Origin of the sequence: Streptomyces sp. NP-1717 (assembly GCF_022695985.1) — a bacterium.
Classification (GTDB): Bacteria; Actinomycetota; Actinomycetes; order Streptomycetales; family Streptomycetaceae; genus Streptomyces.
Genome location: NZ_JAAPBF010000005.1, coordinates 1 through 56,543, shown reverse-complemented (window position 1 = coordinate 56,543; position 56,543 = coordinate 1). Strand labels below are relative to the sequence as shown.

51 protein-coding genes and 1 tRNA gene (1 of these 52 running past the window's edge) are annotated in these 56,543 nt (G+C 70.2%); 16 read left to right on the top strand and 36 right to left on the bottom strand.

The window, feature by feature from the left end:
* From GXP76_RS02025 to GXP76_RS02000, 6 genes are all read right to left on the bottom strand, one after another.
* On the bottom strand, positions 1 to 170 hold the beginning of the coding sequence (locus GXP76_RS02025; protein ID WP_242569636.1) for a YafY family protein. It extends 796 nt beyond the left edge of the window; the window shows 170 of its 966 coding nt (coding positions 1–170); it begins with the start codon at positions 168 to 170; its stop codon lies beyond the left edge, outside the window.
* A gap of 18 nt (positions 171 to 188) precedes the next feature.
* Positions 189 to 1,145: a YafY family protein gene (locus GXP76_RS02020; RefSeq protein WP_242569635.1), complete on the bottom strand. Its 957-nt coding sequence runs from the start codon at positions 1,143 to 1,145 to the stop codon at positions 189 to 191.
* 134 nt (positions 1,146 to 1,279) lie between these two features.
* The gene (locus GXP76_RS02015; protein ID WP_242569634.1) at positions 1,280 to 1,654 is read right to left on the bottom strand and encodes an FKBP-type peptidyl-prolyl cis-trans isomerase; all 375 of its coding nucleotides are present in this window, start codon (positions 1,652 to 1,654) and stop codon (positions 1,280 to 1,282) included.
* A 43-nt stretch (positions 1,655 to 1,697) separates the two neighbouring features.
* The gene (locus GXP76_RS02010; RefSeq protein ID WP_242569633.1) at positions 1,698 to 2,633 is read right to left on the bottom strand and encodes an FKBP-type peptidyl-prolyl cis-trans isomerase; all 936 of its coding nucleotides are present in this window, start codon (positions 2,631 to 2,633) and stop codon (positions 1,698 to 1,700) included.
* Between the two features lie 123 nt (positions 2,634 to 2,756).
* The gene (gene pafA, locus GXP76_RS02005; RefSeq protein ID WP_023542813.1) at positions 2,757 to 4,118 is read right to left on the bottom strand and encodes a Pup--protein ligase; all 1,362 of its coding nucleotides are present in this window, start codon (positions 4,116 to 4,118) and stop codon (positions 2,757 to 2,759) included.
* Between the two features lie 9 nt (positions 4,119 to 4,127).
* A complete protein-coding gene (locus GXP76_RS02000; RefSeq protein WP_242569632.1) occupies positions 4,128 to 5,399 on the bottom strand; it encodes an MFS transporter in 1,272 nt (423 codons plus the stop codon).
* Positions 5,400 to 5,558: 159 nt separating this feature from the next.
* On the opposite strand from GXP76_RS02000, the gene GXP76_RS01995 reads away from it, so the two are divergent.
* Positions 5,559 to 6,614 carry a LacI family DNA-binding transcriptional regulator gene (locus GXP76_RS01995; protein WP_242569631.1) on the top strand — a complete coding sequence of 352 codons (1,056 nt, stop codon included), beginning with the start codon at positions 5,559 to 5,561 and terminating at the stop codon, positions 6,612 to 6,614.
* A gap of 94 nt (positions 6,615 to 6,708) precedes the next feature.
* Here GXP76_RS01995 and prcA read toward each other — a convergent pair whose 3' ends face one another.
* The 6 genes from prcA to arc form a co-directional block, all read right to left on the bottom strand.
* A complete protein-coding gene (gene prcA / locus GXP76_RS01990) occupies positions 6,709 to 7,479 on the bottom strand; it encodes a proteasome subunit alpha (protein ID WP_078078163.1) in 771 nt (256 codons plus the stop codon).
* 52 nt (positions 7,480 to 7,531) lie between these two features.
* A complete protein-coding gene (gene prcB, locus GXP76_RS01985) occupies positions 7,532 to 8,377 on the bottom strand; it encodes a proteasome subunit beta (RefSeq protein ID WP_242569630.1) in 846 nt (281 codons plus the stop codon).
* Entirely contained in the window at positions 8,329 to 8,922 is a 594-nt protein-coding gene (locus tag GXP76_RS01980; RefSeq protein WP_242569629.1) for an endonuclease VII domain-containing protein, read from the bottom strand. Before GXP76_RS01980 ends, prcB begins: the two co-directional genes overlap by 49 nt.
* 7 nt (positions 8,923 to 8,929) lie before the next feature.
* Positions 8,930 to 9,148 carry a ubiquitin-like protein Pup gene (locus tag GXP76_RS01975; RefSeq protein ID WP_242569628.1) on the bottom strand — a complete coding sequence of 73 codons (219 nt, stop codon included), beginning with the start codon at positions 9,146 to 9,148 and terminating at the stop codon, positions 8,930 to 8,932.
* Positions 9,149 to 9,281: 133 nt separating this feature from the next.
* Positions 9,282 to 10,793: a depupylase/deamidase Dop gene (dop, locus tag GXP76_RS01970; RefSeq protein WP_242569627.1), complete on the bottom strand. Its 1,512-nt coding sequence runs from the start codon at positions 10,791 to 10,793 to the stop codon at positions 9,282 to 9,284.
* Positions 10,794 to 11,030: 237 nt separating this feature from the next.
* The gene (gene arc, locus GXP76_RS01965) at positions 11,031 to 12,797 is read right to left on the bottom strand and encodes a proteasome ATPase (RefSeq protein ID WP_147877369.1); all 1,767 of its coding nucleotides are present in this window, start codon (positions 12,795 to 12,797) and stop codon (positions 11,031 to 11,033) included.
* Between the two features lie 253 nt (positions 12,798 to 13,050).
* Between arc and GXP76_RS01960 the strand changes: the two genes are divergently transcribed.
* On the top strand, positions 13,051 to 13,371 hold the full coding sequence (locus tag GXP76_RS01960) for a ferredoxin (RefSeq protein WP_242569626.1): 321 nt from the start codon (positions 13,051 to 13,053) through the stop codon (positions 13,369 to 13,371).
* A 62-nt stretch (positions 13,372 to 13,433) separates the two neighbouring features.
* Here the strand turns inward: GXP76_RS01960 and GXP76_RS01955 are convergent, their stop codons facing one another.
* The 3 genes from GXP76_RS01955 to GXP76_RS01945 all read right to left on the bottom strand — a co-directional run bounded on the left by GXP76_RS01955 (position 13,434) and on the right by GXP76_RS01945 (position 16,435).
* The gene (locus GXP76_RS01955) at positions 13,434 to 14,024 is read right to left on the bottom strand and encodes a hypothetical protein (RefSeq protein ID WP_242569625.1); all 591 of its coding nucleotides are present in this window, start codon (positions 14,022 to 14,024) and stop codon (positions 13,434 to 13,436) included.
* Positions 14,025 to 14,231: 207 nt separating this feature from the next.
* Positions 14,232 to 15,134: a tRNA (adenine-N1)-methyltransferase gene (locus GXP76_RS01950; protein WP_242569624.1), complete on the bottom strand. Its 903-nt coding sequence runs from the start codon at positions 15,132 to 15,134 to the stop codon at positions 14,232 to 14,234.
* A 53-nt stretch (positions 15,135 to 15,187) separates the two neighbouring features.
* Positions 15,188 to 16,435, bottom strand: a complete 1,248-nt coding sequence (locus tag GXP76_RS01945; RefSeq protein ID WP_242569623.1) for a site-2 protease family protein — start codon at positions 16,433 to 16,435, stop codon at positions 15,188 to 15,190.
* A 109-nt stretch (positions 16,436 to 16,544) separates the two neighbouring features.
* Between GXP76_RS01945 and GXP76_RS01940 the strand changes: the two genes are divergently transcribed.
* Together GXP76_RS01940 and GXP76_RS01935 are read left to right on the top strand one after the other, a co-directional pair.
* Complete coding sequence (locus tag GXP76_RS01940) at positions 16,545 to 17,429, top strand: PD-(D/E)XK nuclease family protein (RefSeq protein WP_242569622.1); 885 nt, start codon at positions 16,545 to 16,547, stop codon at positions 17,427 to 17,429.
* Between the two features lie 81 nt (positions 17,430 to 17,510).
* A complete protein-coding gene (locus GXP76_RS01935) occupies positions 17,511 to 18,182 on the top strand; it encodes a response regulator transcription factor (protein ID WP_023542799.1) in 672 nt (223 codons plus the stop codon).
* 93 nt (positions 18,183 to 18,275) lie between these two features.
* Here GXP76_RS01935 and GXP76_RS01930 read toward each other — a convergent pair whose 3' ends face one another.
* The 3 genes from GXP76_RS01930 to metH form a co-directional block, all read right to left on the bottom strand.
* The gene (locus tag GXP76_RS01930) at positions 18,276 to 19,877 is read right to left on the bottom strand and encodes an ABC transporter substrate-binding protein (RefSeq protein WP_242569621.1); all 1,602 of its coding nucleotides are present in this window, start codon (positions 19,875 to 19,877) and stop codon (positions 18,276 to 18,278) included.
* A 463-nt stretch (positions 19,878 to 20,340) separates the two neighbouring features.
* Positions 20,341 to 21,045 carry an HAD family phosphatase gene (locus GXP76_RS01925; protein WP_242569620.1) on the bottom strand — a complete coding sequence of 235 codons (705 nt, stop codon included), beginning with the start codon at positions 21,043 to 21,045 and terminating at the stop codon, positions 20,341 to 20,343.
* Between the two features lie 130 nt (positions 21,046 to 21,175).
* Positions 21,176 to 24,685: a methionine synthase gene (gene metH, locus GXP76_RS01920; RefSeq protein ID WP_242569619.1), complete on the bottom strand. Its 3,510-nt coding sequence runs from the start codon at positions 24,683 to 24,685 to the stop codon at positions 21,176 to 21,178.
* A gap of 221 nt (positions 24,686 to 24,906) precedes the next feature.
* Here metH and GXP76_RS01915 point away from each other — a divergent pair, with 221 nt between their 5' ends.
* The 5 genes from GXP76_RS01915 (at position 24,907) to GXP76_RS01895 (ending at position 30,849) form a co-directional block, all read left to right on the top strand.
* Positions 24,907 to 25,671, top strand: a complete 765-nt coding sequence (locus GXP76_RS01915) for an IclR family transcriptional regulator (protein WP_242569618.1) — start codon at positions 24,907 to 24,909, stop codon at positions 25,669 to 25,671.
* Positions 25,672 to 25,898: 227 nt separating this feature from the next.
* Positions 25,899 to 26,690: an MIP/aquaporin family protein gene (locus GXP76_RS01910; protein ID WP_242569617.1), complete on the top strand. Its 792-nt coding sequence runs from the start codon at positions 25,899 to 25,901 to the stop codon at positions 26,688 to 26,690.
* Positions 26,691 to 26,736: 46 nt separating this feature from the next.
* Positions 26,737 to 28,290: a glycerol kinase GlpK gene (gene glpK / locus GXP76_RS01905; RefSeq protein WP_242569616.1), complete on the top strand. Its 1,554-nt coding sequence runs from the start codon at positions 26,737 to 26,739 to the stop codon at positions 28,288 to 28,290.
* 31 nt (positions 28,291 to 28,321) lie between these two features.
* Positions 28,322 to 29,935: a glycerol-3-phosphate dehydrogenase/oxidase gene (locus GXP76_RS01900; protein ID WP_242569615.1), complete on the top strand. Its 1,614-nt coding sequence runs from the start codon at positions 28,322 to 28,324 to the stop codon at positions 29,933 to 29,935.
* A gap of 242 nt (positions 29,936 to 30,177) precedes the next feature.
* The gene (locus tag GXP76_RS01895) at positions 30,178 to 30,849 is read left to right on the top strand and encodes a FadR/GntR family transcriptional regulator (RefSeq protein ID WP_242569614.1); all 672 of its coding nucleotides are present in this window, start codon (positions 30,178 to 30,180) and stop codon (positions 30,847 to 30,849) included.
* A 126-nt stretch (positions 30,850 to 30,975) separates the two neighbouring features.
* Here the strand turns inward: GXP76_RS01895 and GXP76_RS01890 are convergent, their stop codons facing one another.
* From GXP76_RS01890 to GXP76_RS01870, 5 genes are read right to left on the bottom strand one after another with little or no spacing between them, the layout of a single operon-like run.
* Entirely contained in the window at positions 30,976 to 32,007 is a 1,032-nt protein-coding gene (locus tag GXP76_RS01890) for an ABC transporter permease (protein WP_242569613.1), read from the bottom strand.
* A complete protein-coding gene (locus GXP76_RS01885; protein ID WP_242569612.1) occupies positions 32,007 to 33,563 on the bottom strand; it encodes a sugar ABC transporter ATP-binding protein in 1,557 nt (518 codons plus the stop codon). The genes GXP76_RS01890 and GXP76_RS01885 overlap by 1 nt, the downstream gene beginning before the upstream one ends.
* Positions 33,564 to 33,565: 2 nt before the next feature.
* Positions 33,566 to 34,639: a sugar ABC transporter substrate-binding protein gene (locus GXP76_RS01880; RefSeq protein WP_242569611.1), complete on the bottom strand. Its 1,074-nt coding sequence runs from the start codon at positions 34,637 to 34,639 to the stop codon at positions 33,566 to 33,568.
* Between the two features lie 43 nt (positions 34,640 to 34,682).
* A complete protein-coding gene (locus tag GXP76_RS01875) occupies positions 34,683 to 35,471 on the bottom strand; it encodes an SDR family NAD(P)-dependent oxidoreductase (protein ID WP_242569610.1) in 789 nt (262 codons plus the stop codon).
* Positions 35,468 to 36,787, bottom strand: coding sequence for an enolase C-terminal domain-like protein (locus tag GXP76_RS01870; protein WP_242569609.1), 1,320 nt, complete (start codon positions 36,785 to 36,787; stop codon positions 35,468 to 35,470). Before GXP76_RS01870 ends, GXP76_RS01875 begins: the two co-directional genes overlap by 4 nt.
* Positions 36,788 to 37,041: 254 nt before the next feature.
* On the opposite strand from GXP76_RS01870, the gene GXP76_RS01865 reads away from it, so the two are divergent.
* Positions 37,042 to 38,145, top strand: a complete 1,104-nt coding sequence (locus GXP76_RS01865) for a PAC2 family protein (protein ID WP_242569608.1) — start codon at positions 37,042 to 37,044, stop codon at positions 38,143 to 38,145.
* Positions 38,146 to 38,536: 391 nt separating this feature from the next.
* On the opposite strand, the gene mshC is transcribed toward GXP76_RS01865, so the two are convergent.
* The 4 genes from mshC to GXP76_RS01845 form a co-directional block, all read right to left on the bottom strand.
* Positions 38,537 to 39,766: a cysteine--1-D-myo-inosityl 2-amino-2-deoxy-alpha-D-glucopyranoside ligase gene (gene mshC / locus GXP76_RS01860; RefSeq protein ID WP_242569607.1), complete on the bottom strand. Its 1,230-nt coding sequence runs from the start codon at positions 39,764 to 39,766 to the stop codon at positions 38,537 to 38,539.
* 172 nt (positions 39,767 to 39,938) lie between these two features.
* Positions 39,939 to 40,772, bottom strand: a complete 834-nt coding sequence (locus tag GXP76_RS01855; RefSeq protein WP_242569606.1) for an SCO1664 family protein — start codon at positions 40,770 to 40,772, stop codon at positions 39,939 to 39,941.
* Positions 40,736 to 41,326 (bottom strand): DUF3090 domain-containing protein, encoded by a 591-nt coding sequence (locus GXP76_RS01850; protein ID WP_242569605.1) that lies wholly within the window; start codon positions 41,324 to 41,326, stop codon positions 40,736 to 40,738. Before GXP76_RS01850 ends, GXP76_RS01855 begins: the two co-directional genes overlap by 37 nt.
* A gap of 106 nt (positions 41,327 to 41,432) precedes the next feature.
* Positions 41,433 to 42,137 carry a histidine phosphatase family protein gene (locus GXP76_RS01845; RefSeq protein WP_242569604.1) on the bottom strand — a complete coding sequence of 235 codons (705 nt, stop codon included), beginning with the start codon at positions 42,135 to 42,137 and terminating at the stop codon, positions 41,433 to 41,435.
* 144 nt (positions 42,138 to 42,281) lie between these two features.
* Between GXP76_RS01845 and GXP76_RS01840 the strand changes: the two genes are divergently transcribed.
* Positions 42,282 to 43,298: a magnesium and cobalt transport protein CorA gene (locus tag GXP76_RS01840; protein WP_242569603.1), complete on the top strand. Its 1,017-nt coding sequence runs from the start codon at positions 42,282 to 42,284 to the stop codon at positions 43,296 to 43,298.
* Positions 43,299 to 43,362: 64 nt separating this feature from the next.
* On the opposite strand, the gene GXP76_RS01835 is transcribed toward GXP76_RS01840, so the two are convergent.
* Both GXP76_RS01835 and GXP76_RS01830 read right to left on the bottom strand, forming a co-directional pair.
* Entirely contained in the window at positions 43,363 to 44,145 is a 783-nt protein-coding gene (locus GXP76_RS01835) for a ferritin-like domain-containing protein (RefSeq protein ID WP_242569602.1), read from the bottom strand.
* A 308-nt stretch (positions 44,146 to 44,453) separates the two neighbouring features.
* Complete coding sequence (locus tag GXP76_RS01830; protein WP_242569601.1) at positions 44,454 to 45,506, bottom strand: LLM class F420-dependent oxidoreductase; 1,053 nt, start codon at positions 45,504 to 45,506, stop codon at positions 44,454 to 44,456.
* Between the two features lie 150 nt (positions 45,507 to 45,656).
* Between GXP76_RS01830 and GXP76_RS01825 the strand changes: the two genes are divergently transcribed.
* The gene (locus tag GXP76_RS01825; protein ID WP_242569600.1) at positions 45,657 to 46,640 is read left to right on the top strand and encodes an aldo/keto reductase; all 984 of its coding nucleotides are present in this window, start codon (positions 45,657 to 45,659) and stop codon (positions 46,638 to 46,640) included.
* Positions 46,637 to 49,459, top strand: coding sequence for a helix-hairpin-helix domain-containing protein (locus tag GXP76_RS01820; RefSeq protein ID WP_308354082.1), 2,823 nt, complete (start codon positions 46,637 to 46,639; stop codon positions 49,457 to 49,459). Before GXP76_RS01825 ends, GXP76_RS01820 begins: the two co-directional genes overlap by 4 nt.
* 110 nt (positions 49,460 to 49,569) lie before the next feature.
* Here the strand turns inward: GXP76_RS01820 and GXP76_RS01815 are convergent, their stop codons facing one another.
* Positions 49,570 to 50,247 (bottom strand): hypothetical protein, encoded by a 678-nt coding sequence (locus tag GXP76_RS01815; RefSeq protein WP_242569599.1) that lies wholly within the window; start codon positions 50,245 to 50,247, stop codon positions 49,570 to 49,572.
* A gap of 47 nt (positions 50,248 to 50,294) precedes the next feature.
* Between GXP76_RS01815 and GXP76_RS01810 the strand changes: the two genes are divergently transcribed.
* Positions 50,295 to 50,483: a DUF5703 family protein gene (locus GXP76_RS01810; protein ID WP_023542774.1), complete on the top strand. Its 189-nt coding sequence runs from the start codon at positions 50,295 to 50,297 to the stop codon at positions 50,481 to 50,483.
* Between the two features lie 74 nt (positions 50,484 to 50,557).
* Here GXP76_RS01810 and GXP76_RS01805 read toward each other — a convergent pair whose 3' ends face one another.
* From GXP76_RS01805 to GXP76_RS01795, 3 genes are all read right to left on the bottom strand, one after another.
* Entirely contained in the window at positions 50,558 to 51,310 is a 753-nt protein-coding gene (locus GXP76_RS01805; RefSeq protein WP_242569598.1) for a chaplin, read from the bottom strand.
* A 133-nt stretch (positions 51,311 to 51,443) separates the two neighbouring features.
* Positions 51,444 to 51,677 carry a chaplin ChpH gene (chpH, locus tag GXP76_RS01800; RefSeq protein WP_147877398.1) on the bottom strand — a complete coding sequence of 78 codons (234 nt, stop codon included), beginning with the start codon at positions 51,675 to 51,677 and terminating at the stop codon, positions 51,444 to 51,446.
* A gap of 135 nt (positions 51,678 to 51,812) precedes the next feature.
* Positions 51,813 to 53,177: a M20/M25/M40 family metallo-hydrolase gene (locus GXP76_RS01795; RefSeq protein WP_277992877.1), complete on the bottom strand. Its 1,365-nt coding sequence runs from the start codon at positions 53,175 to 53,177 to the stop codon at positions 51,813 to 51,815.
* 88 nt (positions 53,178 to 53,265) lie between these two features.
* Between GXP76_RS01795 and GXP76_RS01790 the strand changes: the two genes are divergently transcribed.
* Positions 53,266 to 53,353, top strand: a tRNA-Leu gene (locus tag GXP76_RS01790).
* 50 nt (positions 53,354 to 53,403) lie between these two features.
* Here the strand turns inward: GXP76_RS01790 and GXP76_RS01785 are convergent.
* The 3 genes from GXP76_RS01785 to GXP76_RS01775 form a co-directional block, all read right to left on the bottom strand.
* Positions 53,404 to 54,033, bottom strand: coding sequence for an MBL fold metallo-hydrolase (locus tag GXP76_RS01785; RefSeq protein WP_242569596.1), 630 nt, complete (start codon positions 54,031 to 54,033; stop codon positions 53,404 to 53,406).
* Entirely contained in the window at positions 54,033 to 55,148 is a 1,116-nt protein-coding gene (locus tag GXP76_RS01780) for an S-(hydroxymethyl)mycothiol dehydrogenase (protein WP_242569595.1), read from the bottom strand. Before GXP76_RS01780 ends, GXP76_RS01785 begins: the two co-directional genes overlap by 1 nt.
* Positions 55,149 to 55,221: 73 nt before the next feature.
* Positions 55,222 to 55,923, bottom strand: a complete 702-nt coding sequence (locus GXP76_RS01775; RefSeq protein ID WP_242569594.1) for a FadR/GntR family transcriptional regulator — start codon at positions 55,921 to 55,923, stop codon at positions 55,222 to 55,224.
* A gap of 131 nt (positions 55,924 to 56,054) precedes the next feature.
* Between GXP76_RS01775 and GXP76_RS01770 the strand changes: the two genes are divergently transcribed.
* Positions 56,055 to 56,543 (top strand): gluconokinase (locus GXP76_RS01770; protein WP_242569593.1); only part of this gene is annotated, 489 nt, incomplete at its 3' end.

The following is a 56,543-nucleotide window of genomic DNA, read 5'->3' as shown; positions in this document are numbered from 1 at the left end:
CCACGGAAACTCGTCCCGCACATGGGCAGGACGTCGAGATCGGAGATCAGCTCGTCCTCGGTGATCCCGAAGGCACGGGCGACGTCCTGGACGTGCGCGCCGGGACGCTCCCGCAGATAGGTCACCAGCGAGAGCATCCGGCGGGTCTGGTCGATGGCGTTGGCTGCCATGGTGTGTACGCGTTCCCCTCAGGCCTTGGCCACGGCGCGCAGCCGGTCCACGACGTCGGCCCGCAGATCCGCGGGCTCCAGGACGACCACGTCGGGACCGAACTCCACCAGCCAGGCGTCCAGACCATGACCGTACGGGATCTCCAACTCGTCCCAGCCGTCGCCCAGTTCCCGCGACGACACCGCCCGGGCACGCAGTGGGTAACCGCAGTCCGAACGCAGCCGGATCAGCGCCGAACGCGTCGCCGTCTCCCCCGCCCAGGTCTCGACCGTCTCGCGCACCGTGACCACGTCGGGCACGGGAGCGGTGAAGCCACCGGCCCTGGAACGGACCTTTCCGGTGATCCGCGAGAGGCGGAAGACGCGCTCCGCCCGGCGCTCCCGGTCCCAGCCGGCCAGATACCAGTGCCCGCGCCAGCACTCCAGCGTCCACGGCTCCACCTGGCGCTGCTCCGGCTTGGCGGCGTTGGCCTTGCGGTAGTCGAAGAGAACCGGCCTGCGGTCACGGCAGGCGAGCATCAGCGGCTCGAACGCCGCCTCGTGGACGGGGATGCGCGGCTCCAGGGCGCTGTGGTGCGCCTCGTACGAATCCTCCGCCTCGGGCATCCCCGCGGCCCGCAGCTTCTGCAGCGCGCCACTGGCGGCGCCCGCGAGACGCGCCTGCTGCCAGACCTTCGCGGCGAGTCCGAGAGCCGCGGCCTCCTCGGCGTCCAGCGTGATGGCCGGCAGCCGGTTGCTGTCCCGGCGGGCCAGATAACCGGTCTCGCCGTCCAGGTTCTCCACCGTCTCGATGACCAGACCGAGTTCGCGCAGATCGTCCTTGTCCCGCTCGAACATCCGGTTGAAGCTGTCGTCGGAGCCGGCTTCCAGATACGCCTCGATGGACTCGCGCAACTCGCGCTTGCTGAGCGGGCGCCGGGTACCGAGCAGGCACAGCGCGAGATTCATCAACCGCTCGGCCTTGGCAATGGCCATCGACGCCCTACACCTCATCTGATAGTGCCGCATCCGCGCGTCGACCGTACCGTCCGGGGGTCCCGCGGTAAAAGCCGAGGGCCCACGCCGGACAGCATGGGCCCTCGGTGTGTCCGTAAGTGACCGGACCCAGGTCAGACAGCGACCAGATCGCAGACGAAGATCAGCGTCTCGCCCGGGGCGATCGCCCCGCCGCCCGCGCCACGCTCGCCGTAGGCGAGGTGCGAGGGAATCGTCAGCTGACGGCGGCCGCCGACCTTCATGCCCTGGACACCCTGGTCCCAGCCGGAGATGACCTGCCCCTGACCGAGCTGGAACTGCAACGGCGTACCGCGGTTCCAGGAGGCGTCGAACTCCTCACCGGTGGAGAAGGCCACACCCACGTAGTGCACGGAGACGGTGTCGCCCGGCTTGGCGACGGCACCCTCGCCCTCCCAGATGTCCTTGATCTCCAGGTCGGCCGGCGGCTCGCCACCCGGGAAGTCGATCTCGGGCTTCTCGATGCTCACTGAACTGCTCCTCTAAATGATGAACGGGGCAACCGGGACAGTCTTACACCTTCGCGAGGATGTCCACGGCGAACACCAGAGTGGAGTTCTTGGGGATGCCCTGCTGCTCCTTGTCACCGAACGCGTCGGCCGGCGGGATCACGACCAGCACACGGCTGCCGACCTTCTTGCCGACGACGCCGTCCTTCAGCCCCTTGAGGGTGAGCTGCGGCAGCGGGAACGTCACGGTCTTGCCGTTCTTGTACGTGCTGTCGAACGTCTTGGCGTCCTTCCACAGCAGCGCCTCGTAGTTCAGCACGACCGAGTCGGTCTCCTTGACGACCTCGCCCTTGCTCTCCAGCACGTAGTTGGAGACGAGCTTCTTCGGCGGATCCGTCTTCGGGACCGTGACCTTGGGCGCCTTGCCGTCCGCGTTGACCCCGACCTTCGGCAGATCGATGTTGTCCTGCGCGACCTCGCTGCCCTTGGCCGTGGTCGGGACCTGCGTCGCCTTCAGGATGTCGACGACGAAGACCAGCGTGGCGTTGGGCTTGATGTCGCCCTGGCCCTGAGCCCCGTAACCCAGCTCCGGCGGGATGCCGAGCGCGACACGGCTGCCGACCTTCTGGCCCTCCAGGCCCTTGTCCCAGCCCTGGATGACCATGCCGGCGCCCAGCGTCAGATCGAAGGGCGCCTTACGGTCGAAGCTGTTGTCGAACGGCTTCGCCGAGTCCCACGACTGCCCCAGGTAGTTGACCTGGATCGCGTCACCCTTCTTCAGTTTCGCGCCGTCACCCTCACTGATGACATCGGTCTGAAGCTCCTTCGGCGGCGTCCCCTCCCCCTTCCCCAGGGTCGGCTTCTCACCGAACTTGGCGCCCGCTGTGATCTCGGGAAGCCCGTTCTTGGACGAGGTTGAGTCGGAGCCTCCGTCGTCACCGCATGCCGCCGTGGACAGCAGCAGTAGGGGGATGACGACGAGGCCGGCAAGTCGGCGCACGAATTCCTCAGATCTCAGACGGAAGGTTAAGTTCCTCGACACTCTAGGGCGTGCCAAGGGCCCCGCACGAGGAACGTACGGGGCCCGAGTCGTGTTCCGGACTTCAGTGTCGACCGCCGGAGGTCACATACCGGCGATCAGTTTCTCCACCCGGTCGTCCACCGAGCGGAACGGGTCCTTGCACAGCACGGTGCGCTGCGCCTGGTCATTGAGCTTGAGATGGACCCAGTCGACGGTGAAGTCCCGCCGCTGCTCCTGGGCCCGCCGGATGAAGTCCCCGCGCAGCCGCGCCCGGGTGGTCTGCGGAGGCACCGACTTGCCCTCGAAGATCTTCATGTCGTTGCAGATCCGGGCCGCCTGGCCGCGCTTCTCCAGCAGGTAGTAGAGCCCCCGGCGGCGGTGGATGTCGTGGTAGGCGAGGTCTATCTGCGCGACCCGCGGGTGGGACATGGTCATGTTGTGCTTGGCCCGGTAGCGCTCGATGAGCTTGTACTTCATGACCCAGTCGATCTCGGTGTCGATCCGGTCCAGGTCCTCGGCCTCGATCGCGTCGAGCGTACGGCCCCAGAGCTCCAGCACCTGCTCCACGGTGCCGGTACGGATGCCCCGGCGGTCGACGAAGTCCACCGCCTTCTCGTAGTACTCCCGCTGGACCTCGATCGCGGACGCCTCACGCCCGCTGGCCAGGCGCACCTTGCGCTGGCCGGTGATGTCGTGGCTGACCTCGCGGATCGCCCGGATCGGGTTCTCCAGGGTGAGGTCACGCATGACCGTGCCCGCCTCGATCATGCGCAGCACGAGATCCGTGGCACCGACCTTGAGGAGCATGGTCGTCTCGGACATGTTCGAGTCGCCGACGATGACGTGCAGCCGGCGGTAGCGCTCCGCGTCGGCGTGCGGTTCGTCACGGGTGTTGATGATCGGACGGGAACGGGTGGTGGCGGAGCTGACGCCCTCCCAGATGTGCTCGGCGCGCTGACTGACGCAGTAGACCGCGCCACGCGGGGTCTGCAGCACCTTGCCCGCGCCGCAGAGAAGCTGCCGGGTGACGAGGAACGGGATGAGGATGTCCGCGAGCCGGGAGAATTCCCCGTGGCGGGCGACGAGGTAATTCTCGTGGCAGCCGTAGGAGTTTCCAGCCGAATCGGTGTTGTTCTTGAACAGATAGACGTCGCCCGCGATTCCCTCCTCGTGCAGGCGGCGTTCGGCGTCGACGAGCAGGCCTTCCAGAATGCGCTCGCCCGCCTTGTCGTGGGTGACCAGTTCGGTCACGTTGTCGCATTCGGGTGTCGCGTATTCCGGATGCGATCCCACGTCGAGGTACAGGCGGGCGCCGTTCCGCAGGAAGACGTTGCTGCTGCGGCCCCATGACACAACACGGCGGAAGAGGTAGCGCGCCACTTCGTCAGGTGACAGCCGGCGCTGTCCCCTGAAGGTGCACGTGACGCCGTACTCGTTCTCCAGCCCGAAAATGCGGCGGTCCATGTCTGAACATTACGCCTGATGGCCTGAGCTGAAACCGTGTTGGGCCGCACCGTTGCGATCATTTTCGTATCCGGCTTCCGCGGTCGCGTCGCTCCCGGCGCCGGTGAGGGGAGCCGCGAGGACGCTCCGGGTCACCAGCAGAACCAGCAGCGCCGCCACACCGCCCGCCCCCGCGACGGCGAAGCCCGCCGGCGTCCCGGCGTACTCGACCGCCGGACCGGCCACTCCCGTACCGAACGCGGCGCCGACCCCGAAGGTGGTCACGAGCCAGGAGAACGCCTCCGTGACCGTGCCGCGCGGGGCGTGCCGGTCGACGACGATGAACGCGCAGGCCAGCGCGGGCGCCAGGAAGACACCGGAGAGCGCGGCGAGCGCCGTCATGGCCACCACGCCCGGGGTGAGCATCAGGGGCAGATAACCGGCCGCGAGCAGCGCGGTGATCCACAGCAGCCTGCGCTCGGGGGTGCCGGTCCACTGCCTGGCCCCGTAGACGAGACCGCCGAGCAGCGCGCCGAGGCCGAGGGCGGCCATCAGCCAGCCGTACACGGACTCGCGGCCCTGGTCGTCCGCGTACGCCACCCCCGCGACGGTGATGGAGCCGAGCGCCAGACCGATGAAGAGGAAAGCGGCGAGGAGCGCGAGGAGCCCGGGCGAGCGCAGCGCGCCGAGCCAGTGCGCCTCGCGAGGGGCGGACCGCCAGGCGCGCGAGGGCTTGGAGAGCACGACGGTGAGCGCGCCGAGGACACCGATGGCGTTGATGACCAGGAGGGCGGCGGCGGGCGACCAGAGGGAGACGAGGAGGGTGACGAGCAGCGGGCCCGCCGTGAACATCACCTCCTGCGCCACGGCGTCCATGGCGTACGCCCGGTGCACCCGGTCCTCCCGGCCGAGGACACTGGGCCACAGGGCCCGCAGGCCGCCTTCGAGGGGCGGGGTGAAGAAGCCGGCGACGACCACCGCCGCGTAGGCCGGGACCAGCGGCTCGATCCCCGTCACGGCGAGGAGGACCATGCCGAGGGCGGAGACGAGCGCGGCGGGGAGCTGCACACGCGGCTGGCCGACCATGTCGACGGCGCGGCCGAGCAGCGGCTGGCCGATCGCCGTGGCCAGCCCGTAGGCGGCGGCCAGAGCGCCCGCGAGGGTGTAGCTGCCGCCCGCCTCGCGGGTGAACAGGACGATCGCGATGTGACCGGTGGCGCTGGGCAGGCGCCCGACGAGCGTGCCGGTGAGCAGCCGCGCGGCGTGCGGCGCCCTGAGAATGTCCACATAGCCTGCGGCCATGACTCCCCTTCTCTCCCCCGGTTCACCCGGCGCAGCCAAGTTTTACGTATAACTTCCGGTGTCATACGTACCATGTCCGCAGCCCGCGGGTCCACAGACTTGACGGGTCGCGCGGTCCGGGCGCCCCCGTCCGCGGCAGTCACACGGAGGACGACACGCATGGCAGAGCCGCCCGGCACGGACCGGCCCGGTCCCGGCACGGCCGCGCGCCCCGCGCGACCGACCAGCAGGGACGTCGCCCGGGCCGCCGGGGTCTCCCAGGCCACCGTCTCCCTCGTCCTCGGCGACAAATGGCCCGGCCGGGTCTCCGAACGCACGGCCGGACTCGTCCGGGACACCGCGCGCGAACTCGGCTACCGGCCCAACCTCGCCGCCCGCAGCCTGCGGCTCGGCCGGACCAGGACCGCGCTGCTGGTGGTGCCCGCGCTCACCCACGAGTTCTTCGCCCGCGTCTACACCGGCGCCGCGACGGTCGCCGCCGAGCACAGCTTCGGCGTGGTCCTCTACCCCTCACCCGAGGGCGTCGGGCCCGCCAAGGACCCCTTCGCCTCCGCACGCGCCGCGCTGGACGGCGTCATCGCCTCGTCCATCGCGACCGACGCGCTCGCCGCCATCCGCGGCACCGACCTGCCGCTGGTGATGCTCGACAGCGACCCCGCCGGATCCGGCGCCGCCGCACACGTGAACCTCGACATCGCCGACGCCATGCGGCAGGTGACGGGCCATCTGCTCGGGCTCGGCCACCGCCGGATCACCCACCTCGCCTCGGCCGTCACCTCCTGGACGTTCACCGTCAGGGCCGACGCGCTGGCCGGGGCCGTACAGGGCGTGCCCGACGCGGTCGTACGCACCGTGCCCTCGCCCCTGGAGGTGCACGCCGCGCGGGAGGCCGCCGAACGGGCGCTCAGCGGTCCAGGCCCCCGGCCCACGGCCCTGATCTGCGACAGCGACGTCCTCGCGGCGGGCGCCGTCAAGGCCGTGCGCAAGCTCGGCCTGCGGGTCCCGGACGACGTCTCCGTCACCGGCATGGACGACCTCGCGCTCGCCACGGCGGTGGAGCCGGAACTGACCACCGTACGGCTGCCGGCCGAGCGCGTCGGAGAACACGGGATGTCCGCCCTGCTGGCCATCCTCGACGGACGCGAACCCGAGAACACCGTCCTGCCCGTGTCCCTGGTGATCCGCGGCTCGACCGCGCCCCCGCCCGCCGCCTGAGCCGCACCGCACCTCGCCGCGCCACAAGCGCCGAACGGACCGGTGCCCCGAACCGCACGGGCGGATCGGGGCACCGGAAGAACCGCGATGCTCTCTACTCGGCGTCGCCGGACGACTCCTCCGACTCCTCGTCCGAAGGAGCGTCGGTCGGCGTGGACGCCGCACCGTCCGCCTCAAGGAGGCGGGCCAGCTGACGGCCCACGACCCGCTTGAACTTGCGCTCCTGAGGCCGGGTCCGGTCCAGGACCGCGACCTCCAGCCGCTCCGCGGGAATCTCCCGCTCACTGCCGTTGGTGTCCCGGGACAGAGCCTGAACCGCCAGCTTCAGCGCCTCGGCCAGCGACATCCCGTCGCGGTGCTGCTGGTCGAGGAACGTACTGATCTGCTCCGAGTTGCCACCGACGGCCACCGAACCGTGCTCGTCCACGATCGACCCGTCGTGCGGCAGCCGGTAGATCTGGTCACCGTCGGCCGTCGGACCCACCTCGGCGACAACCAGCTCCACCTCGTACGGCTTCTCGCCCGCGCTGGAGAAGATCGTGCCCAGCGTCTGCGCGTAGACGTTCGCCAGCCCACGCGCCGTCACATCGTCACGGTCGTAGGTGTATCCACGCAGATCCGCGTACCGGACACCGCCGATGCGCAGATTCTCGTACTCGTTGTACTTACCGGCGGCGGCGAACCCGATCCGGTCGTAGATCTCGCTGAACTTGTGCAGCGCGCGGGACGGGTTCTCACCGACGAAGACGATGCCGTCGGCGTACTGCAGCACAACCAGGCTGCGACCGCGGGCGATGCCCTTGCGGGCGTACTCCGCCCGGTCGGCCATGGCCTGCTGGGGTGAGACATAGAACGGCGTCGACACCGGCTATCCGTCCCTTCCTGTCAGTGACATGTCTATTCGGCGGAGGCCGGGATCAGAGCAGTTCGGCGCGCGGGCCGTCGGGCTGCTCCAGCCGGCGCTCGATGATCGAGCGGGCGATCCGCGAGGACTCCTCGTCGGTCACCCTGCGGAAACCCTCGTCACTCATGATGTTGACGATGGGATAGATCTTGCGGGCGACATCCGGACCGCCGGTGGCCGAGTCGTCGTCGGCCGCGTCGTAGAGCGCCTGGATGACGAGGGTGACGGCCTGCTCCTCCGTCAGATCGTCCCGGAACAGCTTCTTCATCGCGCCACGCGCGAAAATCGAGCCCGATCCGGTGGACGCGTACCCGTGCTCCTCGGAACGGCCGCCCGTCACGTCGTACGAGAAGATACGGCCCTTCTCACGATCGACGTCCCAGCCGGCGAAGAGCGGGACGACGGCCAGGCCCTGCATGGCCATCGCGAGATTGCTGCGGATCATCGTGGAGAGCCGGTTGGCCTTGCCCTCGAAGGAGAGCTGCGCGCCTTCGACCTTCTCGAAGTGCTCCAGCTCCAGCTGGAAGAGCTTGACCATCTCCACGGCGAGACCCGCCGTACCCGCGATGCCCACGGCCGAGTACTCGTCGGCCGGGAAGACCTTCTCGATGTCGCGCTGCGCGATCATGTTGCCCATGGTGGCCCGGCGGTCACCGGCGAGGATGACCCCGCCCGCAAACGTCACGGCGACGATCGTCGTCCCGTGCGGAGCCTCGATCGCACCCTGGACGGGCGGCAGCACCCGGTTGCCCGGCAGGATCTCCGGCGAGTGGACGGACAGGAAGTCCATGAACGAGGCCGAGCCGGGCGTCAGGAAGGCAGCCGGCAGACGCCCGGTGCTACGAGTGTTGGCTTCCACGCGTTTCCCTCCAGGTATGCGGTTGCACGGCGCAGGGTGTCGGGATCGTCCCCCAACTTGCCAATGGCCGAATTGCAGTTGAAGCACAGTACGCCCCGGACCCTACCCGTCTCGTGGCAGTGATCCACATGCGCGGCGGGAGCAGATAGGCAGATGACGCAGACGCCCATCTGCGCCGAGATCATCTCGTCGCGCTGGGCCATGGTGATGCCGTACTTCCGCTTGAAGTAGGACTGCTGGAGCCGAGTAGCCCGGCACTTCCTGCAGTAGCTCGCGTAACCGTCTGACGTCGCCGCGTTCTGTTCCCACTCCGAGTGTGCTTTGACTTCTTCGCACTGCGGACAGCGCTTATGGCCCCGCGGTACGGGCACTTTCACCCGCACCGCGCGTCCCTTCGCCTCTTGTCGCTGACGGTAGTAGTCGGCGGCGCAGCTCCTGCAATAAGCCTGGAGCCCGTCGCTGGTCGAGCGATTGCTCGCAAACGCCTCTCGCTCCAGCACCCGCTGACATCGAGAGCATCTCTTGGCATCGCCCAATTCGGACATTTACTAACTACTCGCCGCCTTTTTGGACAAATGACCGAACGAAATCCTCGGCATTCTCCTCAAGGACGTCGTCGATCTCGTCCAGCACGGAGTCCACGTCGTCCGACAGCTTCTCCTGGCGTTCCTTGAGGTCCTCGGACTGCTGTGCGTCCTCGGCCGTCTCCTCGACCTCCTCGGTGGAACGCGTCGCCTTCTGCTGTCCGCCGTCGGTGTCCTTGGTCGCCATAACCCTCACCCCGCTCGGTTGCCCCGCTCGATGTGACCTTCAAGATCCGACCCTACAAGCAGGGTCCGACATCGGCCCCGCAGTTCTTGCAACGTCCGGGGGCCACTCCCATGATTCCCGGACCTGGACCATTTCAGCCGCCCGAGAGCACCCGGACCAGGTCCTCGGCCGTGCGGCACCTGTCCAGGAGCTCTTTCACGTGGTTGCGGGTGCCCCGGAGCGGTTCCATGGTCGGTACCCGCTGGAGGGAGTCCCGGCCCGGCAGGTCGAAGATGACCGAGTCCCAGGAGGCCGCTGCCACGTCGTCCGCGTACTGCTCCAGACAGCGGCCACGGAAGTACGCGCGTGTGTCCTCAGGAGGCTTCGTCTCGGCCCGTTCGACGTCCGGCTCGTCCAGGAGCCTGCTCATCTTGCCGCGGGCCACCAGACGGTTGTACAGGCCCTTCTCGGGCCGTACGTCCGAGTACTGGAGATCCACCAGATGGAGCCGTGCCGCGTCCCACTCCAGGGAGTCGCGGCGGCGGTAGCCCTCCAGGATCTCCTTCTTGGTCACCCAGTCCAGCTCTCCCGACAGGCTCATCGGGTCGTTCTCCAGGCGGTTGAGCGTGTCCTCCCAGCGGCCCAGTACGTCCCTGGTCTGCTCGTCCGCGTCGGCGCCGTAACGCTCCTCCACGTATTTGCGAGCCAGTTCGAAATACTCCATCTGGAGCTGGACCGCGGTGAGTGTCCGGCCGCTGCGGAGAGTGATCAGACGGGCCAGGGACGGGTCGTGCGAGACCTGGTGGAGCGTACGGACGGGCTGGTCCACGGCCAGGTCGACATTGATGAACCCGTCCTCGATCATGGACAGGATCAGGGACGTCGTCCCGAGCTTGAGATAGGTGGAGATCTCCGAGAGATTCGCGTCTCCGATGATCACATGGAGCCTGCGGTACTTCTCGGCGTCCGAGTGCGGCTCGTCCCTGGTGTTGATGATGGGCCGTTTGAGTGTCGTCTCCAGCCCGACCTCGACCTCGAAGTAGTCCGCTCGCTGGCTGATCTGGAATCCGTGCTCGTGGCCGTCCTGGCCGATGCCGACCCGGCCGGCGCCGGTGACGACCTGCCGCGAGACGAAGAACGGCGTCAGGTGGCGCACGATGTCCGAGAACGGGGTCTCCCGCTTCATCAGGTAGTTCTCGTGCGTGCCGTACGAGGCGCCCTTGTTGTCGGTGTTGTTCTTGTAGAGAAGGATCGGCTGGGCGCCGGGGAGCTGTCCGGCACGCTCGGCGGCCTCCGCCATGATCCGTTCGCCGGCCTTGTCCCACAGCACGGCGTCGCGCGGGTTGGTGATCTCCGGGGAGCTGTACTCCGGGTGCGCGTGGTCGACGTAGAGCCGTGCGCCGTTGGTGAGGATCACATTGGCCAGCCCGATGTCCTCGTCGGTGAGCTGGCTGGACTCGGCGGCCTCACGGGCGAGGTCGAAGCCCCGTGCGTCCCGCAGCGGGTTCTCCTCCTCGAAGTCCCAGCGGGCGCGGCGCGCCCTGTGCATCGCCGCCGCGTAGGCGTTGACGATCTGGGAAGAGGTGAGCATGGCATTGGCGTTCGGTTGGCCGGGGACGGAGATGCCGTACTCCGTCTCGATGCCCATTACTCGCCGTACGGTCATGCGGCCCTCCTTGCCCGGCGGTGCTCCCCCTCGGGAACGCCGCTCAAGTACCGCTGTCTCTCCGGTGCGTGTGCGGTGCCCGTCCCCGCACTGCGCGACGTGGCGGTACCGAAGAGCCTAAAACGCCTTCGCACCGGTGGGGAGATCGTTTCCGTCATTGCCCTGGTGTCGTGAAAGGTATGGGGGAAAACAACCGGCTGCGGATGCCCGTCCGGACATCCGCAGCCGGTCTGTGTCTTACAGGTACTGTCCGGTGTTCGCCACCGTGTCGATGGAGCGTCCGGTGTCCGCGCCCTGTTTTCCGGTGACCAGGGTGCGGATGAAGACGATCCGCTCGCCCTTCTTGCCGGAGATGCGGGCCCAGTCGTCCGGGTTGGTGGTGTTGGGCAGGTCCTCGTTCTCCTTGAACTCGTCCACGCAGGCCTGGAGGAGATGGGCGACGCGGAGTCCTCGCTGGTTCTCGTCGAGGAAGTCCTTGATGGCCATCTTCTTGGCCCGGTCGACGATGTTCTGGATCATCGCGCCGGAGTTGAAGTCCTTGAAGTAGAGGACTTCCTTGTCGCCGTTGGCGTACGTGACCTCGAGGAAGCGGTTCTCCTCGGACTCGGTGTACATCCGCTCGACGACCGACTGGATCATGCCCTGCACCGTGGACTCGGGGGAGCCCTTGTGCTCGGACAGGTCGTCCTCGTGCAGGGGCAGCGAGGACCGCAGGTACTTCGCGAAGATGTCCTTCGCCGCCTCCGCGTCCGGACGCTCGATCTTGATCTTCACATCGAGACGGCCGGGCCGCAGGATCGCGGGGTCGATCATGTCCTCGCGGTTGGAGGCGCCGATGACGATGACGTTCTCCAGGCCCTCCACACCGTCGATCTCGGCGAGGAGCTGCGGGACGATGGTGTTCTCCACGTCCGAGCTGACTCCGGAGCCGCGGGTGCGGAAGAGGGATTCCATCTCGTCGAAGAAGACGATGACGGGGGTGCCCTCGCTGGCCTTCTCACGGGCGCGCTGGAAGACCAGGCGGATGTGCCGCTCGGTCTCGCCGACGTACTTGTTGAGGAGCTCGGGACCCTTGATGTTGAGGAAGTAGCTCTTGCCGGCGGGCCGGCCGCTGACCTCCGCGACCTTCTTGGCAAGGGAGTTGGCCACGGCCTTGGCGATGAGCGTCTTGCCGCAGCCGGGAGGACCGTAGAGCAGGATGCCCTTCGGCGGTCGCAGTTCGTGCTCTTTGAAGAGGTCCGGGTAGAGGTACGGAAGCTCGACGGCGTCGCGGATCATCTCGATCTGGCCGCCGAGACCGCCGATCTTGCCGTAGTCGACGTCCGGTACCTCTTCGAGGACGAGCTCTTCGACCTCGCTCTTGGGGACCACTTCGTAGACGTAGCCGGAGCGCGGTTCGAGCAGGAGGGCGTCGCCGGCGCGGATGGTGATGTCCAGCAGCGGCTCCGCGAGCCGCACCACCCGTTCCTCGTCGGTGTGCCCCACGACCAGGGCGCGCTCGCCGTCCTCAAGGATCTCCTTGAGGGTGACGATGTCCCCGGCCCGCTCGAATTCCATGGCCTCGACCACGTTGAGCGCCTCGTTGAGCATGACTTCCTGGCCGCGCCGGAGCTCTTCGAGCTCGACGCCGGGGCTGACGTTCACCCGGAGCTTGCGGCCCCCGGTGAAGATGTCGGCCGTGCCGTCCTCGTTCGCATGCAGGAAGACACCGAAGCCGGCCGGCGGCTGTGCGAGCCGGTCGACCTCTTCCTTGAGGGCCACGATCTGGTCGCGGGCCTCACGCAGCGTATTGGCGAGCCGCTCGTTCTGCGCGGACACGCCTGCCAGGTTTGTCTGCAGTTCGACGATCCGCTCTTCGAGAATTCTCGTATGACGCGGAGAGTCGGCGAGCTTACGTCGCAGGACGGCGATTTCCTGCTCGAGATAGGCAACCTGGCCGGCTGGGTCTTCTGACCCCCGCCCGGGCCGGATGCCGCGGTTGATGTCGTCGTCGTGGGCTGCCACGGTCCTCACCTCCTCCAAGGGGAGCTGGACGCTTCCTGACCCTACCTGGGTAGGTGGTGATTAAAACCCCTAGATCACAAAGACTGTCGGGGTGTGTCCGATCTTCACCCTTGCGCTCTCCCTCACGCCAGGGGAATACCCACCGATCAACATCGGAAAGCGGCCGGTTGTATCGTCGAGGTGTTCAACACCCGTCAGGGCTGGCGCGACTTGCCCGAGGTCGCCTCACCCCACGCAGGAAACGGCAGGCGATATGACCGTGCAGCAGCAGGCTCCGACCGACACCGTCACCGAGGGCGGCGAGCCGCTCGAAGTGTGGATCGACCAGGACCTCTGCACAGGCGACGGGATCTGCGCCCAGTACGCGCCCGACGTCTTCGAGCTGGACATCGACGGGCTCGCGTATGTGAAGGACGCCGACGACGAGTTGCTCCAGACTCCCGGCGCCACCACCCGCGTGCCTCTGCCGATCCTCAAGGATGTCGTCGACTCGGCCAGGGAGTGCCCGGGTGACTGCATTCATGTACGGCGCGTCTCGGACAGCGTCGAGGTGTACGGGCCCGACGCCGCGTGACCGGCTCCCCGGTGCCGGGGCCACCGCCGCCGTAGCGGCGGGCGGTCACGCGGTGTGACCGTTCAGACGCTCCGTGACTCGTTCCGCGCGGCGCTCTGTATGAAGCCGCCGTTCTTCCACTGCCAGGTCAGGCGCTGCTCCTCGTCGGGGCAGCAGCCCGGTACGTCGGGCCCCGAGTAGCCGAGCAGCCGGGCCCGGACGAGGCCGTCGCGTATCGCGAGGTCGGCGACGGTCTGCCGGTCGGCGGGGTCCACCAGGGTGGCCACGACGCGCGGCGCGGCCGCGTCCTTCGTCGCTGTGAGTACGTAGACGCCGTTCGGCGGGGTGCCCGATCCCGCGTCGCAGCGGGCCGCGGCGACGGTCTCGGGGCGGCCGTCGCCGTCGAGGTCCCCGGTGGCTTCCTTGGTGACCAGTGCTTTCGCGCCACCGCATTCGAGCGGGAAGTCGACGGCGGCGGTGTCGGGCGCGGGCAGTGGCGCCGCGTCCGGGGTGGTCTGTGTGGTGGTTCCGGAGCCCGTCTGGTTGGCGGTGGCGGCGTCGGGCTGGAGCAGGCCCGCGCCGGCCATCACGGCGGCCATCGCGGTGGCCGTGGCGAGCCAGTGCACGGGACGCGGGCGGGTGTGCGCGAGGTCCGGGAGGTCGGAGATCTGCACGCGGTGTCTCCTGTGAAGGCAGGTCCGGTGGGGGGTGGCGAGAATGGTGCCACACGTCACAGTGCGGTGGAACAGCGGGGTCGTTAAGGCCAACGTAAAGAAAGCGCCGCCGAGTTCGTGTCGGGCGGACGTGAACTCGGCGGCGGCGCTGTCGTGTTGTGGATCACCGGGCGGGCCGGGGCTCGGGGCCGGGGTGGTGACGCCGGCTCAGCCCCGGGAGCCGCTGCCGCTTCCGGGACCGTCGTAGTCCTCGCCGTACGCGCCCTTGGAGGGGCGGCGGCGGCGCAGGGGCGGCTCGACGCCGTCGGCGAGGCGCCGGGCGGTGATCAGGAAGCCGGTGTGGCCGATCATGCGGTGGTCGGGGCGTACGGCGAGTCCCTCGACGTGCCAGTTGCGGACCATCGACTCCCAGGCGGCCGGTTCGTTGAACGAGCCGTGTTCGCGGATCGTCTCGACGGTGCGGGCGAGCTGGGTGGTGGTGGCGACGTACGCGCAGAGGATGCCGCCGGGCACGAGGGCCTTGGAGACGGGCTCGACGCATTCCCACGGTGCGAGCATGTCGAGAATGACGCGGTCGACCTCGGTGTCCGAGAGGTTGTCCTGGAGGTCACCGACGGTGAGCTGCCAGGCGGGGTGGGGGCCGCCGAAGTAGCGTTCCACGTTCTGCTTGGCGATGTCGGCGAAGTCCTGGCGGCGCTCGTAGGAGTGCAGCATGCCCTGGTCGCCGATGGCGCGCAGCAGGAAGCTGCTGAGCGAGCCCGATCCCACTCCGGCCTCGACGATGCGAGCGCCGGGGAAGATGTCGGCGAAGGCCAGGATCTGGCCCGCGTCCTTGGGGTAGACCACGGCGGCGCCGCGGGGCATGGACAGGACGTAGTCGGGGAGCAGGGGGCGCAGCGCGAGGTAGGCGACGTTTCCCGTGGTGCGGACAACACTGCCCTCGGGAGCACCGATCAGCTCGTCGTGCGGGAAGGAACCCTTGTGGGTGTGGAAGTTCTTCCCGGCTTCGAGCGTGAAGGTGTAGTGGCGTCCCTTGGGGTCGGTGAGCTGGACCTGGTCCCCGACCTTGAAGGGGCCGCGACGACGGGCGGCACCGGTCGGTTCGGACATGCGGTCAGACTACCTGCTCCATTTGAGGCTCCCTCACCTGGCTTGGGCGTGCCTCATTTGGAGTCGGGCCTGGCCATGGCGGCGACGAAGGCGCGTTCGACGTCGGCGGTGGAGAGGACTCCGTAGATCTCCCCGGTCTCCTCGACCACGAGGTATTCGGTGGCGGGGCTGGCCCTGAGCCGGTCGAGGAGCGCTTCTCCGGCGAGTTCGGCGGGGACCTTCATGCCGTCGGTGAGGTCCTGGGCGAGGCCGCTGACGGCGACCCAGGGGCGGCGGTGGGCGGGGACCGAGACGATGGCCGCCTCGCGGACGAGCGCGGTGGGTTCGCCCTGTCCGTCGACGACGACGAGGGCGCGGGCGCCCGCTTCGTTGGCGCGGCGCAGTGCTTCGGAGAGCGGGGTGGCGGATTCGACGGGGACGGCGCGGCGGGTGAGGGCGCGGGCGCGCAGTTCGGGCAGGTGTTCGCGCAGGCGTGCCATGCGCAGGCTGTTGCCGGCGCCGGTCCAGATGATCGCGGCGAGGATGGCGGCGAGGAGTGCGTCGGTGACGGTCTCCATGCCGCCGATGTCCTTGGTGGAGTTGCCGAGGGCGCCGGTGTGGGTGAGCAGCGGGAGGCCGATGAGGACGGCGACGGCGAGGGCCCTGCCGACCCAGGCGGCGGCGACGGTGCCGGTCATGGGTTTGCCGGTGATCTTCCAGACGACGGCGCGGAGCATCCGGCCGCCGTCCAGGGGCAGGCCGGGCAGCAGGTTGAACGCGGCGACGATGAGGTTGGAGATCATCAGTCCGGCGAGCAGGACGCCGGGGACGGTGCCGGGTTCGACGGCCATCATCGTGAGGTAGAAGAAGGCGGCGAGGACGAGGGAGAGCAGGGGGCCGACGAAGGCGAGCATGAACTCGCGGCCGGGGGTCTCGGACTCCTTCTCGATCTCGGAGACGCCGCCGAAGAACTGGAGCTGGATGCGGCGTACGGGCAGGCCGTAGCGCAGGGCGACGACCGTGTGGGCCAGTTCGTGGACCAGTACGGAGGCGTAGAAGGCGACGGCGAAGAAGAGCGCGACGAGGTAGCGGACGCCGCCGAGCTCGGGCAGGACCCGGTCGAGCTGGCCGCCGAAGACCCAGGTGATGAGGGCGGCCACCAGGAACCAGCTGGGGGCGACGTAGACGGGAACGCCGAAGGGACGGCCCATCAGGATCCCGCCCCCGGGGTCTTCGGGCCGCTTCCGCTTGCCGCCGGGGGGCGCGTCCTCAGGACCGGACCGCGGCCTCCTGCTCTCGCCGCTCTCGTCGTCCTTGTTCACGTCGTCCCTTCGTTGCGGCGCCGTCGCTGGCTCGATGACGCCGTGTGTGCGAGGTCTCGCGTCGATGGTATTCCGCTCGCTGTCGGTGGCGGGCCGTAGGGTCTGAGTCATGAGTACGAGTCAGCAGCCCATGTCGCTGTCGCCGTCGCGCGCGAGCGACTTCATGCAGTGCCCTCTGCTGTACCGGTTCCGGGTGATCGACAAACTCCCGGAGAAGCCGAGCGAGGCGGCCACTCGGGGGACGCTGGTGCACGCGGTGCTGGAGAGGCTGTTCGACGCCCCCGCTGTCGAGCGTACGGCGCCGCGGGCGCGGTCGATGGTTCCCGGGCAGTGGGACCGGCTGCTGGAGTCGAGGCCGGAGCTGGGTGAGCTGTTCGAGGGGGACGAGGGCGGTGAGCGGCTGACGCGCTGGCTGGCGGAGGCGGAGGGGCTGGTCGAGCGGTGGTTCTCGCTGGAGGACCCGACGCGGCTGGAGCCGGCGGAGCGCGAGCTGTTCGTGGAGACGGAGCTGGAGTCGGGTCTCCGGCTGCGCGGGGTGATCGACCGGGTCGACGTGGCGCCGTCGGGCGAGGTGCGGATCGTGGACTACAAGACGGGCAAGGCGCCGCGTCCGGAGTACGCGGAGGGCGCGCTGTTCCAGATGAAGTTCTACGCGCTGGTGATCTGGCGGTGGAAGCGGGTGGTGCCGCGCCGGCTCCAGCTGGTCTATCTGGGCAGTGGTGACGTCTTGACGTACGACCCGGTGGAGGCGGATCTGGAGCGTATCGAGCGCAAGCTGCTGGCGCTCTGGGAGGTGATCAGGCAGGCGACGGAGACGGGTGACTGGCGGCCCCGGCCGACGAAGCTGTGCGGCTGGTGCGATCACCGAGCGGTGTGTCCGGAGTTCGGCGGGACTCCCCCGGTGTATCCGCTGACGGCGCCCCCGCCGCGGGGTGCGGAGCCGGTCCCGGCGGTGGAGCCGGCGGTTTCCGCCGAGCCGGCGCCGGGGGTGTAGCGGGGCGTCGTGTGCCCGCCGCTCTCGCGGGCGGGTGCTCAGGGCAGAATGGACCGGGATCGGTCTACTGAAGGAGATCCCGTGGCGATCCGCGTCCTACTGGTCGATGACCAGCCACTGCTGCGCACCGGCTTCCGGATGATCCTGGAGGCCGAGCAGGACATCGCGGTCGTCGGGGAGGCCGGGGACGGTCTTCAGGCCATCGACCAGGTGCGGGCGTTGCAGCCCGATGTCGTGCTGATGGACATCCGTATGCCGCGGATGGACGGGGTGGAGGCGACGCGGCAGATCACGGGTCCCGGCAAGGACGGTCCGGCGAAGGTGCTGGTGCTGACCACCTTCGATCTGGACGAGTACGTGGTGGAGGCGCTGCGCGCGGGGGCCAGTGGCTTTCTGCTGAAGGACGCGCCCGCGAACGAGCTGGTGCAGGCGATCCGGGTGGTGGCCGCCGGTGAGGCGATGCTGGCGCCGAGTATCACGCGCAGGCTGCTCGACAAGTACGCGGACCATCTGCCGTCCGGTGACGAGCAGGTGCCGGACACCCTGCACACGCTGACCGAGCGTGAGGTCGAGGTGCTGAAGCTGGTGGCGCGGGGGCTGTCGAACGCGGAGATCGCCGCGGATCTGTTCGTCAGCGAGACGACGGTCAAGACGCATGTGGGTCATGTGCTGACGAAGCTGAGCCTGCGCGACCGCGTGCAGGCGGCGGTGTACGCGTACGAGAGCGGTCTGGTGCGCCCCGGCGCCCAGTGACCGGCGCCGCTTCGGGCGGTCACGGCAGAGGTCCCCGGCATCGGTGCGATGCCGGGGACCTCTGCCGTCGTGTGCGGTCGGGGGGCGGGCCGGTCAGACGGCGCTGCCGGTGCCGAGCTCCCACAGCAGCAGTTCGCCCGACGGGTTGAGCGCCCACTCGACACCGGAGATGTCGTCGTCGGCGGCCACGTACTGCTTGCCCTGCCAGAGCGGCAGCACCGGTACGTCCTCGGCGACGATGTCCTGCATCTGCGCGAAGCTCTTGGCGGCGGCGCTGCGCTCGGCCTCTCTGCGGGACTGGGGGATCAGCTCTCCGCTGACCTCCTTGTTCGAATACGGCGCGTTGAGGAAGTTGTCCTCGTCGAGGAACGGCGCGATGTAGTTGTCCGGGTCGGGGAAGTCGGGGAACCAGCCCATGCCGTAGACGGTGTAGTCACCGCGTGTCTGGGCGGGCCGGAACTTGGACCATTCGGTGCCCTTGGTGTCGACCTCGAAGAGCCCGCTGGAGTTGAGCTGCTTCTTGAGCGTCTCGAACTCCTTGGCCGTGGCCTCGCCGTAGTGGTCGGTGGTGTAGTTCAGGGTGAACTTCACGGGTGTCTCGACTCCGGCTTCGTCGAGGAGCCGCTTCGCCTCGGCCGGGTCGGGATCGCCGTACTTGTTGAAGAACGAGTTGGTGTGCGCGGTGATGGTCGACGGGATGAGCGAGTAGAGGGGCTCGGCCGTGGAGCCGTACACCTCGGAGGCGATCTGGCCGCGGTCGACGAGGGCGGCGACGGCCTGGCGTACGGCCTTGTCCTTCACCACGGGCTCGTCGGTGTCGAAGGCGAGGTAGCGGATCTCCAGACCGGGCATCTCGGTGAGCTCGACCTCGTCGGTGGGCTTCGTGGTCATGTCCTCGATCTGGTCGGGCGACATGGTGCGCGCCATGACGTCGATCTCGCCGGAGTCGAGGGCCTTGCCCATGGCCGCCGCGTCGGGGTACGAGCGGAGCTCGACCTTGTCGTTGCGGAGTTTCAGGTCGCCCTTGTAGGAGGTGTTCTTGGTGAAGACCGCCTTGACGATCCGGTCGCCGTCCGTCTCGGCCTTGAAGTTGTACGGGCCGGAGCCGGTCACGTCGAAGCCGTCGCGGAGCTTCCCGCCCTCGTACGCCTCGGGGTCGACGATGCCGGCGACGGGCGTGGAGAGCTTGTAGGGGAACGTGGCGTCGGGGGTCTTGAGGTGGAAGACGACCTCGGAGTCGCTGGGCGTCTCGATCGTGTCGATGTTCTTGAGCAGGCCCACCGCGCCGGCCTCGGAGTTGATGTCGATCACCCGGTTGATGGAGAACTTCACGTCCTGTGAGGTGATCTCGGTGCCACTGGAGAACGTGAGCCCCTGGCGCAGTTCGCAGCGGTAGCTCTCGTTCTGGTTGTCCGAGAAGCGGCAGCTGGACGCGGCCTCGGGGACGGGGGCGCCGCCGCCGCGCGGTACGTGCATCAGGGTCTGGAGGGACTGGCGCAGGACGTTCCAGGAGCCGGTGTCGTAGGCGAACGCCGGGTCGAAGGGCGCCGGGGACTCCTTGGTGGCGGTGAACTGGTCCGTCGTGCCGACGACGATGCCGTCACCGCTGCCGGATCCGCCGTCGGAGCCGCAGGCGGCGAGCACCGGGGCGAGCAGCCCGGCCACAACCGGCAGCACGAGTCTCTTGCGCTTCATCCTGGACGTACTCCCTCATCCGAACACCCTGCGATACAACGGTGGTTGAGAAATTCGCGACGTGATTGACCGTCGGAACACACCGTTGAGGCGGTGAACGTGTGGCGAAGTTCTCGCGACGAGATTAGTCGGAGGGTGTGGATGTGATGAACCGGGCCCAGTTCGGGCGTAATCGCAAAGCGATCAGCAAATGCGGTGAAGCGGTATCGGCGCTTAAGAATGATTCGCACATCAAGCCGCAAAGCGGGACACATGGGTGCCCGGATGGGCGCGGCGAACGGGCAGGACAGGCCCCCTGAACGGGCGTGATCACCCTGGGCGACGGTGCGCCGGGTGAGAAACGTCACCGCGTTTCCGGCCGTCCCACCATGATCACGAACGCGGTGATCACCCGGAGACCGCCGTGAACGCGTCCCTCAATCCCCCGGACTTTCGATAATTTCAGGGGGCACGCTCTGTACGCCTATGGGTGCTCGTGTGTAATCAGGCCGCGCAGGAATAGCAGATCGACCTCTTCGAGGGAGTCCACGACGACCCGTCCGGCGGCGGCTGCGATGGGGGCGACGGAGGGCACGGCCACCACCCGGCAGCCCGCGGCCTCGGCCGATGCCACGCCCGTCGCCGTGTCCTCGATGACGGCGCATCTGCCGGGGGCGGCGTTCAGACCGCGCGCGGCGAGCAGGTAGGGGTCCGGGTGCGGCTTGGTGTTCAGCACCTCGTCACCGGCCACGGTGAGGCTGAAGTGGTGGCGCCCCACGGACTCCAGCACCCGGTCGATGATGCGCCGGTGCGAGGCGGAGACCAGGGCCGTGGGCACGCCGTGCCGGGCCAGCTCGGCGAGGAGCCTGGCGGCGCCGGGCATCAGCGGTACGTCGGAGCCGATGCGCTCCTCGAAGCGGTCGTTGAGCAGTACGGTCAGCTCGGCGAGGGTGATGTCGGCGCCGGTCGCCTCGATGAGGTAGCCGGCGCTCCTGGTCATCGGCCCGCCGACGACGACGTCGCGCCACGCGTCGTCCAGGGGGTGTCCGAGGTCCTTGAAGACCGCGACCTCCGTGTCCCACCAGAAGCCCTCCGTGTCGACCAGGGTGCCGTCCATGTCGAGGAGAACGGCCTGGAGGGCCGATCCTTCGGCCGTACGAGTCAAGGACGCGGGAACCGTACTGGTCATCCGGGCACACCTCCGAGAGGGACGAGAAGGCCGGTCGCCTTTCCTGACGGGGGTTCCCGTCAGGGCCGGCGACCGGCCCACGCTGGACCGACCAGTGTACGACTCGTCCGCGGAAGGCGCGCGATGGGCGTTATCGCGCGTTGAAGTACTTCGCCTCGGGGTGGTGGATGACGATGGCGTCGGTGGACTGCTCGGGGTGGAGCTGGAACTCCTCGGACAGCTCGACGCCGATCCGGCCGGGCTCCAGGAGGTCGGCGATCTTCGCGCGGTCCTCCAGGTTGGGACAGGCACCGTAGCCGAGCGAGAACCGGGCGCCCCGGTACTTGAGCGCGAACATGTCCTCGACCTGCGACGGGTCCTCGGCCGCGAAGCCCAGCTCGGAGCGGACCCGGGCGTGCCAGTACTCGGCGAGGGCCTCGGCGAGCTGGACGGACAGGCCGTGGAGTTCGAGATAGTCCCGGTAGGCGTTCTTCTCGAACAGCTCCGCGGTCACGCCGCCGATCCTCGACCCGACCGTGACGACCTGGAGGCCCACGACGTCGGTCTCGCCGGACTCCTCGGGGCGGAAGAAGTCCGCGAGGCACAGCCGCCGGCCGCGGCGCTGGCGGGGGAAGGTGAAGCGGGTCCGCTCCGCCCCGTCCTCGCCGAGCAGGATCAGGTCGTCGCCCTTGGACACGCAGGGGAAGTAGCCGTAGACCACGGCCGCTTCCAGCATGTTGTCGGTGTGGAGCTTGTCCAGCCAGCCCCGCAGATGCGGCCGGCCCTCCGACTCGACCAGTTCCTCGTACGACGGTCCGCCCTTGCGGGCCTCCTTCAGCCCCCACTGCCCCTTGAAGAGGGCGCCTTCGTCCAGCCAGGAGGCGTACTCCTTCAGCTGGATGCCCTTGATGACGCGGGTGCCCCAGAACGGCGGCTCCGGGACCGGGTTGGTGGTCGACACGTCGGAGCGGACGGTGCCTTCCTCGGGCGCCTCCTCCACGACCGCCGTCGCGACCGGTTTCACGCGGCGCTGCTTCAGCTCCGGGAGTACGGCCCCGGGGACACCGCGCTTGATGCCGATCAGAGCGTCCATCAGCCGCAGTCCCTCGAACGCGTCGCGGGCGTAGCGGACCTCGCCCTCGTAGATCTCGTGCAGGTCCTGCTCGACGTAGGCGCGGGTGAGGGCGGCGCCGCCGAGGATGACGGGGAAGTCGGCCGCCAGCTTGCGCTGGTTCAGCTCCTGAAGGTTCTCCTTCATGATCACCGTCGACTTCACCAGCAGCCCCGACATGCCGATCACATCGGCCCGGTGCTCCTCGGCGGCTTCGAGGATGGCGGAGACGGGCTGCTTGATGCCGAGATTGACCACCGTGTAGCCGTTGTTGGACAGGATGATGTCGACCAGGTTCTTCCCGATGTCGTGCACGTCGCCCCGGACGGTGGCCAGGACGATGGTGCCCTTCCCCTCGTCGTCCGTCTTCTCCATGTGGGGTTCGAGGAAGGCGACGGCCTTCTTCATCACCTCGGCGGACTGGAGGACGAACGGCAGCTGCATCTGGCCGGAGCCGAACAGCTCGCCGACGACCTTCATGCCGTTCAGCAGGGTGTCGTTGACGATCTCCAGGGCCGGCCGGGTCTCCAGGGCGGCGGTGAGGTCGTCCTCCAGGCCGTTCTTCTCGCCGTCGATGATCCGCCGCTCCAGCCGCTCGTCCAGCGGCAGCGCGAGCAGTTCCTCGGCCCGTCCGTCCTTCATCGACTTGGTGTTGACGCCCTCGAACAGCTCCATGAGCTTCTGGAGCGGGTCGTAGCCCTCTGCGCGCCGGTCGTGGACGAGGTCGAGTGCGACCTTGACCTGCTCCTCGTCCAGCCTCGCGATCGGCAGGATCTTCGAGGCGTGCACGATCGCCGAGTCCAGCCCAGCCTTCACGCACTCGTCGAGGAAGACGGAGTTGAGGACGATGCGGGCGGCGGGGTTGAGGCCGAAGGAGATGTTCGACAGACCGAGGGTCGTCTGGACCTCGGGGTGGCGCTTCTTCAGCTCACGGATCGCCTCGATCGTCGCGATGCCGTCCTTCCGCGACTCCTCCTGCCCCGTGCAGATCGTGAAGGTGAGGGTGTCGATCAGGATGTCCGACTCGTGCACGCCCCAGTTGCCGGTCAGGTCCGCGATCAGCCGCTCGGCGATCGCGACCTTGTGTTCGGGGGTGCGGGCCTGGCCCTCCTCGTCGATCGTCAGGGCGATCAGCGCGGCACCGTGCTCGACGGCCAGTTCGGTGACCTTCGTGAACCGCGACTCGGGCCCGTCACCGTCCTCGTAGTTCACCGAGTTGATGACCGCGCGCCCACCGAGCTTCTCCAGCCCGGCCCGGAGCACCGGCAGTTCGGTGGAGTCCAGCACGATCGGCAGCGTGGAGGCGGTGGCGAACCGGCCCGCGAGCTCCGCCATGTCCGCGACACCGTCACGGCCCACGTAGTCGACACACAGGTCGAGCAGGTGCGCGCCCTCTCGGATCTGGGCCCGCGCCATCTCGACGCAGTCGTCCCAGCGGCCCTCGATCATGGCCTCACGGAACTTCTTCGACCCGTTCGCGTTGGTGCGCTCGCCGATCGCCAGGTACGACGTGTCCTGCCGGAACGGCACCGACTGGTACAGCGAGGCCGCCCCCGGCTCCGGGCGCGCCACCCGCTCGGTGACGGCCGTGCCCCGCACCCGCTCCACGACCTGGCGCAGATGCTCCGGGGTCGTTCCGCAGCAGCCGCCGACCAGGGAGAGGCCGTACTCCTGGACGAAGTTCTCCTGCGCGTCCGCGAGCTCACCCGCGGTCAGCGGATAGTGCGCGCCGTCCTTGCCGAGGACGGGCAGTCCGGCGTTGGGCATGCAGGAGAGGGGGATACGTGAGTGGCGGGCCAGATAGCGCAGGTGCTCGCTCATCTCCGCCGGGCCGGTCGCGCAGTTCAGACCGATCATGTCGATGCCCAGCGGCTCCAGCGCCGTCAGCGCCGCGCCGATCTCGGAGCCGAGCAGCATCGTGCCCGTCGTCTCGACCGTCACGGAGCAGATGATCGGCAGGTTCGCGCCGGTGCTGTCCAGGGCGCGGCGGGCTCCGAGGACGGCGGCCTTCGTCTGGAGGAGATCCTGGGTCGTCTCCACCAGCAGGGCGTCGGCGCCGCCGGCGATCATGCCCTCGGCGTTGAGCTGGTAGGCGTCGCGCAGGGTCACGTAGTCGACGTGCCCCAGGGTGGGCAGCTTGGTCCCCGGGCCCATCGAGCCCAGTACCCAGCGCTGCTGTCCGGTCGAGACGGTGAACTCGTCGGCGACCTGGCGGGCGATACGGGCACCGGCCTCGGAGAGTTCGTGGACGCGCTCGGGGATGTCGTACTCGGCCAGCGCGGCGAAGTTCGTACCGAAGGTGTTCGTCTCGACGCAGTCGACGCCGACCGCGAAGTACTCCTCGTGGACGGAGCGGACGATGTCGGGGCGGGTCACGTTCAGGATCTCGTTGCAGCCCTCCAGATCCTGGAAGTCCTCCATCGTCGGATCCTGTGCCTGAAGCATCGTGCCCATCGCCCCGTCGGCCACCACCACGCGCGTGGCGAGTGCCTCGCGGAGGGCTTCGACTCGGGTCCGGCTGTCGGCGGAAACGCTGGAGGACGGGGCCATGTAAATACTCCCGGGGCTGCGACGGCTGTCGGCTTTGCGCCTTCCGGTGGAAGGGGCACCCGGCCAGGGTAGCGGTGCCCGGCCCGCGGCGGCGGGGTGTTTCACGGGGCGGACGGTCGCGCGTCGGCCTTTGTCGCAATCCGGTTGTCCGTAACACGGAGTCGGCATGGGCCGATATTGTTCAGCATTGTCGAACGACTGCGTCAGGGAGGTCCGGGCCGATGGCGAAGAGCATCCAGTCGCTCCAGCGCGCGGCGGCGGTGCTGCGGCTTCTCGCGGGCGGCGAGCGCAGGCTCGGCCTGTCCGACATCGCCTCCTCGCTCGGGCTGGCCAAGGGGACGGCGCACGGCATCCTGCGGACCCTCCAGGAGGAGGGGTTCGTGGAGCAGGACGCCGCGTCGGGCCGCTATCAGCTGGGGGCGGAGCTGCTGCGGCTCGGCAACAGCTATCTGGACGTCCACGAGCTGCGGTCCCGTGCCCTGGTGTGGACGGACGATCTGGCGCGGTCCAGCGGTGAGAGCGTGCACCTGGGCGTGCTGCACCTGGAGGGCGTACTGATCGTGCACCACGTCTTCCGGCCGGACGACAGCCGGCAGGTGCTGGAGGTGGGCGCCATGCAGCCGCTGCACTCCACGGCCCTGGGGAAGGTGCTGGCGGCGTACGACCCGGTGGCCCGCGGCGAGGCCGTCAGAGGCGCCCGCGAGCCCCTGACCGGGCGCACCGTCACCGATCTGGAGCAGTTCGAGGAGATTCTCGAGGTCACCAGGTCGCGGGGGTGGGCGACGGATGTCGAGGAGACCTGGGAGGGGGTGGCCGCGGTGGCCGCGCCGATCCATGACAGGCGGCGGATGCCCGTCGGGGCCATAGCTCTCACCGGCGCGGTGGAACGACTGTGCGATGACGGCGAGATTCGTTCGGAGCTGATCACGGCGGTGCGCGAATGTGCCCGTTCGGTGTCCAGGGATGTCGGCGCCGGGCGGTTTTGAGTCGCATGGCCGATGATCGGAAGGGAACAAGGTTCCGGCGACAGGACCCTTGACGACTCCTTCATCCCAGGATGACACTGCCGTTCAGCGGTCGGCATTGTCGAACATTGATCGACGGGTCAACATGTGTGCACGACAAGGCCAGAGGCCGGCAACGCCCTCACCTGAGGGCTCGGACCATCGGTGGGAGCCGCTGGTCCGCCTTCCCCTGGACGAAGGAGTCTTGGGTGTCACACTTCGACATCTTCATAGGCGAGACCGTAGGTACCGCTCTCCTGATCCTGCTCGGTGGTGGCGTGGTCGCGGGCGTCGTCCTCAAACGCTCGAAGTCGCACGCCGCGGGCTGGGTCGCCATCAGCTTCGGGTGGGGCTTCGCCGTCCTGACCGGTGCCTACCTCGCGGCCGGCGTCTCGGGCGCCCATCTGAACCCTGCCGTCACCCTCGGCCTCGCGATATCCGGCGGAACGGAGTGGAGCGATGTGCCGCTCTACATGGCGAGCGAGCTGCTCGGTGCCGCGATCGGCGCCTTCCTGGTCTGGGTGACGTACATGGGCCAGTTCAAGGCCCATCTGACCGACCCGGAGATCCTCGCCGCGCAGCCCGCGGTCGAGGGGCTGGTCGACCAGAAGACCGCGCCCAAGGCCGGTCCCGTGCTCGGCATCTTCTCGACGGGCCCGGAGATCCGGCACACCGTGCAGAACGTACTCACCGAGATCATCGCCACGTTCGCCCTGGTGATCGCGATCCTCACCCAGGGGCTGAACGACGAGGGCAACGGCCTCGGTGTCCTGGGCGTGCTGATCACCTCGCTGGTCGTGGTGGGCATCGGTCTGTCGCTCGGTGGCCCCACCGGATACGCGATCAACCCGGCACGCGACCTCGGGCCCCGTATCGTCCACGCGCTGCTGCCGCTGCCCAACAAGGGCGGCTCCGACTGGACGTACGCCTGGATCCCGGTCGTCGCTCCGCTCATCGGCGGCGCCGCCGCGGCCGGTCTCTACAACGTGGCCTTCAAGTAGGCCCACGCCTTTCCTCCGCCCTCCGCACCGAGCAGGAGTTGACACCGTGAGTGACGCACAGAGCACCGGGACTTCCTCCCACGGAACGGGACCGTTCATCGCGGCCATCGACCAGGGCACGACGTCCAGCCGCTGCATCGTCTTCGACGTCGACGGGCGCATCGTCGCCGTCGACCAGAAGGAACACCGGCAGATCTTCCCGAAGCCGGGCTGGGTCGAGCACGACGCCAAGGAGATCTGGACCAACGTCCAGGAAGTCGTGGCGAACGCCATCGAGAAGGCCGGCATCACCAAGGCCGACGTCCTGGCGATCGGGATCACCAACCAGCGCGAGACCACCATGCTCTGGGACAAGAAGACCGGTGAGCCCGTCCACAACGCCATCGTCTGGCAGGACACCCGCACCAGCTCGCTCGTGAAGGAGCTGGGCCGCAACGTCGGCCAGGACCGGTTCCGGCGCGACACCGGGCTGCCGCTGGCGACCTACTTCGCCGGCCCGAAGGCCCGCTGGCTCCTGGACAACGTCGAGGGACTGCGCGAGCGCGCCGAGAACGGCGAGATCCTCTTCGGCACCATGGACACCTGGGTCATCTGGAACCTGACCGGCGGTGTCGAGGGCGGCGTCCATGTCACGGACGTCACCAACGCCTCCCGCACCATGCTCATGCGCCTCGACACGCTGGAGTGGGACCCGAAGATCTGCAACTCCATCGGTGTCCCGATGGCGATGCTCCCGAAGATCCGTTCCTCCTCCGAGGTGTACGGAACGGCCAAGGGCGGCCCGCTGAACGGGATTCCGGTCGCCTCGGCGCTCGGTGACCAGCAGGCGGCCCTGTTCGGCCAGACCTGCTTCGCGGAGGGTGAGGCCAAGTCGACGTACGGCACGGGCACGTTCATGCTGATGAACACCGCCCACAAGCCGGTCAACTCCTACAACGGGCTGCTGACCACGGTCGGTTACCGCATCGGCGACGAGCCGGCGGTGTACGCGCTGGAGGGCGCCATCGCGGTCACCGGCGCGCTGGTGCAGTGGATGCGCGACCAGCTCGGCCTGATCAACTCCGCCCCCGAGATCGAGACGCTGGCCTCCTCGGTGGAGGACAACGGCGGCGCGTACTTCGTCCCGGCGTTCTCCGGGCTGTTCGCACCGCACTGGGACTCGGCCGCCCGCGGTGTGATCGCCGGTCTCACCGGCTACGTCACCAAGGCGCACCTCGCCCGCGCGGTGCTGGAGGCCACGGCCTGGCAGACCCGTGAGATCAGCGACGCCATGACCAAGGACTCCAAGGTCGAGCTGACGTCCCTGAAGGTCGACGGCGGTATGACCGCCAACAACCTGCTGATGCAGACGCTCTCCAACGTGCTCGACGCGCCCGTCGTACGGCCGATGGTCGCCGAGACCACCTGTCTGGGCGCCGCGTACGCCGCCGGGCTCGCGGTCGGCTTCTGGCCGGACACCGACGCGCTGCGGGCCAACTGGCGCCGGGCCGCGGAGTGGACGCCGGACATGGACCCGGCGAAGCGCGAGCGCGAGTACAAGAACTGGCTCAAGGCCGTCGAGCGCACCAAGGCCTGGGTGGACGAGGACGACGAGAGCTGACCCAGGCGTTTCGTCCGAGTGAGGAGACACCATGACCACCCTTCACAGCAGTCCCGCGCTGGGCACGCACCCGGCCGGCGGTTCACTCCCGAGCCGTGCCGAGACCCGTGAGCAGTTGTCCCGCGCCACCTACGACCTGCTGGTCATCGGTGGCGGCATCCTGGGCATCTCCACCGCCTGGCATGCCTCCCAGTCGGGACTGCGGGTGGCCCTGGTGGACGGGGGCGACTTCGCGGGCGCCACGTCCTCCGCCTCCTCCAAGCTGCTCCACGGCGGTCTGCGCTATCTCCAGACCGGGGATGTGCGGCTGGTCGCCGAGAACCACTTCGAGCGCCGCGCGGTCTCCCGCCGCGTGGCGCCCCATCTGGCGAACCCGCTCACGTTCTATCTGCCCGTCTACAAGAACGGGCCGCACAGCGCGGCCAAGCTGGGCGCCGGGGTCTTCGCGTACTCGGCGCTGTCCGCCTTCGGCGACGGCGTCGGGCATCTGCTGAGCCCCGCCAAGGCGCGGCGCGCGGTGCCCGAACTGCGTACGGACAATCTGCGGGCCGTGGCGGTCTACGGCGACGACCAGATGAACGACGCGCGGATGGCCGTCATGACGGTCCGCGCGGCCGTCGAGTCGGGGGCCGCCGTCCTCAACCACGCCCAGGTGACCGGATTGCGGTTCACCGGCGGCCGGGTGACGGGCGCCGACCTCAAGGACGGTATGGACGGCACGGAGTTCGGGGTCGACGCCCGGCTCGTACTGAACGCCACCGGTCCGTGGGTCGACCATCTGCGCAGGCTGGAGGACCCCCGGTCCGAGCCGTCCATCCGGCTCTCCAAGGGCGCACACCTGGTGCTGCGGCGCACCGCCCCGTGGAACGCGGCGCTCGCGACACCGATCGACAAGTACCGCATCACCTTCGCCCTCCCCTGGGAGGACATGCTGCTGCTCGGTACGACGGACGAGGTGTACGAGGGCGATCCGGCGGACGTCGCCGTCACCGACGCGGACATCCACCAGATCCTGGACGAGGCGTCGCTCTCCGTCCGGGACCAGCAGCTCTCGCGAGAGCTGATGACGTACTCGTTCGCCGGTCTGCGGGTGCTGCCCGGCGGTCCCGGTGACACGTCGACCGCGAAGCGGGAGACGGTCGTCACCGAGGGCAGTGGCGGCATGCTGTCGGTGGCGGGCGGCAAGTGGACGACGTTCCGCCATATCGGCCGTACGGTGCTGGACAAGCTGGAGACCCTGCCGGGCCGTCCGCTCGGCTCGGACATCGAGCCGACGTCGCGGCTGCCGAAGATGCTGCCGCTGCCCGGCATCTCCAATCCGCAGGCGGTGACGCACCGGCTGCTGATCGACGGCGGGGCGCACGGCGACGGCATCGCGCGGGACACGGCGCACCATCTGGCCAGGCACTACGGTTCGCTGGCCTTCGACATCGCCCGGCTGGCGTACGAGCGGCCGGAGCTGGGCGAGCGTATCCATCCCGACGCACCGGAGATCTGGGCGCAGGTCGTGTACGCGCGGGACCACGAGTGGGCGGAGACGGCGGACGACGTGCTGCGCCGGCGGACGACGCTGACGATCCGGGGGCTCGACACGGACGCGATCCGCGCCCGGGTCGAGGAGTTGCTGAGCGGGCGGAGCGGCTGAGCCAGGCCGTGTTTCGAAAGTAGCGCCGTCCGCCCGAAGGGCGGGGCTCGCGGCGTCTGGTGCGTGCGATCGCAAGGCGGAGGATCGTGCTCGTACTGGACGTACTCGTTCCGGGACGGTGCCGGGGCCGGGTGTGGCGGTCCCGGCACCGTCCGTCGTGGAGAACTCCGGCGGAACGGGGCGCCGGGCGCGTGGGGAGACGCATAATGGAGGCCGATACATCGGATGTATGGAGGTCGCCCATGGCTGTCACCGACGAGGCCATCGAGAAGATCAAGGGAATGATCGTCTCGGGCGCGCTACGCCCGGGGGACCGCCTTCCCAAGGAGAGCGAGCTCGCCGCCGAACTGGGCCTGTCGCGCAATTCACTGCGTGAGGCGGTACGCGCCCTGTCGCTGATCCGCATTCTGGACGTACGGCAGGGCGACGGGACCTACGTCACCAGTCTCGATCCCCAACTGCTCCTCGAAGCACTGAGTTTCGTGGTGGATTTCCACCGGGACGACACGGTGCTGGAGTTCCTGGCGGTACGGCGCATCCTGGAGCCGGCCGCGACGGCGATGGCCGCCTCCCGGATCAAGGACTCCGAACTGGACGCGCTCGGCGAGCAGTTGGACGCGCTCGGCGAGGACCCCTCGGTGGAGGAACTGGTCGCGTCCGATCTGGAGTTCCACCGCGGCATCGTGCAGACCTCGGGCAACTCGGTGCTCTGCTCACTGCTCGACGGTCTGTCAGGGCCGACGACCCGGGCCCGGGTGTGGCGCGGGCTGACGCAGGAGGACGCGGTCAGCCGGACCCTGCACGAGCACCGGGCGATCCTGGCCGCGCTGCGCGACCGGGACGCGGAGGCGGCCAGGTCGTGGGCGACGGTGCATGTGGCGAGCGTGGAGCAGTGGCTGCGCTCGACCCTCTGACACGGCGGGGGACGCAGGGCTGACGGACACGGGCCTGGCCGGGGCGAAGGATCCGCCCCGGCCAGGCCCGTGTCCGTGCCGGTCCGCCTCGCCGGCGGGCCGGCACGCAGAGCCGCGGACCGGCGGTCAGTCCTGCTTCTCGCCGCTCGCGAACCGGGAGATGACCAGGGCGACGATGATGATCGCGCCGTTCAGGAACTGGTTCCAGAGCGCGGGCACCCCGCCGAGCGTCATCACGTTCACCACCAGCTGGAGCGTGAGCACACCGGTCAGCGCGCCGAAGAGCGTGCCGCGCCCGCCCTTGAGGCTGATGCCGCCGATCACGGCGGCGGCGAAGACCTGGAAGATCCAGCCGTTGCCCTGGGTGGCGGCGACGGAGCCGTAGTGCCCGGTGTAGAGGATGCCGGCGAAGGCCGCGAGGACACCGCCGATGGCGAGCACGATCCAGGTGATGCGGTCGACCCGGACACCGGCGGCGCGCGCCGCCTCCGGGTTGCCGCCGATGGCGTACAGCGAGCGTCCGTGCCGCAGCCACGCGAGCGAGGCACCGCCGACGGCGAACAGCGCGAGACAGATCCAGACGGCGGCGGGTGCCCCCAGCCAGTCGGTCTTGCCGAGGTAGCGGAAGGACTCCGGGACGTCGGTGATCGACTTGCCCTCGGTGATGCCGATCTGGAGGCCGCGGAGCATGGTGAGCATGCCGAGGGTGGCGATGAAGCCGTTGACCCGGAGCTTCAGGATCAGGAAGCCGTTGATCACGCCGACGATCAGGCCGACCAGCAGACACGCCGGGATGGCCGCCCAGACGGGCAGGATGTCGAGGCCCGCGAACCGGCCGCCCTCGGACGGCAGCACCATCCACATGGCGATGACCGGCGCGATGCCGATGGTCGACTCCAGCGACAGGTCCATCCGGCCGCAGATCAGGATCAGCGCCTGGCCGAGCACCAGCAGGCTCAGTTCGGACGACTGCTGGACGACGCTGATCAGGTTGTTGGAGGTGAGGAAGACCGGCGAGACGATGAAGCCGATCACCATCAGCACCAGGATCACCGGCACCAGCGAGAAGTCGCTCCACCGGATGAACTTCAGCCGGCTCAGCGGGTGATCGTCGTCGCGCTCCTTGTCGAGCACCGGCGGTCGTATCGTCTCGGTCATCAGCTCTCCCCCACACCTTCCATGGCGGCGACCAGTTCCCGGTCGGTCCACCCGCTCCCGAACGTAGCCACCACTCGCCCGTGGAACAGGGCCAGTACGCGGTCGCAGACCCGCAGATCATCCAGCTCGTCCGAAATGATCACGGCCGCGTTTCCCTCATCGGCCACCCGGCGCACGACGCCGAGCAGCGAGTCCTTCGACTTGACGTCGACGCCCGCCGTGGGGCGCAGCGCCACGAGCACGCTGGGCGCGCGGGCCAGGGCCCTGGCGACGACCACCTTCTGCTGGTTGCCGCCCGACAGGCCCGAGACCGGCTGCTCTGGCCCTGTCGTCTTGATGTCCAGCGAGTCGATCATGGACCGGGCGAACTCCCGCGTACGGGAGGGCAGTACGGTCCCCCACGGGCCGAGCTGGTCGGCGACCGTGAGCGTGGCGTTCTCGGCGACGCTGCGGTTCAGCACGAGCCCCTGGAGGTGCCGGTCCTCGGGGATGTAGCCGATCCCGGCGTCCAGGGAGTGCGGGACGCTGCCCGGCCGCACCGTCCGGTCGCGGACCGCGATCCGGCCCGCCGTCGCCTTGCGCATGCCGACCAGGGTCTCGCCCAGGGCGGTGTTGCCGCTGGCCGCGGCCCCGGCGAGGCCGAGGACCTCACCGGGGCGCACTTCGAGGTCGAGCGGTTCGAACTCCCCGTCCAGGGTGAGCCCTTCGGTGGTCAGTACGGGCTTCACCGCGCTGTCCGGGGCCACCGCGTGCGCGGCGTGCCAGGCGGCCGCCGAACTCGCCGCGTCACCGGTCATGGCCGTCACCAGGTCCGCCTTGGCCAGGTCGGCGACCGGCGCGGTCAGGACATGGCGGGCGTCGCGGTAGACGGTGACGGCGGTGCACAGCTCGTACACCTCCTGGAGGTGGTGGGAGATGAAGAGGAACGCCACCCCCTGGCTCTGGAGGTCCCGGAGCTTGTCGAAGAGACTGTCGATGCCACGGGCGTCGAGCTGGGCGGTGGGTTCGTCCAGGATGATCAGGCGCGCGCCGAACGACAGGGCGCGCGCGATCTCCACGAACTGCCGCTGTTCCACGGCGAGATCCTTGGCCCTGGTGTCCGGGTCGACGCTGACGCCGTACTCGGCGAGCAGTTCCTCGGCCCGGGTACGGAGCCGGCGCCAGCTGATGAACCGGCCGCCGGCCCCGGAACGGCCCTTGTCCAGACCGTAGTTGTTGAGGAAGAGGTTCTCGGCGACGGTCAGGTCGGGCACGACCATCGACTTCTGGTAGACGCAGGCGACCTTGGACTGCCAGGCCGAGATGTCGCCGAAGGCGGGTGCCGGCTCGCCTCCGAAGCTCACCTCGCCCGCGTCGGCCTCGTGGAGTCCGGTGAGGACGCTGACAAGGGTGGACTTGCCGGCGCCGTTGCGCCCGACGAGTGCGTGGGACTCGCCGGGCGCGACGGTCAGGCGGACACCGTCGAGCGCCACGGTGGGACCGAAGCGCTTGACGATGCCCTGCGCGTGGACGGCGGGCGCCGGCGCTCCGGCCGCGGGTGCCTGGGCGTGATGCATGGTCAGCTCTTCTTCTCCAGCTGGTTGGCCCACAGCGCCTCGTCGTCCACGTTCTCCTTGGTCACCAGGGGCGCGGGGAGCTGGTCCTCGAACCCGCCCGGGATCTTGATGATGTTGGAGTCGTGGTCGGTCGGACCCGCCTTCGGGGTCTTCCCGGCGAGCGCCTGCTTCGCGTAGTACAGGGCGTACTTGGCGTACAGGTCGGCGGGCTGGGAGATCGTGGCGTCGATCTTGCCCGCCCGGATCGCGTCCAGCTCCTCCGGGATGCCGTCGTTGGAGATGATCGTGATGTGGCCCTTCTCCCCCGGCGGCTTGAGGAGCTTCTTCTGCTCCAGCAGCGCGAGCGTGGGCTGCAGGAAGACGCCGCCGGCCTGCATGTAGATGCCGCCCAGATCCGGGTGCGCGGCGAGGGTGGACTGGAGCTTGGCGGAGGCCACCTCGCCCTTCCACTCGGTGGCCAGCTCGAACACCTGGATGTCCGGGAACTTCTCGTCCATGCAGCTCTTGAACGCCTCCGACCGGTCGCGGCCGTTGATGGAGGAGAGGTCGCCCTGGAACTCGGCGACCTTGCCCTTGCCGCCCAGCTGCTCGCCGAGGTACTCGCACGCCTTCTGGCCGTACGCGCGGTTGTCGGCCCGCACGACCATGTAGACGTCGCCCTTGTCGGGGCGGGTGTCCACGCTGACGACGGGGATCTTCTTCTCGTTCAGGTTCGCCAGCGTCTCGGCTATCGCGCCGGTGTCCTGCGGGGCCATGACCACGGCCTTGGCGCCCTGGTCGGTGAAGGCCTGGACGTTGGAGACGAGTTTGCCGATGTCGTTCTGCGAGTTGGTCAGCGACAGGGCGTCGATCCCCTCGTCCTTGACGCCGGACTCGATGTACTGCTGGTAGGAGTTCCAGAAGTCGCTGTCACTGCGGGGCAGGTCGATGCCGACCTTGCCGCCGCCTTCGGCGTCCCCGCCCTCCGAGTCACGGTTGCAGCCCGCGAGGGCCGTGACGGCGAGCAGCGCGGCGCAGGCCGCGGCGCTCGTACGCAGTGCGGTGCGTGGGGATCGCCCCACAGGGTGTCGCAGCATGGATTGTCCGTCCTTGGGTGAGTGTCGGCTCAAGCTCACAGAATCAGGGGGTGGCGGGGCGCAGGCGCAGTCCCTGCATTCCGCCGTCGACCGCGAGTGCCGTGCCCGTGACGGCGGCGGCGGCGGGGCTCGCGAGATAGACGACCGCGGCGGCGACCTCGTCCGCGCCGACCAGCCGTCCCGTGGGCTGGCGCGCTTCGAGGGCGGCGCGTTCGGCCGCGGGGTCGGGTGCCTGGTCGAGGAGGCGCCCGACCCACGGGGTGTCCGCGGTACCGGGGTTGACGCAGTTGACGCGGATGCCTTCCCGGACGTGGTCGGCGGCCATGGCGAGAGTCAGCGAGTACACGGCGCCCTTGCTGGCGCTGTACAGGGCGCGTTGCGGAAGGCCCGCCGTGGCGGCGATGGAGCAGGTCTGGGTGATCGAGACGTGGCCGGGGCGGTCGGCGGCGGCGCGCCGCAGATGGGGCAGCGCGTGGCGTGCGGTGCGGACCATGCCGAGGACGTTGATGTCGATGACCCGCAGCCATTCGGCGTCGTCGTTGTCGGTGACGGTGCCGATGGCGCCGATCCCGGCGTTGGAGACGACGGTGTGCAGGGCCCCGAACTCGGCGGCGGCCGCGTCGACCGCCGCGCGGACGGCGTCGTCGTCCGCGACGTCGGCCTTGAGCGCCAGGGTGCCCGCGGGGGCGGAGGCGGTGTCGCGGTCGAGTACGGCCACGCGCGCGCCGCGCGCCAGCAGCAGGGTCGCGACGGCGGCGCCGATGCCGGAGGCGCCGCCGGTGACGAGGGCGCCCAGGCCCGTGAAGTCGCCTGAGTGGTGTGCCGCGGTCATGAGTTGACCTCCTCGGTGGTGCGGCGGGCCTGCCAGACGGGCCCTTCGGGGTAGCGGTGCGCGGCGATCGACTCGGGGCGCATACGTGCGGAGAAGCCGGGGGCGCCGGGGGCGACGTAGCGGCCGGAGTCGATCACCACCGGGTCGGTGAAGTGCTCGTGGAGATGGTCGACGTACTCGATGACGCGGTCGTCCCACGTGCCCGAGACGGCAACGTAGTCGAACATCGCCAGATGCTGGACCAGTTCGCAGAGGCCGACTCCGCCGGCGTGCGGGCAGACCGGTTTGCCGTACTTGGCGGCGAGGAGCAGGATCGCCAGGTTCTCGTTGACGCCGGCGACGCGCGCGGCGTCGATCTGGACGAAGTCGACGGCGTCCGCCTGGAGCAGTTGCTTGAACAGGACGCGGTTGGCGCCGTGTTCGCCGGTGGCGACCTTGACGGGCTGTCCGGCCCGGACGGCGGCGTGGCCGAGGATGTCGTCGGGGCTGGTGGGCTCCTCGATCCAGTGCGGTTCGTGCGGGGCGAGCGCGGTCATCCAGCGGATCGCGTCGGGGACGTCCCAGCGCTGGTTGGCGTCGACGGCGATCCGGATGTCGGGGCCGACCGCGGCGCGGGCCAGCTTCATGCGCCGTACGTCGTCCTCCAGGTCGCCGCCCACCTTGAGCTTGATCTGCTCGAAGCCGTCGGCGACGGCCTGTTCGGCGAGGGTGACGAGTTTGGTGTCGGAGTAGCCGAGCCAGCCCGGTGAGGTGGTGTACGCGGGGTAGCCCTCGGCGCGCAGTCTGGCGGCGCGTTCGGCGCGGCCGGGTTCGGCGGCGCGCAGGATCTCCAGCGCATCGGCCGGGGTGAGGGCGTCGGTGAGGTAGCGGAAGTCGACGAGTGAGACGAGTTCCTCGGGTGTCATGGACGCCAGGAACTCCCAGACGGGCAGGCCCGCGGCCTTGGCCGCGAGGTCCCAGGCCGCGTTGATGACCGCGCCGGCGGCCATGTGCATGACCCCCTTCTCCGGGCCGAGCCAGCGCAGCTGCGAGTCGTGGGTGAGCTCGATGTGGAGCGCGGCGAGGTCGGCGGCGGTACGCGGCGCGGGGCGCCCGATCACGTACGGGCGCAGGGCCTCGATGGCCGCGGCCAGTACGTCGTTGCCCCGGCCGATGGTGAAGCAGAACCCGTGGCCCTCGGCGCCGTCGTCGGTGCGCAGCACCACGTACGCGGCGGAGTAGTCGGGGTCCGGGTTCATGGCGTCCGAGCCGTCGAGCTGCTCCGAGGTGGGGAAGCGGATGTCGTCTACCCCGAACTCTGTGACGGTCTGACTCACTGCACGCCCCCTGAGAAGAACATCGGACCTCTTCGGTCATCCGATGTATAGCGTCGTTGACGGGTAAACGTCCAGGGGCGGAACGAAATTTACGGTCACAGCTCGGATGAATTCTCCGGTTCGTTGCATCGGCACCCCAGCCATGCCCAGCGACGCGGAAGTTCACCCGCGCGTGCACGGGGGCTGCGGACGGGTAGCTGAGAAGCCGTAAGGTTGGTCCGTACGTTCAGAGAAGACTTCGGAAGGAGGCCTGGGTGATCGAGCTCGAGGGGGTACCCGAGCTGATCGACCCGGTCATGGTGGCCGCGTTCGAGGGCTGGAACGACGCCGGCGACGCCGCTTCCACGGCGGTCGGGCATCTGGACCGGGAGTGGAAGGGCGAGGTGTTCGCGGCGCTGGACGCCGAGGACTACTACGACTTCCAGGTCAACCGGCCCACGGTCTGGCTGGACGGCGGCGCGAGGAAGATCGTCTGGCCCACGACCCGGCTCTCCGTGGTCCGGGTCGGCGGGGAGAAACCCCGTGACCTGGTACTGGTCCGCGGCATCGAACCGTCCATGCGCTGGCGCTCCTTCTGCAACGAGATCCTGGGCTTCGCCCATGAACTGGGCGTGGAGATGGTGGTGATCCTGGGCGCGCTGCTCGGCGACACCCCGCACACCCGTCCGGTGCCGGTCAGCGGCGTGACCTCGGACGCGGACCTGGCCAGGACGATGGACCTGGAGGAGACGCGGTACGAGGGCCCGACCGGCATCGTCGGCATCCTCCAGGAGGCGTGCACGCACGCGGGGGTGCCCGCGGTGAGCCTGTGGGCCGCCGTACCGCACTACGTCTCGCAGCCGCCCAACCCGAAGGCGACGCTGGCCCTGCTGAACCGGCTGGAGGATCTGATCGGGCTGCGGATCCCGCTGGGCGAGCTGGCGGAGGACGCGCGGGCGTGGCAGCTCGGGGTGGACCAACTGGCCGCCGAGGACAGCGAGGTGGCGGAGTACGTCCAGTCGCTGGAGGAGGCGCGGGACACCGCGGAGCTGCCGGAGGCGTCGGGCGAGGCCATCGCTCGGGAGTTCGAGCGGTATCTGCGGCGGCGTGACGGCGGTCCCGGCCAGCAGCCGGGCGGGCACGCCACGGAGACCGGTGAGGGTTCGGGGACGTATCTGCGGGACACGTCGGGCCCGGGACGCGGCAGACCGCCGCGGGCACAGCGGCCGGGGCCGACGCCGGATCCCGGCGCCGAGTCCGGCACGGGGCCGGCTGCCGGGCCGGACGAGAAGCCGGAGCCGGACGGCAAGGCGGGGCCGGACGGCAAGGCGGGGCCGGACTCCGGCTCGGGGGACGACGAGGATTCCTCGGACGACTGAGCCGTCGGCGGCCGAGACGGAGGACGTACGGGCCGCTGCGCGGCCCGTACGTCTTTCCGGGACCGGCCCCAGGGCCGAGGCGACGGAGGCCCACCGGCGCCACCCGCCGGGCAGGGCGTGGACCGGGCGAACCCCCGGACTCGGGGGGCCCGGCGGAACCCGCCCGTCTGCGCAGGACAACGGCCGGCGAAGACCTGGCGGACCGGTGCCCCGGTCCGCCGGGGCACCGGCCGGACGGCCCCCAACAGTGCGGCGCCCGGCGGGGCGTCGACCGGGCGGATGCCGAGCGGATCGACGCCCCGCCGCGGGCCGCGAAGAGCCACCTGACAGGTCCCCCCGTCCACGGAGCACCGGTCGGGTGGGGCCCCAGCAGCGCCGCGCCCAGCAGGGGCTACAGCGCGACGCCCAGCAGCGCGTCGACGGTGCGGGACACCACTCCGGGCGCCCCTTCGTCCGTACCCCCCGTGGTCTCCTGAAGCGCGGCCCAGCGGTCGACCGCCGCCAGCGCCGCCGGGGCGTCCAGATCGTTCGACAGCGCCTCGCGCACCTCTTCCACCAGGCCCGAAGCCGACGGGCCGTCGGGCCGGGACACGGCGGCCCGCCAGCGCGCGAGGCGCGCCACGGCGGTTTCGAGCACCTGGCCGGTCCACTCCCAGTCCGCGCGGTAGTGGTGCGCGAGCAGCGAGAGCCTGATGGCGGCCGGCTCCACGCCCTCGTGGCGCAGGGTCGAGACGAAGACCAGATTGCCCTTGGACTTGGACATCTTCGCGCCGTCGAGCCCGACCATCCCTGCGTGCACGTACGCCTTCGCGAAGGGGTGCTCGCCGGTCAGCGCCTGTGCGTGCGAGGCGCCCATCTCGTGGTGCGGGAAGGCGAGATCGCTGCCGCCGCCCTGGACGTCGAAGCCCATGCCGAGATGGTCGAGTGCGATGGCCACGCACTCGATGTGCCAGCCGGGACGGCCGGGGCCGAGGCTGCCGCCCTCCCAGCTCGGCTCACCCTCGCGGGCGGCCATCCAGAGCATCGGGTCGAGCGGGTTCTTCTTGCCCGGGCGCTCGGGGTCGCCGCCGCGCTCGGCGGAGAGCAGCCGCATCGCCTCGGCGTCGAGACCGGACACCTCGCCGAAGTGCGGGTCGGCCTCGACGGAGAAGTACACGTCGCCGTCCAGGACGTACGCCGCGCCGCTGTCACACAGCCGCTCCACGAGCGGCACGATGCCCGGTATCGCCTCGACCGCGCCGATGTAGTGCCGCGGCGGCAGCATCCGCAGCGCCGTCATGTCCTCACGGAAGAGCGCCGTCTCGCGCTCGGCGAGCCCGGTCCAGTCCTCTCCGTCGCGCGCCGCCCGCTCCAGGAGCGGGTCGTCGATGTCGGTGACGTTCTGGACGTACTCGATCTGCCGCTTGGTGTCGAGCCATACGCGCTGCACGAGGTCGAACGCGTTGTAGGTCGCCGCGTGCCCCAGGTGCGTCGCGTCGTACGGCGTGATGCCGCAGACGTAGATACGGGCGACGGGGCCGGGGTCGACGGTGACGAGTCCACCGGTCGCTGTGTCGTGAATCCGGAGGTCGCGGCCCTTGCCGGGCAGGGCGGGGACGTCGGAAGCGGGCCAGGCATGCATGTCATGAGCGTAACCGGACGTTGGTTCCGGATACGAACCGGACCGGCGCTGTTGTCCGGTTCGGCGCTCTTGCGTCGTCGGCCCGTTGGTGCGTGGTGGCCCTCGTACGCAGGCCGGAAGGCGGTGTCCACGGAGCCGCCGGAGCCGCGCGGCCGGTGGGCGGCGCCCGCGCTCAGACCGGCGGCCAGGGGATCGCGGGCCACTGTCCGGACGGCTTCGGATGGCGTCCCGTGCGGCGCATCTCCTGGACCCGGGACCGAACGGCCTCGGTCTCGGCCGGTGTGATCAATTCGGCCAACCGGGTGGTGAGCGGGGTTCCTTCGACCAGTTCGGCGGCCAGCCGGTCCAGTACGGTCACGGCCTCGGCGGGCAGCGGCTCTCCCGCCCATCCCCAGAGCAGGGTGCGCAGTTTGTCGTCCACGTTGAAGGTGACTCCGTGGTCGATCGCGTACAGCCGCCCGCCGGCCCCGGGCAGCAGATGGCCGCCCTTGCGGTCGCCGTTGTTGATCACGGCGTCGAGGACGGCGAGCCGCCGCAGCCGGGCGTCGTCGGCGTGCACCAGCAGCGCGGTGCGGCCCTCGCCGACCTCGGCGAAGCCGATCGCCTTCCAGCCGTCGGCCGGCTCCTCCTCCTCGACCAGGGCGAGGAGTTGGGGCGCGGAGTCGCTCTCGTCGGCCTCGATCCACAGCTGGCACATGCCCTCGCCGTACGGACCGTCACGCAGCACCGTGGGCGGGACGAGACCCCAGCCGGTCACCTCGGAGATCTCGTACGCGGCCACCTCGCGCCCGGCGAGCGTCCCGTCGGGGAAGTCCCAGAGCGGCTGCTCCCCCGCGACGGGCTTGTAGACGCAGTGCGCCTCCTCGCCCTCGTACGACACCGCGCAGTACAGGACCGCGTTGGATGCCTCACGGATCCGGCCCCGTACGGTCAGCTCGCCCTTGGTGATCAGATCGACCGCTGTCACGCTCATGCGTCGCGCCGGTATCCGTTCTGGCGCGGGCACACGTGTCCCTCCGGGTCGAGCGGCAGACTGCACAGCGGGCACGGCGGCCGGCCGGCGTTGACCACGTCCAGGGCACGTTTGGCGAAGGCCCTCGCCTGGGCGCCGGACAGCCGGACGCGGAGCATCGGCGGACCGTTCTCCTCGTCCTGGAGCAGCCGTTCCTCGGCGTCGGCGAGGTCCTCGTCGGTGTCCGCGTCGAGTTCGACCAGGGCCTGGGCCTCGACGATCATGCGCTGTTCGTCGCCGTCCCAGGCCAGCGCCATGGTGCCGACCCGGAACTCCTCCTCGACAGGCGCGTCGAGCGGTGCGGCGTCGGCGACGTCGGTGGGTGCCATGGCGGGCACCGGCGCGTTGCCGCCGGTACGGCGCACGACCTCGTCGAGCAGCTCATCGATCCGCTCGGCGAGCGCGGCGACCTGGGTCTTCTCCAGGGCCACGCTGGTGACGCGGCCCGAGGCGGATGCCTGGAGGAAGAACGTACGGCGGCCAGGCAGCCCGACCGTACCGGCCACGAAGCGGTCCGGCGGGTCGTAGAGGAACACCTGACGGGACACGTTCTGTCTCCCTTGGGAATTGACGGAAATGGGGCGGGCCGCGGCGCTCGGAGAGCGAACCTCCGAGGTGGCACGGACGGCCCGTCCACCCTACTGCGCGCGGAGATCACGGCGCGCCGCTGCCGCCGCCCACGACCGCCGCACCACCACTGTCCTTCTTCTCCCCGGCCTCGTTCTCACGCGGTGTCAGGGAACCGAGGTCGCCGGTGTCCCCCAGCCGCACCACGAACGGGCGCAGCCGGGTGTACCTGATGGCGGTGACGGAACAGGGGTCGGCGTGGATGCGCTGGAAGAGGTCGAGATGCATGCCGAGCGCGTCGGCCACCAGCGATTTGATGATGTCGCCGTGCGAGCACATCAGATAGGCGGCGCCCTCGCCGTGCTCCGCCTCGACGCGGGTGTTCCAGTCCCGTACGGCGTCCACGGCGCGCGCCTGCATGGCGCGCATCGACTCACCGCCGGGGAACACGGCGGCCGAGGGGTGCTGCTGCACGACGGACATCAGGGGTTCGTCGGCCAGTTCGGAGAGTTTGCGCCCCGACCAGTCACCGTAGTCGCACTCGCTGATCCGGTCGTCCTGGTGCGTCTCGATGCCGGGGCGGGCCTCGACGAGCGGCCGGACGGTCTCCAGACAGCGCTGGAGCGGGCTGCTGACGACGGCGGCGAGCGGCAGTCCCGCGAGCCGTCCCGGCAGGGCGGCGGCCTGTGCGGCGCCCCGCTCGTCGAGCGCGACGCCGGGGGTCCGGCCGGCGAGGACGCCCGAGATGTTGGCGGTGGAGCGTCCGTGCCGTACGAGGATCAGGGTGGCCATGGCGGCCAGCCTAAACGCTTCGGTGACGGGGGCGGCCGGTGCCGGGAGGACGGGCGCCGGACGCACGTGGCAGAGGGCGCGGGACGTACGGGGCGCGCGGCGCGGATGTGGCGCAGGTGCGTCAAAGCGTGCTGCCCGGGAAGAATGACCGGCGTGATCGTCGACAGTGCCATCTACCGCGACGGGCGCCGTACGGACGGGCCCGCCGATCTGTCCGACGCCCTCGCCGAGGTGCGGGCCGAGGGGAACGCCTTCCTCTGGGTGGGGCTGCACGAGCCGACGGAGAACGAGTTCGATCTCGTCAGCAGCGAGTTCGGCATGCACCCGCTGGCCGTGGAGGACTCACTCAAGGCCCATCAGCGGCCCAAGCTGGAGGTCTACGACGACTCCCTGTTCATGGTGCTCAAGCCGGTGGTGTACGACTCCGAGCACGACACCGTCTCCAGCGGCGAGCTGATGGTCTTCATCGGCGACTCGTTCGTGGTGACGGTCCGGCACGGCGAGGGGGCGCCCCTGCACGCGGTGCGCCAACGCCTGGAGTCGGAGCCCGAGGTGCTCAGGCACGGGCCCACGGCGGTGCTGTACGCCGTGAGCGACGCGGTGGTCGACCACTATCTCGATGTCGGCGCGGAGCTCCAGATCGACCTGGAGGAGCTGGAGTCGCAGGTCTTCTCGCCCACCGAGGGCGGCTCGGGGCGCCGCCGCGAGGCGGGCGACCAGCCGGCCGCGGAGCGGATCTACACCTTCAAACGGCAGGTGCTGGAGTTCCGCCGGGCCGCCGGGCCGCTGGCGGCGCCGGTCTCGCGGCTCACGCGCTCCGGGGTGCCGTTCGTCCAGGAGCGGTCGCAGCCGTTCTTCCGGGACGTGGACGACCATCTGACGCGCGTCAACGAACAGGTGGAGGGGCTCGACCGGCTGCTGTCGGACATCCTGTCCGCGCATCTCGCGCAGATGGGCGTGCGGCAGAACGACGACATGCGCAAGATCTCCGCCTGGGCGGCGATGGCGGCCGTGCCGACGCTGCTGGCGGGGATCTGGGGCATGAACTTCCAGCACATGCCCGAACTCGGGCAGGTGTGGGGTTATCCGGGCGCGCTGCTGCTGATGGTGGGCGCGGTGACGTTCCTGCACCGGCTGTTCAAGCGCAACGGCTGGCTCTGACGGCCCGGCCGGCCGGCTCGCCCGACGCCGCCCCGGGGCCCGGAGGTCCCGGGGCCCCGGCGGCTCAGAAGGCGGCCGCGGTCGCCGGGCCGCCCAGCGCGTCACGGCGCTCCGGCATCGAGAGGCCGACCATCCGCCGCCAGCCGCCCGCCCGTTCCATCGCGTACAGACCGTGGATGCCGGCGGTCAGCAGCGCCGACTTGGCCCGGGGCCAGCCCAGTACGCGACCCATGTGGTCCATCACGGCGAGGCTCACATCGCGGTAGATCCGGATCTCGGCCCGCGCGCTCTCGTGGAGCACCCGGTGGATGGTGCGGCCGTGACCCCGGCGCGCGAGGCGCAGCAACTCCTCGTGGCAGTAGGCGAGATGGTTGTCCTCGTCGGCGCTGATGATCCTGATGGCGTTGCCGACGACCGGGTGGTCGCCGAAGTACTTCACCAGCATGTCCATCTGGTCCCCGGCGCGCTGTTCGGTGACCCGGCTGTGGCAGAGGTAGACGACGACGTCCTCCTCGGTCAGCGGGTCGTCCCGGCGCAGCTTGTCGTGCGGGAGGCCGATGCCCCGCTGTTCGAGCAGCATCGTGTAGTCGGTGTCGGGCGGGACGTCGACCGGCTCCAGGCCGCGCCGCTTGAGCAGCGCGTTGAAGATCCGCCCGTGTTTGTCCTCGTCGGCGCCGTGCCGGGCGATCTTGGGTGCGAGATCCCGCATCCCTTCGGGCACCAGGGCGGCGATACGGCCGTTCTCCCAGCCGCCCTGGGTCTCGCCGCTGGCCGCGATGGAGCAGAAGAGCCGGAAGGAGTCGTCGTTGTCGAGGATTTCCTCGAACAGGCCTCGGGCCGAGAACATCGAATGCCACCTCCATGCCGGATGTCCCCACAGACATCCGCACAAGGAGTCAAATCCGACACGGGGGAAGAGGCAACAGCTCAGGGCCCCGACTCGGCCGAAGGAGGGAGACCTCGGAAGAACCCGCGAGACCCGGGGGCACGTCCGTACGTATGCGGGGGTGCGTAACCGGGTGGCGGGCGGGGCGTTGTCCTTCATGACGGCCGTGGCGGGGAAGACCCCCCGAGCCCCCACCACGGCCGCGGACTTCTCGGTCCCGGGTGCGCGCCCCGGACGCGGTCAGGAGCGTCCGGGCGTGCGGGGCCCGCTCAGGTGACGAGCCCGGCCAGTTCCAGTGCCTCGGTGCCCGCGCGCAGGGCCGCGAGCCGCTCGTCGAGGGTGAAGCCGGCGGGAGCGAGCGTCAGCGTCGTGACACCGGCCGCTGCGTACGCCGTCATCCGGTCGGCGATCCGCTCCACCGGGCCGAGCAGCGTGGTCGAGTCGATCAGCTGGTGCGGTACGGCGGCTGCGGCCCCGTCCTTGTCGCGGTCCAGGTACTTGTCCTGGATCTCCGCAGCCTCGCGCTCGTAGCCCATGCGGCAGGCGAGCTGGTTGTAGAAGTTCTGCTTCCGGCTGCCCATGCCGCCCACGTAGAGCGCGGTGTACGGGCGGAACATGTCGGCCAGCGCGTCGATGTCGTCGCCCAGCGCGATCGGCAGGGTCGGGCAGACGTCGAACCCGTCCATGGTCAGACCGGCCTTCTCACGGCCCGCGCGCAGATGCCTGATCGCGGTCTCCTCAAGATGCTCGGCCGAGGGGAAGATCAGCAGGGCGCCGTCGGCGATCTCGCCGGTCTGCTCCAGGTTCTTGGGGCCGATCGCGGCGATGTAGAGGGGGATGTGCTCGCGCTCGGGGTGGACCGTGAGCTTGAGCGGCTTTCCGGGGCCGCCGGGCAGGGGCAGGGTCCAGTGGTCGCCTTCGTAGGAGAGGCGCTCGCGGGACATCGCGCGGCGGACGATCTCGACGTACTCGCGGGTGCGGGCCAGCGGCTTGTCGAACTTCACGCCGTACCAGCCCTCGGAGACCTGCGGTCCGGAGACCCCGAGGCCGAGGCGGAACCGGCCGCCGGAGAGGGAGTCCAGCGTGGCGGCCGTCATCGCGGTCATGGCGGGCTGGCGGGCCGGGATCTGCATGATCGCCGAGCCGACGTCGATGTTCTCCGTCTGGGCGGCGACCCAGCTCAGCACGGTGGGGACGTCGGAGCCGTACGCCTCGGCGGCCCAGCAGACGTCGTAGCCGAGCCGGTCGGCCTCCTGGGCGACGGCGAGGTTGTCGCCGTCCATGCCGGCGCCCCAGTAGCCGAGATTGATGCCGAGCCGCATAACCACTCCCTTACTGATCAGTAACGTCCCTGTGCCGGGACTCTAGCGCGTGGTGTCGGCATCCGTCAGGGGCGGCATCGGGCGCCCGCCGGGGCCGGGTTGTCCACAGGCTCAACTCGACCCGGGCCACGGCCAGTAACCTCAGCGGTCATGGAGCAGAGGCATCTCGGCCGTACCGGCCTGCGAGTGTCCCGGATCGGACTCGGCACGCTGACCTGGGGGCGCGACACCGACGAGCACGACGCGGCCGACCAGTTGAAGGCGTTCTGGGAGGCGGGCGGCACTCTCGTCGACACCGCCGACGTGTACGGGGGCGGGGAGGCCGAGTATCTGCTCGGGCAGCTGGTGGACAGACTCCTGCCCCGCCGGGAGCTGGTGATCGCCACCAAGGCGGGCAGCGTGCCCGATCCGTACAGACGCTTCAACGGGTCGCGGGGACATCTGCTGTCCGCCCTGGACGCGTCGCTGGAGCGGCTCGGCACCGACCATGTCGACCTCTGGCAGCTCCACGCGTTCGACACCGGGACGCCGTTGGAGGAGACGCTCCAGGCGCTCGACATAGCCGTGAGCAGCGGCCGGGCGAGATACGCGGGGGTGTCGAACTTCTCGGGCTGGCAGCTCGCCAAGGCGGCGACCTGGCAGCTCGCCTCACCCGGGGTGCGGACCCGGCTGGCCAGCACACAGATGGAGTACTCCCTGCTGCAACGGGGCGTGGAGCGCGAGGTGTTGCCGGCCGCCGTCGATCTGGAGGTCGGGCTGCTGCCCTCGTCGCCGCTCGGCCGGGGAGTGCTGACGGGCAAGTACCGGCACTCCACGCCCGCCGACTCCCGTGGCGCGTCGGAGCTGTTGGCGCCGTTCGTGGAGCCGTATCTCGACGAACCGGCGAGCCGCATCGTCGACGCGGTGGTGACGGCGGCGGAGGGGCTGGCGACGACACCGCTGGAGGTGGCGCTGGCGTGGGTCAGGGACCGGCCGGGCGTGGTCGCCCCGATCGTCGGGGCGCGCAACGCGCGGCAGCTCACGGCCGCGCTGTCAGTGGAGAGCCTTAGGCTTCCGGACGAGATCTGCCAGGCGCTCGACGACGTGTCGGCGCCCGTGCACCGCTATCCCGATCAGGACTGGAGCACGCTGTGACTGTGCCTTCCCGGGGAACGCCCCCCGGATCCCCCGCCGACGCCCGCGACACCGCAGTCGCGGAGAAGTCGGAGTCGCCGTCAGCGACGGACGGGGCCGGCGCAGCCGCGAACGAGGAGGACGGGGCCGCGTCCGCGGCGGACGGGGGTGCGGTCGCCGTACCCGGTGCGCCGGGCGGAGCCGGCCCTGACGGGAGCGAGGCCGCGGCGGACGGCAGCGCGGGCGCTGTCCCCGGTGACGCCGTATCCGACGCCGGGGACGGAGCCACACCTGCCGGGGACGCCGACGCGTCCGCCGTGGACGGCGCAGCCGTAACCGACGCCGAGAGCGGAGCCACGCGCGACAGCGACGCGGGCGCTTCCAGGGTCGACGGCGGAGCCGTACCCGGTGCGCCGGGCGGGGTCGCGCCCGCCGGGGGCCAGGACAAGGCCACACCCAACGGGGGCGGTAACGCGCTCGCAGACGGCGGAGCCGTACCCGGTGCGCCGGGCGGGGTCGCGCCCGCCGGGCACGAGGCCGGGCCCGCGTCAGCCAGGGGCGAGAGCGCGGGCGCTGTCCACGGTGACGCCGGGGGCACCGACGCGTCCGCCGAGGACGGCGACGCCGCACCCGGTGCCCCCGGTGGAGCCACCACCGACGGGGACGGGAACACGCTCGGGGACGGCGAAGCCGTACCCAGTGCGCCCGGCGGAGCCGCCCCCGCCGGGAGCGCGATCGGATCCGGCGGGGACGGGAGCGCCGGGGTCACGTCCGACGGAGGCGGGAGCGCGTCCGCCGAGGACGGCGACGCCGTGCCCGGTACCCCCGACGGGGGCCACGTCCCGGGGGACGAGGTGGCTCAGCCGACCGACGTGGAGGTGGAGATCGCCGCGCAGCGTGAGTTGCGTGAGCGGATCGCGCGGCGGAAGGCCGAGAAGGAGGGGCCCATTCCCGCGGGCGCCAAGCTCAGTGGGCAGGCGGCCGATCTGCTCGCCGCCGTGCGGGCCATGGAGGGCGGTCAGGCGGCCCCGGCCCGTCACGTGGCACCCGAGGCCGCAGCTCCCGCCGTACCGGCTCAGAACCGGGTCCGGGCTCCCGAGCCCGCCCGTGCCGTCTCCGGCGGCCCCGAGACCGCTCCTGAGGCCGTGGCGGCGGCCGCCGGTGTGCTCACCGAAGGCGGTGCGCCGGCGACGCTGGCCCCGCAGGTCACCGCCACGCTCGGCGAGCGGGCAGGCGATCTGCTGCGCGAGGATCCGTGGCTCCTGCTGTCCGTCCCCGGTGTCCGGCCCGAACAGGCCGACGGATTCGCCCGCGCGCTCCTCGGCGACGGCTGCGGTCCCGGTGACGGACGGCGGGCCGCCGCTCTCGTCGGCTGGCAGCTGGAGCGCGCCGCCCTGCTGGGGCACACCGCGCTCACCTTCCCGGCCGTGCGGGCCGCGTTGGCGGAGCGGTCGGTGCCCGATCCCGACCAGGCACTCCAGCACGCGATCGCGGAGGGCGCCGTGCTGGTGTTCCAGGACGGCGCCGACGACGACGCGGACACGGACACGGAGGACGGCGAGACCACCGGCGACGCCGACGGCCCGGCCGTACCCGTCCTGCTCGGTCTCGACCGGTACGCCCTCGCCGAGGAGAGCCTCGCCGACGGTCTGGCCCGCCTGGTGAAGACCGCCCAGGGGGCGTCCTGGGACGAGGCGGCGGCGCAGGCCCCGTCGCCCTCGGCGGCCGAGCTGATCCGCGCGGTCGCCGGACACGGCCTCGTCGTCCACACGGGCGGTGAGGCCGCGCGTGCCGAGCCGGTGGCCCTCGCCGAGGCCGTCCGCACGCTCGGCCTGCGGCCGGTCGTCGCCGCGCACAGCGAGAACGGCCGGCGCCGGCTGGGCGCGGGCGCCGTCACGGTCGCGGGGCTGCTCTCCGGCGCGGAGGGGCCGGGGCGGGACGCGGACGGTGCGCTCGACCTCGACCTCCTCGTCGTCCTCGACGCGCCCCAACTGGACGTGGAGACGGCGACGGTACTGGTCGAGTCGCTGCCCGACGGCGCGCGGCTGGTCCTCTCCGGCGACCCCGGGGTGCTGTGGTCGGCGGGCGCCGGGCGGGTCTTCGCCGATCTGCTGGCGGCCCGTGTGTGCCCGCAGATCGCCTCGCGCACGCCCGACCCCGGGCCTCTCGGCGAACTGGTCTCCGGGATCGGCATCGGTGAGCTGAACCAGGTCGAGGCGCCCGGCAAGGAGATCGTGATCGTGCCGGTACGCGACGCGGGCGAGGCCGTGCACCGTACGGTGCAGCTCGTCGCCGACTCGGTGCCGCGCGCCATCGGTGTCCCGTCGGGCCAGACGCAGGTGATCACGGTCGGGCACGGCGGCGCGGTCGGGACGCGCGCGCTGAACACGGCGCTCAAGGAGCGGCTGAATCCCGGCCCCGGCCGCTTCGGCGGTTTCGACCCGGACGACCGGGTCGCCTATGTGCCCGCCCCGGGCCGGACCCTGACGGGCTCGGTCGTCTCGGCGGACGCGGAGGGGCTCCGCCTCGACTGCGACGGGGTGCCCGTCGTGGTGCCCAGGGAGCTGGTGGATTCGGTCGTACGGCACGGCTGGGCGCTCACCGCGCACCAGGCGGCGGGGATGCGGTGGCCGGCCGCCGTCGTGGTGCTGCCCGGTGACGCGGCGCAGGGTCTGAACCGGCCCTGGGTGTACACGGCCTTCGGCCGGGGCGAGCGCCATCTGTCCGTGGTCCACGGCGTCGACCAGGCGCTCGCGCACGCGGTGGCCGGGGTTCCGGCCGCCGAGCGGACGACGCGGCTCCGTACGCTCCTGGAGGTCCTGCTGACACCCGCCGTGTGAGGGGTGTGAACGCGGGGTGTGACCCGAACGGCCGTCGGCCCGTCCACGAGTTTCGCGGGCGGGCCGACGGCCGTTGTCGCAACAGGGTGAGGGCGCGCCGTACGGCGCGGTCAGGCGTCCTGTTCCTCCAGGTCACCGAGGTCGCCGAAGCCGCTGCGGCCGACGCCGACGCCGTCGAACTCGTCCTCGTCGAAGACCGAGCTGACGTCGAAGCGGCAGACGACCTGCTGCGGATCGGCCTGTTCGAAGGGGGCGCCGAGCCATTCTCCGGGCTCCGGAAGGTCGTCGGCGGCCGACACCCACAGGGTGGAGTCGCCCTCCTCCAGGCCGAACTCCTTGTGCCGGGACGCGATCTCGTCGGGTTCGTACTCGCCGAAGAGCACGCCCACAGCGGCGTGCACGCTGGCGCCGACGACCGCCACGGTCTCGGCGTCCCCGTCGACATCGGCGATGCGCTGCGCCTGGGCGAGCAGTCTCCGCGGCTCCGCCACCGCGTAGTCGCGGCGGATCAGCACGCTGAGCGCGTTCGGCTCCTCGGGACCCCGGTAGGGCGGCAAGGAGTCGTCCGTGCCGGGAATCTCGAACGGGGTGACCTCGTCGTAGAGGTCGTAGAGCCGCTCGTCGTACGCCTCCGCCGCCGTGGCGAGGGCGTTGAACGCCTCGGAGACCGCCGGGTCGTCCTCACCCGTGCGGCGTTCGACCGCCGCGAGGTGACGGTCCAGCGCGACCTTGACCGCCTCGGCGGCGGCACGTACCTCGGCAGCCGTGGGCTGCGCAGCATCAGACATAGAGCAGACGCTATCCGTACCGGGCCTCTGCCCGCACAATAGATGCGATGCCGGAATACGAATTTGTCGACGTGTACGTGCCGCGCGGGGTGTCCCGCAGCGACGCGACCCGCCTGCTGACCGACCACGCCGAGTACGGACACTGGGAAATGGACCGACTGAGCCTCCACCGGGACGGCAGTCGCCGGGTGCGGCTGCGCCGGCGCATCATCCGTCAGGTACGCGCCACCTGGTGAACGGCGACGGGGTGGGTCCCCGCTGTGTGCGGAGCCCACCCCGTGCCGTACCGGACCTGTCCGTACGCGCGCTGTTACGCGGCGGCGCGGGTGCGGCGGTAGATGACGCCGCCCGCGAGCAGCAGGGCCGCGCCGGCCGGAATGACCAGTCCGAGCCCGCCGGCGCCGGTCTGGGCCAGCACCTCGGTGCCCTCCGGGGCGCCGGACCCGACGGCCTGCGTCTCCGGCTTGTTCGGGGTCGGCGGGACGACGCGGTCCGTCGGAGGCTCGGGGGTGACCGGCTCCTCGGGCTTCTCGGGCGGCGGCGCGGGGGTGTCCGCGTCGTTCGCGCACTCGTTGCCGAAGGCGGGGTTGAGCACCCCGACGATGTCGACGCTGTTCCCGCAGACGTTCACGGGGATGTCGATCGGCACCTGGATGTTGTTGCCGGAGCCGACACCGGGTGAGTCGGCGGCTCCTCCCCCGGCGTGCGAGCCGCCGCCGTGGCCTCCGTGCCCGCCCTGCGAGCCGTTGCCCTCGGGGCGGTCCTTGCCGCCGTGCGAGCCGCCGCCCTGTGAACCGCCGTGCGAGCCGCGACCGCCGTCGGACGCGTTCGCGCAGCTGTTGCCCATGGCGGGGTTGAGCACCCCGACGACATCGACGGTGTTGCCGCAGACGTTGACCGGGACGTGCACCGGGACCTGGACGTTGTTCCCGGACAGTACGCCCGGGGAGTTCGACGCCGTTCCGTCCGCGGCCGAGTCCGCCTGTGCGTAGCCGCCGCCGAGGGCGAGTACGCCGCCGGCCGCCGCCACACTGATCAGGCCTTTGCGCGTGACCTGTCTCATAGCTTGTTCCTGCCTTCTGCCTTCCGGTTACCCCCGGCACGACCGCCTGGGGATTGAGGCCCAGCGGCCCCGGAGTGCATGGCGCGCACTCCGGGGCCGCCCGGGCTCAACCCTTACGGGTTGAGGTACAACGTCACGCGTTGACGCAGGTGTTGCCGAAGGTGGGGTTCAGCAGCCCGATCACGGAGACCGTGTTGCCGCACGCATTCACCGGAATGTGGATGGGCACCTGGATGACATTGCCCGAGAGCACACCGGGAGACCCGACAGCGGCACCCTGGGCACCGGAGTCGGCAACGGCCATACCCGCGCCCGCGAGCACGAGACTGCCGGTGGCAGCCGCAGCGGCGACGACCTTCTTGATCATTATTCCTCCTTGTTGGCAAACGCGGCCCCAACCTCGGACCGCACACCTTTAACGAGAAGGAAGTAATCAGGCTACGAGCGTATGGTCGCATTCACCCTTTTCAGTCAACTGCGTACGCACTGCCGAATATCCGGCTCAGCAGGCGTCGATGAACCGGTCGAGCACCCGTACGCCGAACTTCAGGCCGTCCAGCGGCACCCGCTCGTCCACCCCGTGGAACATCCCCGCGAAGTCCAGCTCCGGCGGGAGCTTGAGCGGGGCGAAGCCGAAGCCGCGGATGCCGAGGTCGTCGAAGGACTTGGCGTCCGTGCCGCCCGAGAGCATGTACGGGACGGCCCGCGCGATCGGGTCCTCGGCGACGAGCGCGGTCTGCATGGCGTCCACGAGCTTGCCGTCGAAGCTGGTCTCCAGGGCCTTGTCGCCGTGCACGTCCTCGCGCCGCACGCGCGGGCCGAGGATCCGGTCGATGTCGGCGAGGAACTCCTCCTCGTAGCCGGGCAGGAAGCGGCCGTCGACATGGGCGGTCGCCTGACCGGGGATCACGTTCACCTTGTAGCCCGCACCGAGCATCGTGGGGGCGGCGGAGTTGCGCAGGGTGGCGCCGATCATCTTCGCGATGCCGCCGAGCGTCGCGAGGGTGCCCTCCATGTCCTCCGGGTCGAGCGGTACGCCCAGCGCGTCGGACAGCTCGTCCAGGAAGGACCGCACGGTCTTGGTCATCCGCACCGGCCACTGGTGCCGGCCCAGCCGTCCCACGGCCTCGCAGAGTTCGGTGATGGCGTTGTCCGTGTTGGTCATCGAGCCGTGGCCGGCCGTGCCGTCCACGGTCAGCCGCATCCAGTGCATGCCCTTCTGCGCCGTCTCGACGAGATAGAGCCGCAGGTTCTCGTTGACGGTGAACGAGAAGCCGCCGACCTCGCTGATCGCCTCGGTGACGCCGTCGAAGAGGTCCGGGTGGTTGTCGACGAGATGCCGCGCCCCGTACGTACCGCCCGCCTCCTCGTCGGCCAGGAAGGCGAGGACGATGTCGCGCGGGGGCCTGCGTCCGCTGCGGAGCCTGTCCCGCACCACGGCGAGGGTCATGGCGTCCATGTCCTTCATGTCGACCGCGCCGCGCCCCCAGAGGCAGCCGTCGGCGATCTCGCCGGCGAACGGGTCGTACGTCCAGTCGTCCGCGTTGGCGGGGACGACATCGGTGTGGCCGTGGATGAGCAGCGCGGGCCTGGAGGGGTCCTCGCCGGCGATCCTGGCCACGGTGGAGGCGCGGCCCTTGTGGGACTCGAAGATCTTCGGTTCGAGTCCCACCTCGGCCAGTTTCTCCGCCACGTACTCGGCCGCGAGCCGTTCGCCGGGCCCCGAGTGGTCGCCGTAGTTGCTGGTGTCGATCCGGATCAGATCGCGGCAGAGGTCGACGACCTCGTCCTCGCCCGAGACCGTCCCGCCCGTGTTCGACTCGCTCACGCTGCTCACTCCCGCTGTCGTTGCCGGTGGTCGCCCCATCCTCCCACCGGGGCGGGATCGGGCAGTGCCCGATGTTTGCTATGGTTTTCCACGTCGGAACGGCCTCTGGTCGCCCGGCGGACACCTTGTCCGGGTGGCGGAATGGCAGACGCGCTAGCTTGAGGTGCTAGTGCCCTTTATCGGGCGTGGGGGTTCAAGTCCCCCCTCGGACACCATCGAAAAAGCCCCTGCTGAGCAGGGGCTTTTCGCCGTTCACGGGGCGTGCTCAGCCGCCGGACCTGATCCACTCGTCCAGCTGCGGCGCCTCGTCGCCGATGGTGGTCGAGTCGCCGTGGCCGGTACGGACCACCGTCTTGGGCGGCAGGGTCAGCAGCCGTTCGCGGATCGACTCGATGATGGTCGGGAAGTGCGAGAAGGACCGCCCGGTGGCGCCGGGGCCGCCCTGGAAGAGCGTGTCACCGGTGAAGACCGTGGACAGGCCGGGGGCGTAAAGACAGACGGCGCCCGGTGCGTGGCCCGGGGTGTGCAGCACCGTCAGGGTGGTGCCGGCCACCGACAGGGCCTGGCCGTCGGCGAGTTCGCCGTCCGGGAGGCGGTCCGGGTGGGTCTGCTTCCACAGCGGGAGGTCGTCCGGGTGGAGCAGGACCGGCGCGCCGGTCGCGGCGGCGAGGGCCGGGGCGGCGTCGATGTGGTCGTTGTGGGCGTGGGTGCAGACCACGGCGCGCAGCGTCCGGCCGCCGAGCGCGCGCTCGATGGCCTCGGCGTCGTGGGCCGCGTCGATGACGATCGCCTCGGTGTCGTCGCCGACGATCCAGACGTTGTTGTCGACGTCCCAGGTGCCGCCGTCGAGCGAGAAGGTGCCCGAGGTGACGAGCCGGTCGATACGGGCGGCCATCAGAGCATCACCACCGAACGCAGGACGTGACCCTCGTGCATCCGGGCGAACGCCTCCTCGACGTCGCCGAGTCCGATGGTCTCGGTGACGAACGCGCCCAGGTCGATACGGCCCTGCTGGTGCAGGTCGATGAGCATGGGGAAGTCGCGGGAGGGCAGACAGTCGCCGTACCAGGACGACTTGAGCGCGCCGCCGCGTCCGAACACGTCGAGCAGCGGCAGTTCGAGCTTCATCTCGGGGGTGGGGACGCCGACCAGGACGACCGTGCCGGCCAAGTCGCGTGCGTAGAAAGCCTGTTCGTAGGTCTCCGGGCGGCCGACCGCCTCGATGACGACGTCGGCGCCGAAGCCGCCGGTCAGCTCCCTGATCGCCTCGACGGCGTCGGTGGAGCGGGAGTTGACGGTGTGGGTGGCGCCCATCGTCCGCGCCGTGGCCAGCTTGCGGTCGTCGATGTCCACGGCGATGATCCGGGCCGCGCCCGCGAGGCGGCTGCCCACGATCGCCGCGTCGCCGACCCCGCCGCAGCCGATGACGGCGACGGAGTCGCCCCGGCCGACGTTGCCGGTGTTGATCGCCGCGCCGATGCCGGCCATGACGCCGCAGCCCAGCAGTCCGGCGACGGCCGGTGAGACGGCCGGGTCGACCTTGGTGCACTGTCCGGCGGCGACGAGGGTCTTCTCCGCGAAGGCCCCGATGCCGAGCGCGGGGGACAGCTCGGCGCCTCCCCCTGAGCCTCCGGCCAGGGAGGTACCCCCGAGCAGGGTCATCTTCTGCTTCGCGTTGTGGGTGTTGAAGCAGTACCAGGGCCTGCCCCGCAGGCACGCCCGGCAACTGCCGCAGACGGCACGCCAGTTGAGAACGACGAAATCACCGGGGGCGACGTCGGTGACATCGTCGCCGACCGCCTCCACGACACCCGCCGCCTCGTGCCCGAGGAGGAAGGGGTAGTCGTCGTTGATCCCGCCCTGCTTGTAGTGCAGATCGGTGTGGCAGACACCGCACGCCTGGATCTTCACCACGGCCTCGCCGGGGCCGGGATCGGGGATCACGATCGTCTCGACCCGCACCGCCTCGTTCTTGCCGGGCGCCACGACGCCTTGCACCTGCTGCGACATGCCAGGACCTGCCTCTCCTTCGAGCCTGAAGGGGCAAGTCTGTCACCGTCGCGGTCGCACGCGCCGCCCCCGGTCAGGGCGCCAGGACGTCGAGTTCCTGGAGGGCGCCGACGGCGATCTCCCGGGTCAGCTCCTCCGCGCGGGCCGCGTCCCGCTCCCGTACGGCCTCGGCGACCTGTACGTGCAGGGTGACGGCCGCCGGGTCCGGGTCGTGGAACATCACCTCGTGCCGCGTGCGGCCCGTCAGGACCTCCGCGACCACGTCGCCGAGCCGCGCGAACATCTCGTTGCCCGACGCGTCGAGAACCACCCGGTGGAAGGCGATGTCGTGTCGCAGGTATCCCTCCAGCTGGTGGCCTCGTGACGTGGCGACCATTCCGAGGGCCTGCTCGGTGAGGGCGGCGCACTGTTCGGGCGTGGCGTGGAGGGCGGCGAGGCCGGCGGCGACCGGTTCGATCGCGGAGCGCAGCACGGTCAGGGAGCGCAGCTGGCGCGGGCGGTCGCTGCCCGCGAGCCGCCAGCGGATGACCCGCGGGTCGTAGACGTTCCAGTCGCGGGCGGGGCGCACCGTGACGCCGACGCGGCGCCGTGACTGCACGAGGTGCATCGACTCCAGGACCCGGACCACTTCCCGTACGACGGTGCGCGAGACGTCGAAGCGCTGCGCGACCTCGTCGGTGCGCACGACGCCGCCTTCGGGGTACTCGCCCCCCGTGATGGCGAGACCGAGGGTGTCGAGCACATGGGTATGCAGGCCCCGGCCTTCTGTGGTCATGACGGAAGCCTACGGGGCGGGTCGGGCGAAGAAAAAATATGACGTGTGGGTTACGACACCTTGAATACGTCGTACTTATCGGCTTCAGTAGCGCGGAGGCAGCGGAGCACGTGAAGACAGTGAGGCATCAGATGAGCACCCCCCACGTCGTCGTGGTGATGGGCGTGGCAGGCACCGGCAAAACCACCGTCGGTCCCCTGCTGGCCGCCGCACTGGGCGTCCCGTACGCCGAGGGCGACGACTTCCACCCCCCGGCGAACATCGCCAAGATGACCGCCGGCACCCCGCTCGACGACGACGACCGCTGGCCGTGGCTCGACGCGATCGGGCGCTGGGCGCACGGCCGGGCGGGTCTCGGCGGTGTGGTCAGCAGTTCGGCGCTCAAGCGCGCCTACCGCGACCGGCTGCGGGCGGCGGCGCCCGACGCCGTCTTCCTGCATCTCACCGGTGACCGCGCGCTGATCGAGCGCCGGATGGCGGGACGCAAGGGGCACTTCATGCCGACCGCCCTGCTGGATTCGCAGTTCGCCACGTTGCAGCCGCTCGGCGGCGACGAGGCGGGCGTCGCCGTCGATGTGACGGGCACCCCCGAGGAGATCACCGAACGGGGTGTCGCCGCG

Excerpts from the sequence above, each read along its gene's own strand:
- GXP76_RS01775 (WP_242569594.1), bottom strand. The coding sequence starts at position 55,923 with ATGACCACAGAAGGCCGGGGCCTGCATACCCATGTGCTCGACACCCTC.
- GXP76_RS01890 (WP_242569613.1), bottom strand. The coding sequence starts at position 32,007 with ATGACCGAGACGATACGACCGCCGGTGCTCGACAAGGAGCGCGACGAC.
- GXP76_RS01995 (WP_242569631.1), top strand. The coding sequence starts at position 5,559 with ATGGCAGAGCCGCCCGGCACGGACCGGCCCGGTCCCGGCACGGCCGCG.
- GXP76_RS01830 (WP_242569601.1), bottom strand. The coding sequence starts at position 45,506 with ATGCGGCTCGGCATCAATCTCGGCTACTGGGGCGCCGGCATGGACGGC.
- GXP76_RS01815 (WP_242569599.1), bottom strand. The coding sequence starts at position 50,247 with ATGTCTGATGCTGCGCAGCCCACGGCTGCCGAGGTACGTGCCGCCGCC.
- GXP76_RS01795 (WP_277992877.1), bottom strand. The coding sequence starts at position 53,177 with ATGGGGCGACCACCGGCAACGACAGCGGGAGTGAGCAGCGTGAGCGAG.
- GXP76_RS01880 (WP_242569611.1), bottom strand. The coding sequence starts at position 34,639 with ATGCTGCGACACCCTGTGGGGCGATCCCCACGCACCGCACTGCGTACG.
- GXP76_RS01940 (WP_242569622.1), top strand. The coding sequence starts at position 16,545 with ATGAGTACGAGTCAGCAGCCCATGTCGCTGTCGCCGTCGCGCGCGAGC.
- pafA (WP_023542813.1), bottom strand. The coding sequence starts at position 4,118 with ATGGACCGCCGCATTTTCGGGCTGGAGAACGAGTACGGCGTCACGTGC.
- GXP76_RS01930 (WP_242569621.1), bottom strand. The coding sequence starts at position 19,877 with ATGAAGCGCAAGAGACTCGTGCTGCCGGTTGTGGCCGGGCTGCTCGCC.
- GXP76_RS01980 (WP_242569629.1), bottom strand. The coding sequence starts at position 8,922 with ATGTCCGAATTGGGCGATGCCAAGAGATGCTCTCGATGTCAGCGGGTG.
- GXP76_RS01805 (WP_242569598.1), bottom strand. The coding sequence starts at position 51,310 with ATGAGACAGGTCACGCGCAAAGGCCTGATCAGTGTGGCGGCGGCCGGC.
- GXP76_RS01925 (WP_242569620.1), bottom strand. The coding sequence starts at position 21,045 with ATGACCAGTACGGTTCCCGCGTCCTTGACTCGTACGGCCGAAGGATCG.
- GXP76_RS01845 (WP_242569604.1), bottom strand. The coding sequence starts at position 42,137 with ATGGCCACCCTGATCCTCGTACGGCACGGACGCTCCACCGCCAACATC.
- GXP76_RS02000 (WP_242569632.1), bottom strand. The coding sequence starts at position 5,399 with ATGGCCGCAGGCTATGTGGACATTCTCAGGGCGCCGCACGCCGCGCGG.
- GXP76_RS01960 (WP_242569626.1), top strand. The coding sequence starts at position 13,051 with ATGACCGTGCAGCAGCAGGCTCCGACCGACACCGTCACCGAGGGCGGC.
- GXP76_RS01825 (WP_242569600.1), top strand. The coding sequence starts at position 45,657 with ATGGAGCAGAGGCATCTCGGCCGTACCGGCCTGCGAGTGTCCCGGATC.
- GXP76_RS01885 (WP_242569612.1), bottom strand. The coding sequence starts at position 33,563 with ATGCATCACGCCCAGGCACCCGCGGCCGGAGCGCCGGCGCCCGCCGTC.
- GXP76_RS01840 (WP_242569603.1), top strand. The coding sequence starts at position 42,282 with ATGACCGGCGTGATCGTCGACAGTGCCATCTACCGCGACGGGCGCCGT.
- GXP76_RS01975 (WP_242569628.1), bottom strand. The coding sequence starts at position 9,148 with ATGGCGACCAAGGACACCGACGGCGGACAGCAGAAGGCGACGCGTTCC.
- dop (WP_242569627.1), bottom strand. The coding sequence starts at position 10,793 with ATGACCGTACGGCGAGTAATGGGCATCGAGACGGAGTACGGCATCTCC.
- GXP76_RS01835 (WP_242569602.1), bottom strand. The coding sequence starts at position 44,145 with ATGTTCTCGGCCCGAGGCCTGTTCGAGGAAATCCTCGACAACGACGAC.
- GXP76_RS01780 (WP_242569595.1), bottom strand. The coding sequence starts at position 55,148 with ATGTCGCAGCAGGTGCAAGGCGTCGTGGCGCCCGGCAAGAACGAGGCG.
- mshC (WP_242569607.1), bottom strand. The coding sequence starts at position 39,766 with ATGCATGCCTGGCCCGCTTCCGACGTCCCCGCCCTGCCCGGCAAGGGC.
- GXP76_RS01900 (WP_242569615.1), top strand. The coding sequence starts at position 28,322 with ATGACCACCCTTCACAGCAGTCCCGCGCTGGGCACGCACCCGGCCGGC.
- GXP76_RS01895 (WP_242569614.1), top strand. The coding sequence starts at position 30,178 with ATGGCTGTCACCGACGAGGCCATCGAGAAGATCAAGGGAATGATCGTC.
- metH (WP_242569619.1), bottom strand. The coding sequence starts at position 24,685 with ATGGCCCCGTCCTCCAGCGTTTCCGCCGACAGCCGGACCCGAGTCGAA.
- GXP76_RS02020 (WP_242569635.1), bottom strand. The coding sequence starts at position 1,145 with ATGGCCATTGCCAAGGCCGAGCGGTTGATGAATCTCGCGCTGTGCCTG.
- GXP76_RS01950 (WP_242569624.1), bottom strand. The coding sequence starts at position 15,134 with ATGTCCGAACCGACCGGTGCCGCCCGTCGTCGCGGCCCCTTCAAGGTC.
- chpH (WP_147877398.1), bottom strand. The coding sequence starts at position 51,677 with ATGATCAAGAAGGTCGTCGCCGCTGCGGCTGCCACCGGCAGTCTCGTG.
- GXP76_RS01875 (WP_242569610.1), bottom strand. The coding sequence starts at position 35,471 with ATGACCGCGGCACACCACTCAGGCGACTTCACGGGCCTGGGCGCCCTC.
- GXP76_RS01915 (WP_242569618.1), top strand. The coding sequence starts at position 24,907 with ATGGCGAAGAGCATCCAGTCGCTCCAGCGCGCGGCGGCGGTGCTGCGG.
- GXP76_RS01785 (WP_242569596.1), bottom strand. The coding sequence starts at position 54,033 with ATGGCCGCCCGTATCGACCGGCTCGTCACCTCGGGCACCTTCTCGCTC.
- GXP76_RS01810 (WP_023542774.1), top strand. The coding sequence starts at position 50,295 with ATGCCGGAATACGAATTTGTCGACGTGTACGTGCCGCGCGGGGTGTCC.